The organism is Empedobacter sp. GD03861 (genome assembly GCF_029840885.1).
In the GTDB taxonomy this organism is placed as follows: domain Bacteria; phylum Bacteroidota; class Bacteroidia; order Flavobacteriales; family Weeksellaceae; genus Empedobacter; species Empedobacter falsenii_B.
This window is the reverse complement of record NZ_JAOCDJ010000013.1, coordinates 1-57,671: the sequence shown is the minus strand read 5'-3', so window position 1 is coordinate 57,671 and position 57,671 is coordinate 1. Positions and strand designations below refer to the sequence as shown.

Annotated in this window: 57 protein-coding genes and 2 pseudogenes (1 of these 59 running past the window's edge); 23 read left to right on the top strand and 36 right to left on the bottom strand. The window is 31.8% G+C overall.

Features of this window, described 5'->3' with window-relative positions; genetic code table 11:
• From N5D03_RS08625 to N5D03_RS08560, 14 genes and pseudogenes are all read right to left on the bottom strand, one after another.
• Window positions 1-372 (bottom strand): annotated as a pseudogene (locus tag N5D03_RS08625) (DUF2062 domain-containing protein) (it extends 812 nt beyond the left edge of the window).
• A gap of 3 nt (window positions 373-375) precedes the next feature.
• Window positions 376-858 (bottom strand): hypothetical protein, encoded by a 483-nt coding sequence (locus tag N5D03_RS08620; RefSeq protein ID WP_280037038.1) that lies wholly within the window; start codon window positions 856-858, stop codon window positions 376-378.
• The gene (locus N5D03_RS08615; protein ID WP_125350372.1) at window positions 858-1,229 is read right to left on the bottom strand and encodes a 3-hydroxyacyl-ACP dehydratase; all 372 of its coding nucleotides are present in this window, start codon (window positions 1,227-1,229) and stop codon (window positions 858-860) included. The genes N5D03_RS08620 and N5D03_RS08615 overlap by 1 nt, the downstream gene beginning before the upstream one ends.
• 56 nt (window positions 1,230-1,285) lie before the next feature.
• Complete coding sequence (locus N5D03_RS08610) at window positions 1,286-1,735, bottom strand: hypothetical protein (RefSeq protein ID WP_280051374.1); 450 nt, start codon at window positions 1,733-1,735, stop codon at window positions 1,286-1,288.
• Between the two features lie 151 nt (window positions 1,736-1,886).
• Window positions 1,887-2,519, bottom strand: a complete 633-nt coding sequence (locus N5D03_RS08605) for an outer membrane lipoprotein carrier protein LolA (RefSeq protein WP_280051380.1) — start codon at window positions 2,517-2,519, stop codon at window positions 1,887-1,889.
• Complete coding sequence (locus tag N5D03_RS08600) at window positions 2,503-3,276, bottom strand: polysaccharide deacetylase family protein (RefSeq protein WP_280051373.1); 774 nt, start codon at window positions 3,274-3,276, stop codon at window positions 2,503-2,505. Before N5D03_RS08600 ends, N5D03_RS08605 begins: the two co-directional genes overlap by 17 nt.
• Window positions 3,273-4,262, bottom strand: coding sequence for a beta-ketoacyl synthase chain length factor (locus N5D03_RS08595; protein WP_280051372.1), 990 nt, complete (start codon window positions 4,260-4,262; stop codon window positions 3,273-3,275). The genes N5D03_RS08600 and N5D03_RS08595 overlap by 4 nt, the downstream gene beginning before the upstream one ends.
• Window positions 4,259-5,455: a beta-ketoacyl-[acyl-carrier-protein] synthase family protein gene (locus tag N5D03_RS08590; RefSeq protein WP_280051371.1), complete on the bottom strand. Its 1,197-nt coding sequence runs from the start codon at window positions 5,453-5,455 to the stop codon at window positions 4,259-4,261. Before N5D03_RS08590 ends, N5D03_RS08595 begins: the two co-directional genes overlap by 4 nt.
• The gene (locus tag N5D03_RS08585; RefSeq protein WP_019975316.1) at window positions 5,455-5,712 is read right to left on the bottom strand and encodes a phosphopantetheine-binding protein; all 258 of its coding nucleotides are present in this window, start codon (window positions 5,710-5,712) and stop codon (window positions 5,455-5,457) included. The genes N5D03_RS08590 and N5D03_RS08585 overlap by 1 nt, the downstream gene beginning before the upstream one ends.
• 30 nt (window positions 5,713-5,742) lie before the next feature.
• Window positions 5,743-6,282: a 3-oxoacyl-ACP synthase gene (locus N5D03_RS08580; RefSeq protein WP_125350377.1), complete on the bottom strand. Its 540-nt coding sequence runs from the start codon at window positions 6,280-6,282 to the stop codon at window positions 5,743-5,745.
• Entirely contained in the window at window positions 6,275-7,423 is a 1,149-nt protein-coding gene (locus N5D03_RS08575; RefSeq protein WP_125350378.1) for a beta-ketoacyl synthase N-terminal-like domain-containing protein, read from the bottom strand. The genes N5D03_RS08580 and N5D03_RS08575 overlap by 8 nt, the downstream gene beginning before the upstream one ends.
• Entirely contained in the window at window positions 7,396-7,833 is a 438-nt protein-coding gene (locus tag N5D03_RS08570; RefSeq protein ID WP_280049822.1) for an acyl-CoA thioesterase, read from the bottom strand. The genes N5D03_RS08575 and N5D03_RS08570 overlap by 28 nt, the downstream gene beginning before the upstream one ends.
• Window positions 7,808-9,085 (bottom strand): ABC transporter permease, encoded by a 1,278-nt coding sequence (locus N5D03_RS08565; RefSeq protein WP_125350380.1) that lies wholly within the window; start codon window positions 9,083-9,085, stop codon window positions 7,808-7,810. Before N5D03_RS08565 ends, N5D03_RS08570 begins: the two co-directional genes overlap by 26 nt.
• Before the next feature lies 1 nt (window position 9,086).
• A pseudogene (locus N5D03_RS08560) lies at window positions 9,087-9,740 on the bottom strand (ABC transporter ATP-binding protein).
• Window positions 9,741-9,810: 70 nt separating this feature from the next.
• Between N5D03_RS08560 and N5D03_RS08555 the strand changes: the two are divergent.
• The gene (locus tag N5D03_RS08555; RefSeq protein WP_347880917.1) at window positions 9,811-10,305 is read left to right on the top strand and encodes a cupin-like domain-containing protein; all 495 of its coding nucleotides are present in this window, start codon (window positions 9,811-9,813) and stop codon (window positions 10,303-10,305) included.
• A gap of 10 nt (window positions 10,306-10,315) precedes the next feature.
• Here N5D03_RS08555 and N5D03_RS08550 read toward each other — a convergent pair whose 3' ends face one another.
• The 4 genes from N5D03_RS08550 to mtaB form a co-directional block, all read right to left on the bottom strand.
• A complete protein-coding gene (locus N5D03_RS08550) occupies window positions 10,316-11,446 on the bottom strand; it encodes a carboxypeptidase-like regulatory domain-containing protein (RefSeq protein ID WP_280049813.1) in 1,131 nt (376 codons plus the stop codon).
• 54 nt (window positions 11,447-11,500) lie between these two features.
• Window positions 11,501-12,103, bottom strand: coding sequence for a porin family protein (locus tag N5D03_RS08545; RefSeq protein WP_114999523.1), 603 nt, complete (start codon window positions 12,101-12,103; stop codon window positions 11,501-11,503).
• Between the two features lie 105 nt (window positions 12,104-12,208).
• A complete protein-coding gene (locus N5D03_RS08540; RefSeq protein WP_114999525.1) occupies window positions 12,209-12,739 on the bottom strand; it encodes a DUF4136 domain-containing protein in 531 nt (176 codons plus the stop codon).
• Window positions 12,740-12,849: 110 nt separating this feature from the next.
• Entirely contained in the window at window positions 12,850-14,187 is a 1,338-nt protein-coding gene (gene mtaB, locus N5D03_RS08535; protein WP_038332401.1) for a tRNA (N(6)-L-threonylcarbamoyladenosine(37)-C(2))-methylthiotransferase MtaB, read from the bottom strand.
• A 59-nt stretch (window positions 14,188-14,246) separates the two neighbouring features.
• On the opposite strand from mtaB, the gene N5D03_RS08530 reads away from it, so the two are divergent.
• Window positions 14,247-15,830, top strand: a complete 1,584-nt coding sequence (locus tag N5D03_RS08530) for an ABC transporter substrate-binding protein (protein ID WP_280051370.1) — start codon at window positions 14,247-14,249, stop codon at window positions 15,828-15,830.
• A 232-nt stretch (window positions 15,831-16,062) separates the two neighbouring features.
• Window positions 16,063-17,646, top strand: coding sequence for an FMN-binding glutamate synthase family protein (locus N5D03_RS08525; protein ID WP_221855006.1), 1,584 nt, complete (start codon window positions 16,063-16,065; stop codon window positions 17,644-17,646).
• A gap of 48 nt (window positions 17,647-17,694) precedes the next feature.
• Here the strand turns inward: N5D03_RS08525 and N5D03_RS08520 are convergent, their stop codons facing one another.
• The gene (locus tag N5D03_RS08520) at window positions 17,695-19,164 is read right to left on the bottom strand and encodes a helix-turn-helix domain-containing protein (protein WP_185144172.1); all 1,470 of its coding nucleotides are present in this window, start codon (window positions 19,162-19,164) and stop codon (window positions 17,695-17,697) included.
• A gap of 229 nt (window positions 19,165-19,393) precedes the next feature.
• On the opposite strand from N5D03_RS08520, the gene N5D03_RS08515 reads away from it, so the two are divergent.
• Window positions 19,394-21,706 carry an outer membrane beta-barrel family protein gene (locus N5D03_RS08515; RefSeq protein WP_280051369.1) on the top strand — a complete coding sequence of 771 codons (2,313 nt, stop codon included), beginning with the start codon at window positions 19,394-19,396 and terminating at the stop codon, window positions 21,704-21,706.
• A gap of 75 nt (window positions 21,707-21,781) precedes the next feature.
• On the opposite strand, the gene odhB is transcribed toward N5D03_RS08515, so the two are convergent.
• The gene (gene odhB, locus N5D03_RS08510; RefSeq protein WP_185096030.1) at window positions 21,782-23,014 is read right to left on the bottom strand and encodes a 2-oxoglutarate dehydrogenase complex dihydrolipoyllysine-residue succinyltransferase; all 1,233 of its coding nucleotides are present in this window, start codon (window positions 23,012-23,014) and stop codon (window positions 21,782-21,784) included.
• An 18-nt stretch (window positions 23,015-23,032) separates the two neighbouring features.
• Window positions 23,033-25,822, bottom strand: coding sequence for a 2-oxoglutarate dehydrogenase E1 component (locus N5D03_RS08505; RefSeq protein WP_280051368.1), 2,790 nt, complete (start codon window positions 25,820-25,822; stop codon window positions 23,033-23,035).
• Between the two features lie 157 nt (window positions 25,823-25,979).
• Here N5D03_RS08505 and N5D03_RS08500 point away from each other — a divergent pair, with 157 nt between their 5' ends.
• The 3 genes from N5D03_RS08500 to N5D03_RS08490 all read left to right on the top strand — a co-directional run bounded on the left by N5D03_RS08500 (window position 25,980) and on the right by N5D03_RS08490 (window position 27,742).
• The gene (locus N5D03_RS08500) at window positions 25,980-27,131 is read left to right on the top strand and encodes a HAMP domain-containing sensor histidine kinase (RefSeq protein WP_280049586.1); all 1,152 of its coding nucleotides are present in this window, start codon (window positions 25,980-25,982) and stop codon (window positions 27,129-27,131) included.
• A gap of 91 nt (window positions 27,132-27,222) precedes the next feature.
• Window positions 27,223-27,459, top strand: coding sequence for a DUF2281 domain-containing protein (locus N5D03_RS08495; protein ID WP_125349725.1), 237 nt, complete (start codon window positions 27,223-27,225; stop codon window positions 27,457-27,459).
• Complete coding sequence (locus tag N5D03_RS08490; protein ID WP_280049584.1) at window positions 27,449-27,742, top strand: type II toxin-antitoxin system RelE/ParE family toxin; 294 nt, start codon at window positions 27,449-27,451, stop codon at window positions 27,740-27,742. Before N5D03_RS08495 ends, N5D03_RS08490 begins: the two co-directional genes overlap by 11 nt.
• A gap of 83 nt (window positions 27,743-27,825) precedes the next feature.
• Here N5D03_RS08490 and N5D03_RS08485 read toward each other — a convergent pair whose 3' ends face one another.
• The 3 genes from N5D03_RS08485 to rsmA are packed head-to-tail and all read right to left on the bottom strand — an operon-like array spanning window position 27,826 to window position 30,413.
• Window positions 27,826-28,275, bottom strand: a complete 450-nt coding sequence (locus tag N5D03_RS08485) for an effector binding domain-containing protein (RefSeq protein ID WP_114999507.1) — start codon at window positions 28,273-28,275, stop codon at window positions 27,826-27,828.
• A gap of 11 nt (window positions 28,276-28,286) precedes the next feature.
• Window positions 28,287-29,642, bottom strand: a complete 1,356-nt coding sequence (gene mgtE, locus N5D03_RS08480) for a magnesium transporter (protein ID WP_280046030.1) — start codon at window positions 29,640-29,642, stop codon at window positions 28,287-28,289.
• Window positions 29,643-29,645: 3 nt separating this feature from the next.
• Window positions 29,646-30,413 carry a 16S rRNA (adenine(1518)-N(6)/adenine(1519)-N(6))-dimethyltransferase RsmA gene (rsmA, locus tag N5D03_RS08475; protein WP_038332430.1) on the bottom strand — a complete coding sequence of 256 codons (768 nt, stop codon included), beginning with the start codon at window positions 30,411-30,413 and terminating at the stop codon, window positions 29,646-29,648.
• A 106-nt stretch (window positions 30,414-30,519) separates the two neighbouring features.
• Here rsmA and N5D03_RS08470 point away from each other — a divergent pair, with 106 nt between their 5' ends.
• Genes N5D03_RS08470 through truB form a run of 4 tightly spaced genes read left to right on the top strand, consistent with a single transcriptional unit; the run spans window position 30,520 to window position 33,311 of the window.
• Window positions 30,520-31,413, top strand: coding sequence for a permease-like cell division protein FtsX (locus tag N5D03_RS08470; RefSeq protein WP_221855311.1), 894 nt, complete (start codon window positions 30,520-30,522; stop codon window positions 31,411-31,413).
• Window positions 31,413-31,715: a DUF3098 domain-containing protein gene (locus N5D03_RS08465; RefSeq protein WP_052217597.1), complete on the top strand. Its 303-nt coding sequence runs from the start codon at window positions 31,413-31,415 to the stop codon at window positions 31,713-31,715. The genes N5D03_RS08470 and N5D03_RS08465 overlap by 1 nt, the downstream gene beginning before the upstream one ends.
• On the top strand, window positions 31,715-32,599 hold the full coding sequence (locus N5D03_RS08460) for an undecaprenyl-diphosphate phosphatase (RefSeq protein WP_125349727.1): 885 nt from the start codon (window positions 31,715-31,717) through the stop codon (window positions 32,597-32,599). The genes N5D03_RS08465 and N5D03_RS08460 overlap by 1 nt, the downstream gene beginning before the upstream one ends.
• 1 nt (window position 32,600) lies before the next feature.
• Window positions 32,601-33,311, top strand: coding sequence for a tRNA pseudouridine(55) synthase TruB (truB, locus tag N5D03_RS08455; RefSeq protein WP_125349728.1), 711 nt, complete (start codon window positions 32,601-32,603; stop codon window positions 33,309-33,311).
• A gap of 39 nt (window positions 33,312-33,350) precedes the next feature.
• On the opposite strand, the gene N5D03_RS08450 is transcribed toward truB, so the two are convergent.
• The gene (locus N5D03_RS08450; RefSeq protein ID WP_280051367.1) at window positions 33,351-34,013 is read right to left on the bottom strand and encodes an alpha/beta hydrolase; all 663 of its coding nucleotides are present in this window, start codon (window positions 34,011-34,013) and stop codon (window positions 33,351-33,353) included.
• Between the two features lie 8 nt (window positions 34,014-34,021).
• Window positions 34,022-34,843, bottom strand: a complete 822-nt coding sequence (locus tag N5D03_RS08445) for an AraC family transcriptional regulator (RefSeq protein ID WP_180906175.1) — start codon at window positions 34,841-34,843, stop codon at window positions 34,022-34,024.
• 195 nt (window positions 34,844-35,038) lie between these two features.
• On the opposite strand from N5D03_RS08445, the gene N5D03_RS08440 reads away from it, so the two are divergent.
• From N5D03_RS08440 to N5D03_RS08410, 7 genes are all read left to right on the top strand, one after another.
• Window positions 35,039-36,550: a succinate CoA transferase gene (locus N5D03_RS08440; RefSeq protein WP_280049583.1), complete on the top strand. Its 1,512-nt coding sequence runs from the start codon at window positions 35,039-35,041 to the stop codon at window positions 36,548-36,550.
• Window positions 36,551-36,653: 103 nt separating this feature from the next.
• A complete protein-coding gene (locus tag N5D03_RS08435; RefSeq protein ID WP_038337307.1) occupies window positions 36,654-36,932 on the top strand; it encodes a hypothetical protein in 279 nt (92 codons plus the stop codon).
• A gap of 6 nt (window positions 36,933-36,938) precedes the next feature.
• Window positions 36,939-37,328 (top strand): hypothetical protein, encoded by a 390-nt coding sequence (locus N5D03_RS08430; protein ID WP_125349731.1) that lies wholly within the window; start codon window positions 36,939-36,941, stop codon window positions 37,326-37,328.
• Window positions 37,329-37,337: 9 nt separating this feature from the next.
• Window positions 37,338-38,474, top strand: a complete 1,137-nt coding sequence (locus tag N5D03_RS08425; RefSeq protein ID WP_280051366.1) for a glutathionylspermidine synthase family protein — start codon at window positions 37,338-37,340, stop codon at window positions 38,472-38,474.
• 241 nt (window positions 38,475-38,715) lie between these two features.
• The gene (locus tag N5D03_RS08420; RefSeq protein WP_114999488.1) at window positions 38,716-39,375 is read left to right on the top strand and encodes a DUF4240 domain-containing protein; all 660 of its coding nucleotides are present in this window, start codon (window positions 38,716-38,718) and stop codon (window positions 39,373-39,375) included.
• Entirely contained in the window at window positions 39,375-39,782 is a 408-nt protein-coding gene (locus tag N5D03_RS08415; RefSeq protein ID WP_125349734.1) for a hypothetical protein, read from the top strand. Before N5D03_RS08420 ends, N5D03_RS08415 begins: the two co-directional genes overlap by 1 nt.
• Before the next feature lie 176 nt (window positions 39,783-39,958).
• Entirely contained in the window at window positions 39,959-40,381 is a 423-nt protein-coding gene (locus N5D03_RS08410; protein WP_280049580.1) for a hypothetical protein, read from the top strand.
• Between the two features lie 50 nt (window positions 40,382-40,431).
• Here the strand turns inward: N5D03_RS08410 and sucD are convergent, their stop codons facing one another.
• The 3 genes from sucD to N5D03_RS08395 form a co-directional block, all read right to left on the bottom strand.
• Window positions 40,432-41,301 carry a succinate--CoA ligase subunit alpha gene (gene sucD / locus N5D03_RS08405; protein ID WP_038337297.1) on the bottom strand — a complete coding sequence of 290 codons (870 nt, stop codon included), beginning with the start codon at window positions 41,299-41,301 and terminating at the stop codon, window positions 40,432-40,434.
• Between the two features lie 167 nt (window positions 41,302-41,468).
• On the bottom strand, window positions 41,469-42,395 hold the full coding sequence (locus N5D03_RS08400) for a UDP-3-O-(3-hydroxymyristoyl)glucosamine N-acyltransferase (protein WP_114999484.1): 927 nt from the start codon (window positions 42,393-42,395) through the stop codon (window positions 41,469-41,471).
• Window positions 42,396-42,483: 88 nt separating this feature from the next.
• Window positions 42,484-43,266 carry an META domain-containing protein gene (locus tag N5D03_RS08395; protein ID WP_280049579.1) on the bottom strand — a complete coding sequence of 261 codons (783 nt, stop codon included), beginning with the start codon at window positions 43,264-43,266 and terminating at the stop codon, window positions 42,484-42,486.
• A 164-nt stretch (window positions 43,267-43,430) separates the two neighbouring features.
• On the opposite strand from N5D03_RS08395, the gene dnaG reads away from it, so the two are divergent.
• From dnaG to N5D03_RS08380, 3 genes are all read left to right on the top strand, one after another.
• On the top strand, window positions 43,431-45,377 hold the full coding sequence (dnaG, locus tag N5D03_RS08390) for a DNA primase (protein WP_280035732.1): 1,947 nt from the start codon (window positions 43,431-43,433) through the stop codon (window positions 45,375-45,377).
• 247 nt (window positions 45,378-45,624) lie between these two features.
• Window positions 45,625-46,116 carry a septal ring lytic transglycosylase RlpA family protein gene (locus N5D03_RS08385; protein WP_280049577.1) on the top strand — a complete coding sequence of 164 codons (492 nt, stop codon included), beginning with the start codon at window positions 45,625-45,627 and terminating at the stop codon, window positions 46,114-46,116.
• 487 nt (window positions 46,117-46,603) lie between these two features.
• Window positions 46,604-46,915 (top strand): hypothetical protein, encoded by a 312-nt coding sequence (locus tag N5D03_RS08380; RefSeq protein ID WP_114999479.1) that lies wholly within the window; start codon window positions 46,604-46,606, stop codon window positions 46,913-46,915.
• Between the two features lie 79 nt (window positions 46,916-46,994).
• Here N5D03_RS08380 and N5D03_RS08375 read toward each other — a convergent pair whose 3' ends face one another.
• The 6 genes from N5D03_RS08375 to N5D03_RS08350 are packed head-to-tail and all read right to left on the bottom strand — an operon-like array spanning window position 46,995 to window position 55,621.
• The gene (locus tag N5D03_RS08375; protein WP_280051365.1) at window positions 46,995-48,332 is read right to left on the bottom strand and encodes a hypothetical protein; all 1,338 of its coding nucleotides are present in this window, start codon (window positions 48,330-48,332) and stop codon (window positions 46,995-46,997) included.
• Window positions 48,333-48,350: 18 nt separating this feature from the next.
• Window positions 48,351-49,031, bottom strand: coding sequence for a cytochrome c (locus N5D03_RS08370; RefSeq protein WP_038336922.1), 681 nt, complete (start codon window positions 49,029-49,031; stop codon window positions 48,351-48,353).
• A complete protein-coding gene (locus N5D03_RS08365; RefSeq protein WP_052217986.1) occupies window positions 49,031-49,594 on the bottom strand; it encodes a DUF3341 domain-containing protein in 564 nt (187 codons plus the stop codon). The genes N5D03_RS08370 and N5D03_RS08365 overlap by 1 nt, the downstream gene beginning before the upstream one ends.
• Window positions 49,581-50,984 carry an NrfD/PsrC family molybdoenzyme membrane anchor subunit gene (gene nrfD, locus N5D03_RS08360; protein ID WP_038336919.1) on the bottom strand — a complete coding sequence of 468 codons (1,404 nt, stop codon included), beginning with the start codon at window positions 50,982-50,984 and terminating at the stop codon, window positions 49,581-49,583. The genes N5D03_RS08365 and nrfD overlap by 14 nt, the downstream gene beginning before the upstream one ends.
• A 34-nt stretch (window positions 50,985-51,018) precedes the next feature.
• Entirely contained in the window at window positions 51,019-54,180 is a 3,162-nt protein-coding gene (locus tag N5D03_RS08355) for a TAT-variant-translocated molybdopterin oxidoreductase (RefSeq protein WP_280051364.1), read from the bottom strand.
• Window positions 54,181-54,202: 22 nt separating this feature from the next.
• Window positions 54,203-55,621, bottom strand: a complete 1,419-nt coding sequence (locus N5D03_RS08350; protein WP_038336916.1) for a c-type cytochrome — start codon at window positions 55,619-55,621, stop codon at window positions 54,203-54,205.
• A gap of 416 nt (window positions 55,622-56,037) precedes the next feature.
• On the opposite strand from N5D03_RS08350, the gene N5D03_RS08345 reads away from it, so the two are divergent.
• On the top strand, window positions 56,038-56,526 hold the full coding sequence (locus N5D03_RS08345; protein ID WP_114999471.1) for an SPOR domain-containing protein: 489 nt from the start codon (window positions 56,038-56,040) through the stop codon (window positions 56,524-56,526).
• A gap of 330 nt (window positions 56,527-56,856) precedes the next feature.
• Here N5D03_RS08345 and N5D03_RS08340 read toward each other — a convergent pair whose 3' ends face one another.
• Window positions 56,857-57,177, bottom strand: a complete 321-nt coding sequence (locus tag N5D03_RS08340) for a hypothetical protein (RefSeq protein ID WP_038336909.1) — start codon at window positions 57,175-57,177, stop codon at window positions 56,857-56,859.
• 157 nt (window positions 57,178-57,334) lie between these two features.
• On the opposite strand from N5D03_RS08340, the gene N5D03_RS08335 reads away from it, so the two are divergent.
• Window positions 57,335-57,658, top strand: coding sequence for a HopJ type III effector protein (locus tag N5D03_RS08335; protein ID WP_038336908.1), 324 nt, complete (start codon window positions 57,335-57,337; stop codon window positions 57,656-57,658).
• Window positions 57,659-57,671: the final 13 nt, after the last annotated feature.

Sequence of the window (57,671 nt, the reverse complement as noted above, 5' to 3'; positions counted from 1 at the left end):
AATTAAAACAGGTTTATTTTTTTGATCTAATTCTGTAATAAAATTTGGAATATCATGTGGAAAATGTTGACCATCCGAATCGATTGTCAATGCATATTGGTAGCCTTTTTCTCGCGCAGTTTTAAAACCAATACGTAGTGCATTTCCTTTTCCTTTGTTCTCTGAAAGTTCAACAACAATAAACTGATTCTGATAATCTTTTAAAATTTCAGAAGTAGAATCCGTCGATCCATCATTTATAACTATAATTTGATTCGTGTAATCTAAAACTCCGTCAATCACACGCTTCAATGTTTTATGATTGTTGTAAGTCGGAATAAGTACACAAACTTTTTGTTCGTCTATTTTATGTCGAATAATCGAAAAATCCATTGATTAATTTAGTTTTTTCAGCTGTTGCGCTGTAAAAGTATTGTATTTTTTGGCGTGCGATTTCACCAAAGTTTTAACTTCTTTTGGTGCAGAACTATAATTTTCGACAATAAATGTTTTATCTTCTTGTATATTTTGATTGTATTTGATAAACTTTGGAATATTCTCTTGAATAATCAATCGAATTAAACGATTTTCAACATCTTTCGAGTCCTTTTTTATCGAATTATTGATCAAAGTTGCTCCATCTGTAAAATATTGTTTCTTCGTTTCCTTATCTTTTATATACCTTGCTTTCAGAATTTTAGACGCACCTTTATATGCAATAATTGTTTGATTATCACCTGAATAATTATCTAATTTATTATACAAAATAGATACATTATTCGATGATTTTGAAGCGTTTTCAAAATCTGTTCTCAATTCGGATAAGGTTAATCCAAAGAAAAATGAAACCGATAAAAAAATAGATAATAGAGTTTTCATTAATCTAAAACTTTATAAATTGCACTAAATTTTAACGCATTTGTCGTTTCAAAAAATGAAGAATTTTTCACTTTCACTTCATTATTTTCACAAACAACATTCAAACTCAAATCCAAAATAGGATTAATAAACGGATTTATTGTCGCCATAAATTTCACATTCGAAACTTTAGACAAAAACAAATCTTTCGAAACAAAACCTTCTGTTATCTCCTTTATTATCTGCATCATGCAAACACCAGGTGTAATTGGGTTATTTGGAAAATGACCTTCGAAAACTTGATGATTTGGATTTAATTCAATTTGAACTTTAAAATTATTTTCATCAATTTTCTCAGTATTTTTAATGATATATAGATTAGGAATAAGCATTTGTAATAGTTTTGAGTTACAAATATAATCTAAAAAAAGATGAATTGTACCTTAGTTTACTCTTCCTCTAATTGTATATTTACTTTTGTAAGTGTGATACTTAAATTGAAGTGATTATGTTTGATTAAAATCTGATCAGGAAAATCTGTTTGATCTCCAGAAAATTGATTAATCGTTTTTATTTTATTATTCTTTAAATGAACCAATTCTTGAAAATAATTTGATTCATTCTTAGCAAAAATTAAACTCACTTCTTTTGATTTTAAAATCGTTTGATCTGTCGTTTTTATATGCTCATCAACTTGAAAATCATTCTTAAAAATAGCTTGTAAATCTTCTGCAAGAGTTTTTACAACCACTTTTTTTTTCAAATCTGGCATTACATAATTCAATGTATAATCGTGGTCTGTAACTGACAAATCGAATAACGTATTCCCAAAATCAGACGTCATTACCACACGATGCGAGTTGTAACCCAATTTTTTCACAACAAAATTACCTTTCATTTCCTTTTTCATGAACGTAATCTTGAAACAATAACTATACTCTTTATCAGTTGAACTAAAATATGGGTTCAAAAACTCCCTTTCATCCTTTTGTTGTTCTTGTATATCAGCAATTTTGTAAGTCGTTCCACAAGAGGTTAAAATGAAAAAACTAAGGATTAAAAACAGACGCATTTATTGTTTTATTTAAAGATTTGTTGGTAAATAAAATTTTCGTGTAATCATCCGAAGGTTCAATTAATTTGACTTCTGTAACCGTTGATTGACCTGAATAAAACGTCAACTGAATTTCTTTGATGTACTTTTTTACATCCTTTATTTTTGGTTGTAATTTTGCAATTCGAGATTTATCAGTTTTCGCAAAAGTTATGATAAAATCGTTTGTATCAAACAAATTTCCACTTACACTTCCGACAATTAATTGATTTAATTTTTCAAATTTTTTATTTCCTTGTAAATCTACACTCGATTTTTTCCCTTCATCATTAATGTAAATTTTTCCATTGTTAAAAATCACATTATAATCAATTGGTTGTGTATAATTCCAACGCATCGCTTTAGGATTTTGCAAGTACAATTTTCCTTTCGAAACAATTGGTTTATCCAAGAAACTCATCACTTTATATTGTGTAAAATCAGCCGTCAACGTTTGTATTTTCTTAGAATCAGCTATAATATCTTTTTTGAAATTCTCAATTTCAGCATTACTCATTTTACTTTCTTGCGCAAAAATTGTCAAGTGAAAAAAAGCTAATAAAATGAAGATTTTAGTTTTCATATACATCAATTTTCAAGAGTTCATTTAATGGAACTACTTTATAATTTTCCTTTTGTAAAAATACGAATAATTGCTCTAAAACATTCGCAGTTTTGTCTGAAGTATCGTGCATCAAAATAATAGAACCAGGCTTTATTCGACCAGTAATTCGGTTCAATAATTTTTTTTCATCATTGATAACTGTATCCAAAGAACGAATATCCCAACCAATTACATTATGTTGTGTTTTATTTAAAGCCTTTGCTATATGTGGATTTGTGACACCAAAAGGTGGTCTAAAAATTTTCGTCGTAACGTTTATTTTTTCTCCAATAAGTTGATTGGTAGAAACGATTTCATCAATGATTTTTTCTGTTGAATAAAAACCATTTTTAGAAGAGTGATGAAATGTATGATTCCCTATCAAATGTCCTGATTGATGAGTTATTTCAAGAATTTCAGGATAATTTTCGATTTGTCTACCAATGCAAAAAAAAGTTGCTTTCGCACTATTTTTTTCTAAAATGGTTAAAATTCTTAGTGTAAATTCCGTCGGTCCATCATCAAAAGTAAGAGAAATTATTTTCTCTGAATGATTATTTCCTCGATGATAAGCTTTCAAAAAATAGTTAAATCGAATTTCAAAAGCTCCAAAAATTGTCAATAACAACCAAATAATAAAAGGTATAAACAAATAAAAAAAAGACAAACCTTTTGTAAAACAACCAATTGATAAACAAATTAGTATAACTACAAAAAGGATTGTGACTACTCTGAATTTCATATCGATTGAAGCAATACTAAACTCAAATCTTTACCTTTATGACCATTCACTAAAAGTACGTTTTTATAACTTTCAGCTTTTACGTCATTCTTTTTGAATTGGTTTGGTAAAGTTTGATTTTTCAATAATTCACAACCTAACACAAATCCGAAAGCAGAGGAAGTTCCAAATTCTCCAATAAAATCTTTGTATCCAAATAACTCAAGTTGATTTAAATCATTAATATTCAATAAATTTTCACCAGAAATAATCGAATCAATATCGGTTAAATCAATATGATTCAATTGAATGAATTTTAAAATTTCGGAATATAAATCTTCAAATTGATTTAAAATAGAAACATCTAAAACTTTTGTATAAGAATTTTCATTTCTTTTATTAGATAAAACACAAAAATGAGCACCTTCACTATATTTAATTCCTTGATTTTCTTCTGATTCAATCTCACCAATTAATTGTAACAACTGATATGTTCTTTCTCCAATTTCATCAATTCCACCAACCAAAACGTTATTTACTTCTTGATTTTCAACTTGTAAAAAACCATCTAGAAGTGCATTTTCAAACGAATTAAAACCATTTGTATACGTGAAATTATACGCATTACAACCAAGATGCAAAGCAATTTGAGAACCAACTGTATTGTGCGTAGATTGAATAAAAGCTGTTGGCGTCAAAAACTCTTCTTTGTTTTGAATAATATTTGTCAAAAACTTCTCAGAATCAACCAAACAACCCAAAGCAGTTCCAGTAATTATTGCTTCTGGTTGTTTAATTCCTGCCTCATTCAATGCTTTTAGAGAAGAATAAATTCCCATTTTTACACCAGAAGCCATTCTACGACTCATCGCAGGAGAAATAATATCTTTTAACGAAGGCGATTTTGCCTTAGTAATAGAAGCTTCTAAAGGAAGAAAATCATCAGTTATTTTATCTATAAATTGCACATTTACAAAGCCTAATCCGTTTACAAATACTTCTTTCATGATTTAGAAAAAATTAAAGTTGAACAATTTCCTCCAAAACCAAACGAATTTGATAACACATATTCAATATCTTTCTTTTCCAATTTTGTGGTCGGAAAGATATTCAACTCTTCAATCGGAGATTGAAAATTAAGATTTGGATAAACAAGATTATGTTGAATACTCAACAAACTGAATACCGCTTCTACACTCGCTGCAGCAGCCAACGTATGACCTGTAAATGGTTTTGTAGAACTAAAATTAGGGACATTTTCTCGGAAAATTCTCTTCAAAGCTCGACCTTCTGTTATATCATTATTGTTTGTTGCAGTTCCATGAACATTAATATAATCGATTTCTGAAGGCTGAATAATAGAAGTTTCGAATGCTTTTTTCATCGCCAAATACGCTCCTTCTCCATTTTCAGACGAAGCTGTTTGATGAAATGCATCATTAGCATTTCCAGCACCAACTAAATAACCAAGAACTTTTTTATTTGACTTTTGAACTGATTCTTCTGATTCTAAAACTAAATAAGCTGCTGCTTCACCAAGATTTAGACCTTTTCGATTTTCATCAAATGGTTGATTAAACTCATCACTCAAAATCATCAAACTTTTGAATCCATTAATGGTAAATTTTGACAAAGCATCCGTTCCGCCAACAATCACTCTATCTAATTTTCCTGAATTAATCAAGCGCGCTCCATACATAATCGCATTCGCAGCCGAAGAACAAGCCGTACTAATTGTAGAAACAAAGCCTTTCAAACCAATTTCATTTGCAATTTGATTGGAAGAAGCGCCCGCATCGTGACTCGAAATATACTTTTGTTTCTCGGGCAGGTTTTCATAATCCAAAAAATAATTTTCCGTCATATCCATTCCTCCCACACTTGTCGAAGAAATCAGTCCTGTTCTGACTTCATTTACGTTTTCGATTCCTGCATTTTTCAGAGCTTCTTTCACAGCTATTAGTCCTAACATCGCTGTTCGAGAGAAATTATTCTCTGAAGATAAGTTTAAAAAAGTTGCTAATTCATCATTCGATAATTTAATTTCACCTACAAAAATTTCATTTTTATGAATAGAATCAAAATTTTCAAGGCATGATAAACCATGCTTTTGATGAATTAATGAATCGAAATTCTCTTCGACATTCTTACCAATTGCCGAAATAATTCCCATTCCTGTTATTCCAACTTTTTTATGCATTATTTTGTTCTATTTTTTTCAATATAGTCTGCCATTACTTCTACCGATTGAAAGATCGTTTTTCCTTCTTTTGGATCGGTAATTTTGATTCCATATTCTTTATCCAATAAAACAATCAACTCCAAAGCATCGATTGAATCTAATCCCAAACCGTCACCAAATAAAGGATCATCATTTTTGATATCCTCTACTGATACATCTTCAAGGTTTAAAATTTCGATAATTTTTACTTTTAAGTCGTTAATTAAATTTTCCATAGTATTTTTTATTGTAAACTAATATTGTTTTTAATCTATTAAGTACATTTTCGCTTCGTAATCACCTTGTAAATAATCTACCCAAGCCAAAACAACTTTCTTTGCTTTGTTTTTTAGAATTAAATAATTCGCATACTTTTTTAATTGTTCTTCATTAAAATTTTTCGAAATAAAAAAAGCATTTTCTGTCTTCAATCCATGACGAATACTCACTTCACCCAAACAAATATTTGCTAATGTGTAGACAAAAACAGCAGGACTCGGAAAAATTTCATCAGTAGATTGAATACTTTGTTGATGTTTCAAATCTGATTCTAAACTCGAATTTCGATTTGCAAAAACCAATGCAATATCTTGATTTTCATTTAAAGTATTCTCATCTTTCAACAAAATTTCGGCAGCTAAAAAAGCTAATTTACTTTGATAATCCATTTTATAAAATTTTGGATAATCAATTTCGAAAGATTTAAAGAAATTTTTCGAAAATATACCAAAATCTCCTGAAGAATCTTCAAAATGAAGTTCATCATTCAACCAAACTTGTTCGTTTCTAATCTCAACTTTAGTCATTCTGAACTTTTTTTAGAATAATTACAGCATTACTTCCTCCAAAACCGGACGAAGTTTTCAAGATAATATTGACTTCTTTTTGAAGATTTTCATTCAAAATATTTAATGGAACTGAAGTTCCTATTTCACTAAAATTATGACTTTTCAAAACTAAATTTTCTTCAGCTTGCTTCATCGCAATAATTAATTCCAACAATCCAGAAGCGCCCAATGTATGTCCGTAAAAAGCTTTTAAACTATTTGTCGGAGTTTTATCCATTTGTAAACGATGAAATGCAATTGCTTCCATTTCATCGTTATACAATGTCGCCGTTCCATGTGCCGAAATATAATCAATTTCATTTGATGAAATATTCGCCTCTTTTATCGCAGATTCTATACTCAAGACCAAACCTTCGCCCGTGCGAGATGGTCCAGAAATATGATTTGCATCGTTAATTGAAGATTCACCCAAGATCTGAAAACTATTTTTTTCTTGACTTTTTGAAAGATAAACACAAGCCGCAGCTTCGCCTAAATTAACACCTTTTCTATCTTTGTCAAATGGTTTACATAATTCAAAATCCATTGCTTGAAAAGAATTGAAACCTGTCAAAACAAAATCTGTCAACTCATCCAAAGCCAAAACATATGCATCATCAAACTCATCAATTTCAATGAAACGTTTTGCAACATTAACTGCTAAAACTCCAGAAACACAAGCATTTGAAATGATAATTGGTTCAGTTTTAAATCCAAAATAATCTGCAATTTTCTTTGCAAAATTTGGAATTGAAGCTTTTTCTAAAGAATCAGAAAGTTGATCAATATTTCCTTTTGTAGTTGAAAGTACAAAAGCAGTTCGTTGTGAAATTTTTGATTTTTCAATAATAGATTGAAGAGCTGAAATACCAATTATTTCTAATCGTGTATAATGTTGATTATCTTTTAGTTCATTTTTTAAATTTAAGAAAATTTCATTCTCAATTTTCCCAGCGTAAAAATTCTTTAAATGACCAAATGAATCAATTTTAGAAACAGCCGAATTTCCTTTCAACAATTCATTCCAATTGGTTTGAATAGAATTTCCGAAAGGTGTTAAAATATTTGCACGATTAATGTAAACTTTTTCCATTACAACAATCCTACTTTTTTCTTCCATTCTTCAAAAAATGGTGGCAATGTTAACATTAAATCTCCTTCGTTGTCTAAAAAAACTTGAGTCGTTTCTCCAATACAAACCAATTTTTCATCTTGATTAAAAATCTTGAATTTGTATATCATTTTAGCAGCCAAAGTATCTTCAAAAGTTGTTTCTATTCTACATTTATCGCCATATTTCAATGGAAATTTATGTTCACAAACCGACTTAATGATTGGTATTACAAATCCGCTTTTTTGAATATCCAAATAACTAATCCCAAAATGACGTCCAAAAGATTCCCTTCCATCTTCAAAATACGTAATATAATTCCCATGCCACACGATTCCCAACGGATGGGTTTCATTGAATCGTACTGCGAAATTGGAATTATGTACTAACGTTTTAATCTTCTCTTCTGAACTTATCATAATATATAGCGGCAAACAAGGTAATAATATAGAACAAAGTTAACAAAATAATATTCGGAACAATCTGAAGAAAAGATTGATTTCGCAGAATTAAACTATAATAGCCATCGAGTGCCCAATTCATCGGTGATATTTTCGCGAAATGTTGCATAAAATCTGACATCGCAAAAACTGGAATCCAAACACCGCCAATTGCAGCTAAAATAACGACTAAAGTCGCTCCAAAAGGTGCAGATTGTTCTTGGGTTTTCGCAATTGTACCTATTAAAAGTCCTAATCCAATTGCTGCCAAAGAAGCAAATACAGTTAATCCGTAAATAGAAAATAATATGCCATCCGTTTTGAAACCTGGTAAATCAATCAATGGAAAGACTAATTTAGCGACACATAAAATCATTGTAAATTGCAATAAACTTATGATTAAATACGTGATGGTTTTTCCGATAATTTGAACAGAATAAGGCATTGGACTTGTTAATAGTCGAATATGTGTGCCTAAACTTTTTTCTTTTACAATGTTGATAGAAAGCGGAACAACAATAAAAAATATCGCAAATAATGTCCATGCAGGCACATTATGTTGTGTAACATTTGGTTTCAAAACTGATTTAGAATCTTCGGGAACAATCTCTTGAAAATGAATAAACTTCTCATTTTGAAATCCTAAATCATTTGATCCCATCTCTTGTTGAAATGCTTTGTAAATACTTTTATTCTCAGTATCTGTAATTAATTTATCCAAAACATTCGACACATTTTCTTTGAAAGCCAGTGAAGTTGCAGGATCAAAGTATAATTTAATCGTTTTTGGATTTACTTGTTGATTATATTTAACTTGCGTGCTATCAAAAGCAAATTCGTTCAGAATTTTCTCAACATTCTGATTGATTTTATAATTCAAATCCTTTGATAATTTCGCTGGAATTACAATTCCAACTTGGTATTTTCCTTTAAAAACTTCAGTTTTCAGTTCATCTTCCGTTAATTTTTTCCCATTTAATTCAGTTACAATTTTTAAATTTCCTGAATGTGAAATATGTTTTTTTACAATCGCAGAAATACTATCTTGATCATGATCAATAAATAGAACAGGAATACTCGCTTCAGCAAAAGAATCATAGGTACTTTTCTGAATTTTAGTCACCGTAATAACCAAAATCAAAGGCATAATAAAAAGAATCACCAATCCGCCAATATCACGAATAAGTAATAAAATTTCTTTCTTTATACATGCTAAAAGTTGGCTCAACATATCACGATAATTTAGTTAAATTAACAAAAGCCTCCTCCAAATTATATGCATTCACTTGCTTGATTAATTCTTTCGGTTCAGCTGTAACAATTGATTTTCCTTGATTCATAATTGTAACTTGCGTACAAAAACCTTCGGCTTCTGCCATATGATGAGATGTATAAACAATCGACATTCCTTGTTGATGAAGCTCTTGTAAATAGTCTAATAATGCAATTTTTGATTGTATATCAACGCCAACAGTTGGCTCATCTAAAAAAAGAATTTCTGGCTGATGAAGAATTCCTGCCAATAAATTAATGCGACGTTTCATTCCTCCCGAAAAAGAATCAATTTTTTTATCCAAAAACTTAGACATTCCTACTTTTTCAGTCAAAAGCTGAATCTTTTCGTCTAATTCTTTTGAAGGAACTTTATAAATTTTTCCAAAAAATTCTAAATTTTCACGCGCTGTCAACGTTGGATACAACGCATATTCTTGCGGAACAATTCCAATGATTTTCTGAATCTTTTTTAAATCTATTTTTTAATTTAAATTTTGAATCACAACATTACCAGAAGTTGGTTTAATCAATCCAGAAAGTATCGACATCAAGGTTGTTTTCCCTGCTCCATTTGGACCAAGTAAACCGTGAATTTCGTTCTGTTTTATCATCAAAGATAAAATTCCCGAATTACTCAAAAATTTCACTTATCCTGATCTAGGTTTAAAATATTTTGAACGTTTGCCTACACTATTTTTTGGAGGAAGTGAAGCTAAAGTTTTGATGCATTATGATGTCGATATGACGGATTTCATTCATTTTCAGTTCCAAGGTGATAAACGAATTTTGTTGTTTGATCCAAAACAATCCAAAGCTTTATATAAAGTTCCACTTTCGGTACATACAATTTACGAAATTGATTATGATCATCCCGATTACGAAAAATTCCCAGCTTTGAAACACGCAAAAGGTTTTGATTTTGTCATGAATCATGGCGATGCTTTATTTATCCCACGTGGTTATTGGCATTATAATCGTTATTTAGAAGCAGGATTTTCGATGTCTTTACGCGCTTTCCCTAATGAATTTTTCCAAGTGATGAATACCATTTATCATGTATTTATTATGCGTTACACCGATAAATTAATGCGTAAATTATTTCAATCGAAATGGATTAATTTTAAAGAAAAATGGGCAATAAAGAAAAGTCATCGTTATTATGGAATTGAGAAATAGGTTTTAAATATTACTCAATTTTATAATCCATAGGAACCATGTTTGCTATTTTTTCCCAGCTCCAATATCCTTCAACAACCAAATTAGCAGGATGGTAATATGTACCATTTTCTTCAATTTTTAATAAATCGCTTTTTATAGCGAAAATAGAAAGTTGGTTCGAAATATATTTTGCACCATTCTGTTTTGCATAGTCCAAATCCTCTTTTTCATTTTTGTATTCAACTGAATATAATCCTTTAAAATTAAGATACTGATTATTATTATCAACGATTTTCAAACTATCAGATGGAACTTTTTGATTAACTAAGTAAGTAATTATTTTTGGAGGAACTTTACCTTCAATTCTACCTCCTAACAAAGTTTCTTCTTTAAATTTTATGTATTCAGGATTATCCTTGCGAATCAATCGTTTTATATCATATCCTTCTTCCTCAATTTTATTCTCATAAACTGCTTTCATAAAATGAGTAATACTTCCTAAATAAGATTTACGACGATTTTCTTGCCATTTTTTTTCTTTAGAAGCTGATGATTTTAACTCAGTAAAAAGTGCTGTTCCAAGAGTTAAGACATAATTTGACTTAAAATCAACATTAAAATCAACCAAGTCATACTCGATTTTATAACCTAAGTAATTGTTTGTAATGATTAAAGGATTTCTAGAAGTAGCAGATAATTGTCGTGTATTTTTATCATATTTAAACCTTAAGTCTTTCGAATTTTCTATTTTGCATTTTTTTGCAGCTTCATTACTTCCCAAAAACAATTTCAAAAAAGTCTGATAATAATACAACCAATCTTCTTTAGATATTGCTTGAACAACTGTTTCTTGCAACGCTACCACTTCAGGTTCTAAAACTACTTTATAAAATGTAATTTGATTTGTATTAACATTCAAAATATAATTTTCAAACAAACTTGCACGAACAATTAAGTTATATTGTCCATTAGGAAGACTTAGTTCAAATTCACCTTTTTCGTTCGTTTTTGATTTAATCGTAGAATTATCGACATAGATTTCAGCATTAATAATTGGAAGCGATTTTTCATCAATCACTTTTCCTTTAATTGTATTTTGTGCAAATAGATTACTACTAATTAAGAAAAAACCTAAAATAATAATTTGTTTAAAATTCATTGACTAAATTTTAAAACAAGATAATAAAAAAACCGCTATAAAGCGGTTTTGAATTTATTTGAAGAAATATGTAATTCCTAAAGTTAAAAATGATGAACGATTTGTTCCATTATCCCAACGTTTATAGTCGTAAGTATCTATTAAACCATATTGATAGCGTAAATTAATTTCGTATTTTCTATCAATAGAATAACCTCCACCGATATTAAAAGCTAAATCAAACGATTTTGGAACATTATTTTCTCTTTCAGGTTCATTTTCATCAAATTTTTCTGATACTTTGAAACCTAATTGAGGACCACCTTCAACGAAGAAATCTTTTCCTTGATCATCAAAATAGTATTTATACATAATTGGAATATTGATATAATTTAAGAAAGCTTTGTATTTCTCTCCACCTTCTTTATATAACGAATATTCACCTTGAGTAGTATATAAAACTTCGGCTTGTAAATAATGATTTTCGTTTCGAGTAGTTAATTGATATTTTGCAACTCCTCCAACTAAAAATCCAACTCTCTCTTTAGAAACTCCATGAACAATAGTTGTGTTACTAAGTCCAACACCTCCTTTAACTCCAAATTCGATTTGAGCAAAAGAAAAAGTAGATAAACTTAAAAGAAATAAACTTAATAGATTGGTTTTTAAATTTTTCATAAGTTATTGTATAATTTTAACAAAATAAAAGCTTTTTTTAATACAAACTTCATTTCATAAAAAAAGCTCTCCAAATGAAGAACTTTCTATATTATTTTCGAAAATTTATTTTTTTGGTTGAGGAGGAAATTTAGCAAGAATTTCTTCAATTGCTTTCGGGATTCTTTCCGCTTTAGCACTGATATTACTCAAATTAAGATCAGAACCAACACCTTGCCAAACCAATATATTACGTTTATCATCAATAATGTCTATTACAATTGTTCCTGCTTGATAAGAAGAAACGCTATTTCCGCCGTAATATCCGCCATAGTAACCATAAGGACCGTAGCCCCAATTGTTATTATTTACAGAAACTTGTTCTTTAGAACTTGTCAATAAATTAATGACTAAGTCTGCATCAGAACTTACTTTTGTAAATCCTTTTGTAGCCATTTGTGCATCAATTGCTTTAATTAGTCGATTCTTATCCAAATCGTTAACCTTTAACTTATCTAATCCTTTTTGGTGAAAAGTATAAGTTTTATATGAAGCAAAATTTGTTGATCTGTCGTAATCTGTACTTACTTGAACTGTTCCACAGCTTGTTACAAATAATGACAACAAAATTATAAAAGTAAAGTGTATAATTTTCATGACCTTGATTTTTTATTTAAAACTACAATTATTATTCCTAAATGTAAAGGTAAATCAAAAAAAAAGAAGCTCAAAATACATGAACTTCTTTTTAACTAATATTTACAATTTTATTTTGCTAATTCTAACTCTTGAATTTTCACTTCAACAATTCCATTGTGATTGATTCTAACCAAATCTACAATTTGCGTTTCGTTGACTAATTCAGGATTAAAATCTGTCTGAACTTTTACATAATTTTCTGTAAAACCAAACATTTTCCCGTCTTTATTATCATGTTCCCAAAGCACTTTTTGAGTAGAATTTAATTGAGACTGATAAAAAGCTTGACGTTTTTTCTCTGATAAAATTCGTAACATTTTATTACGACGTTTACGTTCTCCTTGATCTACAACTCCTTCAAATTCGATCGCTTCTGTATTATCACGCTCCGAATAAGTAAATACATGTAAATAGCTAATTGGTAATTCGTTTAAGAAATTATATGTTTCCATAAACAATTCTTCTGTTTCTCCTGGAAAACCAACAATTACATCTACACCAATACACGCATTTGGCATCACTTCGCGAATTTTTGTTACACGATCTAAATAAAGATTAGATAAATAACGACGTTTCATTTTCTTCAAAATCTCATCGCTACCAGATTGTAATGGAATATGGAAATGCGGAACAAATCGATTACTTTTTGAAACAAAATCAATTGTTTCATTTTTTAATAAATTTGGTTCAATCGAAGAAATTCTGATTCGTTCTATCGCATCAACTTGATCTAATTCTTGTACCAATTCCAAGAAAGTATGTTCGTGTTTTTTATTCCCGAATTCACCTTTACCGTAATCACCAATATTTACACCCGTTAATACAATTTCTTTGATTCCTTTTTGTGCAATTTCATTCGCATTTTTGATAACATTTTCTACTGTATCTGAACGCGAAATTCCACGAGCCAAAGGAATTGTACAATACGTACATTTGTAGTCGCAACCATCTTGCACTTTCAAAAAAGCACGCGTACGATCACCGATTGAGTATGAACCAACGTAAAAATCGGCTTCTTCAATCTCACAAGAATGTACAATTGTTTCTTCTTTTTTATTGATATCGTCTAAATATTCAGCAATATTAAATTTCTCTGCAGCTCCTAAAACCAAATCAACACCTTCCATTTCCGCAATTTCTTGCGGTTTCAACTGCGCATAACAACCTACAACGACAACAAAACCTTCTGGATTTGCTTTCATTGCATTCTTCACAATCGTTCTGCACTCTTTGTCTGCATTTGCGGTTACCGAACATGTATTGATTACGTACACATTCGCAGAATCTGTAAACTCAACCTTCTGATATCCATTATCTTTCAAGTTTCTTGCGATCGTCGAAGTTTCAGAAAAATTAAGTTTACATCCCAATGTATGAAATGCAACTGTTTTAGTTTGATTATTCATAGCTGCAAATTTAAGAAATTATCCATAGTTTTGAAACATAAATAAATCAGCTATTCAAAATGACTAAATACTTTATCTACATTATGTTATTCGTTTCAATATTTTCGTGTTCTAAGAAAATTGAAATCGATGAAAACAAAGTATTTAAACTAAATCGTTACGATAATATTTCTTCTTTAGATCCGATTAATGCACGAACGCAAGCCAATAACTGGGCGTGTAATTTGATGTACAACAGTTTAGTGAAGATTGATAATCAATTAGAAATTCAGCCAGATATTGCAAAATTTTGGACAATTTCTGAAGATGGAAAAACGTATTCTTTTACTTTGAGAAATGATGTTTTTTTTCATAAACATGAAGCTTTCGGAAAAGATTCGACTCGAATTGTAACGGCTTCAGATTTCGAGTATAGTTTTAATCGTTTAAAAGATCCGAAAGCTGGAGGTTCTGGAGGTTGGATTATGAATAATATTGATTCATATAAAGCGATAAATGATACACTTTTTGAAATTAAATTAAAAGAGGCTTATCCTGCATTTTTGGGATTAATTTCGATGAAATATGCTTCGGTTGTTCCGAAAGAATTGTTCAAAAATGGAAACGAAGAATTCTTGAGACATCCAATTGGTACGGGTCCTTTTCAATTTAAGATTTGGGAAGATAACGTAAAAATGGTTTTCAGAAAAAATCCAAAGTATTTCGAATTTGATGAAAAAGGTCAACGTTTACCATATTTAGAAGCGGTTAATTTATCATTTTTACCTGAGAAAAATTCAGAATTTTTAGAATTAATTAAAGGTAATTTGGATATGATGGCAGATTTGGATCCTTCTTATAAAGATGAAATTTTAAATCCAATCGGAGATTTGAATCCAAAATATTCAAATATTTTAACGATTCAAAAAGTTCCTTATTTAAGTACCGTTTATTTATGTTTTTATCTTGATGCGCCCAATGCAGTTGATTTGAAATTGCGTCAAGCATTAAATTATGGAGTTGATAAAAACAAAATCATCAAATATATGATGAAAGGTCAAGCTTTTGAAGCAGATGGAGGTTTCATTCCGAAAGGTTTACCAGGTTATTCGCCAGAAAGTGGTTACAAATATTCTCCCGAAAAAGCACGTGAACTAATCAATAGCTATAAAAAAACGAACGAAAAAATTGTACCAATCGAGCTGACAACTGTGCAAGAATATGTAGATGTTTGTGAATATATTGCGGCAGAAATGGCAAAATTAGGCTTACCAATAAAAGTGAATGTTGTACCTGGACCAACGATGCGCGATGGAAAAGCAACGGGAAAATTTACGTTGTTTCGTGCAAATTGGGGCGCAGATTATCCAGATGCCGAAAACTTTTTGTCCTTATATTATTCGAAAAACTTTGCGCCAGAAGGACCAAATTATTCACATTACAAAAATGGTGAATTTGATAAAATGTACGAACAAGCATTTTTGACCAATAATCTAGACGAACGTGCCAAAATTTATCAAAAAATGGATGCATTGATGATGCAAAACGCTCCAATTTTGCCATTATTTTATGATCAAACAACGTTATTTTTGAATAAAAAAGTTAAGAATTTTTCGATGGGACCTATCAAATTATTAGATTTAACGAGAGTTTATAAAGAATAATTCCTTTGACATTTCTCAAAAAGTTTGAACATCTTTTAAAAAAATCTAAATAATATTTCATTTTATTTCACTACATTAGATAATTGTTAACTTATTTGAAATAATGGGTTTTCTCTAACGTTTGAAATCAACAATTTAAAAGAAATTATTTCAGAAATATAGGCGTTAAACCGAGTTTTTTTAGATATATTTGACACCAAATTTTTAATCAAAATCATTTAAATTTTTACTTATGAAAGTAAGACAACTTTTCGTAGTAGGATCTATCGTTACTCTTGTTGCAATTGGAGTAATCTCTTATTTTTGGCCAGGTATCTTATGGTCTTTAATAATTATTCTTCCTTTGATTGCTTTAGGATTTGCAGATATCTCGCAAACAAAACACGCTATCAGAAGAAACTTTCCAATTATTGGACATGGACGTTATTTGTTAGAAAGTATTCGTCCAGAAATTATGCAATACTTTGTTGAAACGGATACTGAAGGGAAACCTATTGACCGTTTGATGCGTAGTATGGTGTATCGTCGTGCAAAAAATGTAATTGACACAGTTCCTTTTGGGACGCAATTAGATGTTTATGAACCAGGATATGAGTGGTTAAATCACTCGATGTATGCAGGAAAAATCAAACATGCTGATGATCCACGTGTAAAAGTTGGTGGAAGTGAATGTAAACAACCTTATTTAGCAAGTTTATTAAACATTTCTGCAATGTCTTTCGGTTCGTTAAGTGAAAATGCTGTATTAGCGATGAACAAAGGTGCTAAATTAGGAAATTTTGCGCACAATACAGGTGAAGGGGGAATTTCTCCATATCACTTACAGCCAGGTGGAGATTTGATTTGGCAAATTGGTACAGGATATTTTGGTTGTCGTGCTACTGATGGTGGTTTCGATCCAGATAAGTACGTAGAACGCGCTACTTTACCAAATGTAAAAATGATTGAGTTAAAAATTTCTCAAGGTGCAAAACCAGGTCACGGAGGAATTTTACCAGCAAATAAAAATACTCCAGAAATCGCTAAGATTCGTGCTGTAGAACCATATACAACTGTTGATTCTCCTCCATCTCATTCAGCTTTCTCTGATGCAGAAGGAATGTTACATTTCATCAAACAATTAAGAGAATTATCAGGTGGAAAACCAGTTGGTTTCAAATTGTGTATAGGGATTAAACGTGAGTTTATCGAAATTTGTGAAGCAATGATTAAAACGGGTATCAAACCAGATTATATCGCAATTGACGGTGGTGAAGGTGGAACTGGAGCTGCTCCTGTAGAGTTCTCTAACTCTCTAGGTATGCCTTTGTTAGATGGTTTAGCTTTCGCAGTTGATACTTTACGTGGTTATGGTCTTAAAAAAGATATTCGTGTTGTAGCTTCTGGAAAAATTATTTCTTCTTTCCACATTGCTCGTGCAATGGCGATTGGTGCAGATTTAGTTTATTCGGCTCGTGCTATGATGATGGCTGTAGGATGTATCCAAGCTTTACAATGTAATACAAATACATGTCCAGTTGGTGTTGCGACCCAAGATCGTGAATTGATGAAAGGGTTAGATGTAGAAGATAAAGCAACTCGTATGTATAATTTCCACAAGAAAACAATGCATATATTATCTGAATTAATTTCTGCAACAGGTGTTAAATCTCACAGAGATTTCAATCGTTCTCACGTAAATTTACGTATCGACAATACGCGTATTATGTCTTATGATCAATTGTACCCAATTGTAGAAGAAGGTGCATATGTAGGAATGTCTGTAGAAGATGTTTTACAAGAAATTAGAGTTCGTACATTAAGTAAAGTGAATTAATCAATTTCATATAATAATAAAAAAAGCAATCCAATTGGATTGCTTTTTTTATTCAAGAATATTCCGTAAATATTGAGACGGACGAAAACCTGTATGTTCCAAAAAAGCATCTGAAAAAGTCTTTCTCGAATTAAAACCTGTTTCTTCTGCCAACGCATCAATTGTGTATTTTTTGAGATTTGGCTCATTTTCAATTCGTTTCAAAAGATGATTAATTCTCAATTCATTGATATATTGGTTAAAATTTTTCGATCTCGAACGATTAATATAATTTGACACAATTGTTCGATTGGCGTTCAATTCTAGAACCAAATCATTCAACGAAAATTTTGGATTTAGAAATAACTTTTGTTCTTCAAATAATTGCAAACTTTGTTCGAAATCTTCATCAATTTCAACTTCGAATTTTGTTTTTTCTAATTGATTTTCTTCCTTAATATCTAACTCAAGTATTGTTATTTCATCAAGACATTTTTGTAAATAATTCTTCTTTTTTTGATGTTTTTGATTCATTTTATAAAAAACAATTCCACCAAAAATTAGAATTACTACTAAACCAAAAAATGAAGATCTTTTGAAGTTTTGATTCTTTTCTTTCAATAAATTTCGTTCAGTTTTCAGGAATGTATTTTCATATTTCTCGAGATTTGGTTTCAAAACAGTATGATCAGCCACATAAAATAAACTATCAAAAGACAATAAATTATTTACAGATAATAATTTATCTCGACTATTTCCATATTTCTCGTTGTATTCAACTACTCGTTCATAAGAAAGTCGCAGTTCTTCATCAAGAATTTTATATTGTTTTGAGAATTCCACAACATTTTCAAAATATTGGATTGCTTCTCTATTTCGCTTTTGTTGATATAAAATTTCACCTAAAAATTGCTCCGAAATCACATACCATTTGATATCATTTTGCTTCCAGAAAGCTTGTTGTGCTTTTTTCAATGTATTAAATGCCGAATTATAATCTTTTTTGTAGAAATCAATAATTCCTTTATTCTTCAAAGCATATTGATAATTTACCGTATCAACCGTTTCAGATAATTCAATTTTGTTGTAATAATCACTTTTGTTCAGATGATTTGTTTTGCTATATAAATAAGACAATTTCCCAAGAATGGAAAGGTAAATACTAAACGATTTTGACTGATGTTTATATTTCTCGAAATATGGTAAAGAAGCTTCATACAATTCTATAGATTCCTTTATTTCATGTAAGTTTTCTTTTGTTTTCGCAATTCCTACAAGCGAAGAATAAAATGTAAAATCATCTTTTATTTCAGTTGATAGTTGTTTCGAAATGGTGAAATTTTTCAAAGCATTATTGTAATTACGTTGCTCCAAAAAATAATTTCCTTTTTCGATATAAGCTTCACTCAACACAACTTTATCATTCAACCGATAAGCTGTTGAAATCGTAGAATCAATAATTCGAAGATTTTCTTCAACCAAATCATTATTTTTTTGACGTAAAAATTCAGCTTTATCTTTTTGTGTTTTTCCAAACATATTTACTGAACTGAATATGAATAGAATAACTATAATAAATTTAAGAAGCCTATTTCCCGAAATTATAAAACGTAACATATTATATTTCTTTAATTTAAATAACATTGTAAACAATTATCATTTGACACCAAGTTGATAAAAAACATTTAAAAATATAAATTAAAATTGTTCAAACAAAAATTTTACTTCCTCTAAATGTAAGTAAAACAATAATCAACACAATTTTATTATGAAGTTTCTACAATTAATTCTCATTTTGATTAGCTCTTTTGCTTTTGCACAAGAAAAATATTCGATTACAGGATATATTTCATCAGAAAAAGAGTCAAAAACAATTCACGCAAAAGTTATTTTATACGATGAATTTCAAAATGTTATTCAAACAATTGAAACTGAAAATTCTAAATTTAACTTTGAAAATTTAGAACCTAAAATCTATTTAATTTCTGTTATTTATGACAATAATATTCAAGATGAAGAACCTTTTTATTTGAACGAAAATAAAACATTTCACTTAAACATTGATGAAACTGTACAAATTGATGAAGTTATAATCAATGGAAAAAAAGAAACTTTCAAAATAGAAAATGGCAATTATAATATTGATGTCGCCAATTCAAATTTTAATAAACTTGCTACAACTAAAGAATTATTTTCAAAATTACCAAGCGTCATGTTAGGCGCAGATCAAGAAACATTGACAATTATTGGAAAAGGAAACCCTTTGTTGTATTTGGACGATCAACAAGTTGATTTTTCTACCATTTCGAGTTTAGCAATTGAGGACATAAAATCGATTGAAATTATCAAAAACCCTTCTGCTAAATATGAAGCAAATGGAAAATCTATCGTAAAAATTAATCTAAAGAAAAGTAAAAAAGAAGGTTTAAAATTGACTTTGCAAGAAACATTATCTTTCAAAAGAAAGTTTAATAATTATTTCAATTCGACTTTTCAAATTCGTAAAAATAAAAGCGAATTTAAACTGAACGCATCTTATAATCAACTAAATCCGTGGGAAGGAAATGGATTCGATTATCGCATAAAAGACAAAAATATTCAGTCCAATTATTTCATAAAATCGCAAACTAAACGTCCACATTTTATTGTAAACACAAGCTTTTTTCAGGAATTAAATGAATCTGGAGATTATCTTTCATTTGCTATTAATTCGAATTTCAGAAAAGATAAAGGTTTGATTGATACCAAAACAGAATATTCAGAAAACAATGAAAATCAATCTATTTTAACCTTAAATGATAATGAAAATCATCGAAATTTTGTGAATACCTTGATGAATTACAATAAAAATATTCAATCAATTGACGTAAGTATTTTAACAGGTTTGCAATACACGATTTATAATACAGGAACGACATACGATTTTTACAATAAGATAAATGAAAATGATATCGAATACAATCAATCGCGCTATCAAAAATATCGTCTTAAGGTTTTTGCAGGGAAATTTGATGTAGAGAAAAAGTTTGAATCTGATCAAAAAATTGAATTTGGAGGACGTTTTACGCAAGCAAAATCAGAAACAACTAATCAAACGTTCTTTCCTCAAAAACCATCAGAAAAATTTCTTTACAACTTCAAAGAACTTAATCTTGCAGCCTATTTGCAATACACAAAAAACTATGAAAAATGGAATTATAAAGTTGGATTAAGAACAGAAACTACTAATTCTAAAGGTTTTGATGAAATAAAACAACTTTCGGATATTGATAAAAAATACATCGATTGGTTTCCGAATGCAGAAATTAATTACACTTTTGAGAATAAAGATGCGTTGACAATTTATTACAAACGTACGATTGATAGACCGAATTACAGCACCCTTTCTTCTGGGAATTTGTACGGAAGTCCTTATATCGAATACAGCGGAAATTTTAATATTTTACCTACTTACACTGACACATTTTCTCTGAATTATTCATTAAAAAAATGGAACATGAATGTGACGTATTATCAAAGTAAAAACCCAATGAATTATACATTGATTTATGATGATTTGAGAAATATTTCAACATTTACAACGGTTAATTTCGAAAAAGAAAATAATTTTTCTGTTGGTTTAGATGTTCCGTTCGAATATAAATTTTGGTCAACACAAATTAGTTTAGCTATGATTTATAGTAAAATAATTGATAAAAAAGCTGTTCTTAAAAAATCCGTTCCATATATCTATTTATACTCTAATCATAATTTCAAATTGGGAAAAGATTTCAATTTCATGGTTGATGGATATTGGCTAAGCAAACGAACAGAAGGAATTTATGATCGAAATTCTCAAGTTATCGTTAACCTTGGATTGACCAAATCATACAAAAACCTTGATTTTTCTATTCGTTTCAATGATTTATTCAAACAAATGAAATTTAGCGAAACATTGAATTATGATAAAATAAGTTCTAAAAACCTATTTTTAGTCGATTATCAAGAACTATCTGTTGGTGTTAAATATAATTTTGGCCGATTAAATAAAACCATCTCGAAAGAGAATAAAGTAAATGAAGAGGAAGGGAGAATTAGGTAATCTCAACTTATAAACCAAAAAAGCCATTCTTTCGAATGGCTTTCAATTTATGGATTGTTAGAATGTTTTTATGTATTACAATTCTAAAGCTCTTTTAGCGTCACCTCCCATTAATACGTTTAATGGATCTTCTACCGCTTCTTTAACAGCAACTAAGAATCCTACAGATTCGCGTCCGTCGATGATACGGTGGTCATAAGATAAAGCAACATACATCATTGGAGCGATAACAATTTGTCCGTTTTTAACAACTGGACGCTCAACGATATTGTGCATTCCTAAGATACCTGATTGAGGTGGGTTGATGATTGGTGTAGACATCATAGATCCAAATACACCACCATTAGTGATTGTAAATGTACCTCCTGTCATTTCATCAACAGAAATTTTTCCGTCACGTACTTTGATTGCTAAATCTTTGATAGATTGCTCAACACCACGGAAAGTTAAGTTTTCTGCATTACGTACAACTGGCACCATTAAACCTTTTGGTCCTGATACTGCAACAGAAACGTCAGCAAAGTCAAATTTTACTTGGTAGTCACCGTCAATCATAGAGTTTACGTCTGGGTATAACTCTAATGCGCGTGTAACTGCTTTTGTAAAGAAAGACATGAATCCTAAACCAACACCGTGTTTAGCTTTGAATTCGTCTTTATATTGGTTACGTAAAGCAAAAATTGCAGACATATCAACTTCGTTGAATGTAGTTAACATTGCAGTTTCATTTTTAACAGAAACTAAACGTTGTGCAATTTTACGACGTAATGATGATAATTTTTTCTCTGATTGAGCACGAGTTCCTTGAGTAGAAGTTCCCATTGCTGGTGTAAAACGAGCTGCATCATCTTGAGTGATACGTCCGTCACGTCCTGAACCTTTTACTTGAGAAGCATCGATACCTTTTTCGTCTAAAACTTTTTTAGCCGCTGGAGATGGAGTTCCCGTAGCGTAAGTTGCAGCTGGAGCAGCAGGTGCTGGCGTAGCAACTGGAGCTGGAGCAGCTTTTACTTCTTCTTTAACCTCAGCTTTTGGTGCTTCTGCAGCTGGAGCGCTTCCTCCTTCTGGTTTAGCAGCTGATGTATCAATAAGACAAACAACTTGTCCTACTTCTACAACATCACCTTCTTCCGCTTTCAAAGTGATAATTCCACTTTCTTCTGCTGGTAATTCTAATGTTGCTTTATCTGAGTCAACCTCAGCAATTGCTTGGTCTTTTTCTACGTAATCACCGTCTTTTACTAACCACGTAGCGATCTCTACTTCTGTGATTGATTCCCCTGGTGATGGGACTTTCATTTCTAACATATCTATTAGCTTTATTTTTTAATTGAATACTTTATTAATTACCTCTTCGTAAATTGCAGCCCAACGTTTACTTGAACCTGGTGCTGTTGCAGCACTTTCTGCTGGAGAAACTACGTCGAATGGATATTTTCTTAACTTACGTAAGATATACATCCAAGCTCCCATATTTTCTGGTTCTTCTTGTGCCCAAACCAATTTAGCATTACCAAATTTAGAGATGATAGCATCTACTTTTTCTTCATTTAAAGGATATAATTGCTCTAAACGAATAATTGCAGTTTCTTTATCACCTAATTCTTGGCGTTTTTTGTCTAAATCGTAGTAGATTTTTCCTGAACAGAAAACTACTTTTTTCACTTTTTTCGCATCTACTGTTACATCTTCGATGATTTCTTGGAAACCTCCATTTGCGAAATCTGCTAATGATGATACTGCTGATGGATGACGTAATAATGATTTTGGTGACATTACAACCAATGGTTTGCGGTAATCTGTTACAACCTGTCTTCTTAATGCGTGGAAGAAGTTAGCTGGAGTTGTGATATTTGCAACAAACATATTGTTACCAGCACACATTTGTAAGAAACGCTCTAAACGTGCTGAAGAGTGCTCTGCTCCTTGCCCTTCATATCCATGAGGCAATAACATTACTAAACCATTTTGTAATTTCCATTTATCTTCTGCTGCAGAAATATATTGGTCGATTACGATTTGCGCTCCATTCACGAAATCTCCAAATTGAGCTTCCCAAATAGTTAACGCTTTAGGATTTGCCATTGCATATCCATAATCAAAACCTAAAACTGCATACTCAGATAATAATGAATTATAGATTCTTAATTGACCTTGTTCATTATTGATATGGTTTAATAAGATAATTTCTTCTTCTGTGTCTTCAGTTTTTACAACCGCATGACGGTGAGAGAAAGTTCCACGTTCTACATCTTCCCCAGAAACACGCACGTTACGTCCGTCTGTTAAGATAGAACCGAAAGCTAAAGCTTCTCCTAATCCCCAGTCAATTTTATCTTCCTCAATCATTTTTCCACGTCCTTCAATTAAACGAGAAACTTTTTTGATTAATTTTTTACCTTCTGGAACTGTAGAAACAGCTTTTGCAATTTCTTTTAATTTTACTTCGTCGTAAGAAGTATTTGCTTGTTCAAAAACTTTTGCATCATCAGCTATTTCAAATCCTTCCCACTCTTCTGGCATGAAAGGGAAAATGTGATTACGCTCAATTTCTTTAGAAGCTTCGAAATTCGTTTCTAATAAAGCTTTAAATTCCGCTTCTTTTTGTTTAACGATTTCTTCACCAATTACACCTTCTTTTAATAATTTATCCTTGTAAATTTCACGAGGATTTGGGTGTTTAGCGATTAAGTTATATAATTTAGGTTGAGTGAATTTTGGTTCATCACCTTCGTTATGTCCATATTTACGGTATCCTAATAAATCGATGAATACATCAGAACCGAATTCTGCACGATAATCTGCTGCAAAACGGAAAGCGTGAACTACCGCTTCTACATCATCAGAATTTACATGCATTACAGGAGACAATGTTACTTTTGCAACATCTGTACAATATGTAGATGTACGCGCATCTAAATAGTTTGTTGTAAACCCAATTTGGTTATTTACCACAACGTGTACTGTTCCACCTGTTTTGTATCCGTCTAATCCTGCCATTTGAACAACCTCGTAAACGATTCCTTGTCCAGCTACAGCAGCATCACCATGAATTAAGATTGGAATAATTTTAGAATAATCATCTTTGTAATCTTCCTCAACTTTTGCACGTGTAATCCCTTCTACAACTGCATCTACAGTCTCTAAGTGAGATGGATTTGGTGCTAAATTGATTCGGATATCTTTTCCATTCAATGCTTTGATTTGATTTGATGATCCCATGTGATATTTAACATCACCAGCCATTAAATCTGTATCAAAAGCTTTTCCTTCGAATTCTGAAAAGATTTGAGAATATGATTTTCCAAAAATGTTAGCCAAAACATTCAAACGTCCACGGTGAGCCATCCCTACGATAACCTCTTGTACGCCGTGATCTGCAGAACGATTAATCAATGTATCCAAAGCAGGAATCAAAGATTCATTTCCTTCTACCGAGAAACGTTTTTGTCCAACATATTTCGTGTGCATAAAGTTTTCAAAAGCAGTTGCTTCATTCAACTTTTCTAAAACACGTTCTTTCTCCTCCTTAGATAATTTTGGTTGATTCAAGTTTTGGTTTAACCAATTCTGAATCCAATTAATTCTTTGAGGTTCTCTTACATACATATACTCGATTCCGATAGATTCGCAGTACATGTTTTCTAAGTGTCCAATGATTTCACGTAAAGTGATTGGTCCACCGATACCTAAAATTTCACCAGCGTTGAATGTCAAATCTAAATCAGCATCAGATAAACCAAAGTTTTTGATGTCTAAAGTAGGTTCAAAAGTTCTACGCGCTCTAACTGGGTTAGTCTTAGTAAACAAATGTCCACGAGAACGGTAAGCATCAATCAAATTGATTACTTTAAATTCTTTCTGTACGTTGTCTGGAACTTGAGATACTACTGCAGGATTAACTACTGCTTGCGTTGTTTGACTAGCTTTGTTAGGAGCTGTTTGTGTTGCTGGTGCAAATAATGGCTCTCCATCATATGTTGCATTCGCAAAGTCATACCCTTGGAAAAAAGCTTTCCAACTTGGTTCAATACTATCCGGATATTGGACGTATTGATCATATAAGTCGCCTATAAACTCTAAATGAGCGGCATTTAAAAACGAAAAACGATCCATAAATTTTACTCTCTATGAGATTTAGCTACAAAAATAAACTATTTAAGGCTTTAAAAAAAATTACTTTCATCATATTTATCTTATCTCGCCATAAAAATATATTATAATCAAATAATCATTACATTTGATATAAATTTAAGAAAGATTTTACATTTAGATGAGAAATTTTCTAACAAAAAAAATAAACAAACGTTGGATTGGCTTCTTTATAATATTTGTGATTTTCGCTATTACAATATGGTCGAGTAACAAAATTGTACAAGAGCTAAAACGTGAAGAACACAAACGTGTAGAGAATTATGCGCGATCGCTAGAGTTGATAAGCTCATCAGAATTTTTAGACCCGAAAACGCAAGATTTTCTATTCAAATTAATTGAAGACAACAAATCAATCCCTGTTGCACTTGTAGACGAAAAAGGCATTATTGTAGACACCAAAAATATTGATGAATCCATCGTAAAAGATTCGGTTCAATTAAAAAAATATGTCAACAAAATGAAATCGTCGGAACAAACAATTGATGTTGAATTAATCGGAACTAAAAATTATGTTTATTTCAAAAATTCAAAACTTCTCAATCAATTACAATATTATCCACTCATCATTATTTTATTGATTTTACTGTTTTTTGGATTTTCGTACTGGTATTTCAAAACAGTTCGTGACACCGAAAAAAGTTATTTATGGGCTGGAATGGCAAAAGAAACGGCACATCAAATTGGTACACCACTTTCTTCGTTGATGGGTTGGGTCGAATTATTGAAATTGGAAGAAATCGATCAAACTTCAGTCATAGAAATTGAAAAAGATGTGGATCGGTTGAAACATATTGCCGAACGTTTCTCGAAAATTGGTTCAACTTCTGAACTCAAACAAACTGATATTATTTCAACTTCCAAACAAACAGTCGATTATATTTCGCAACGCATTTCGAAAGGAATTGAAGTAAATTTTGCTACCGATGTCGATGAATTTAACATCAATCTTAATTCTTCTTTATATAGTTGGGTTATCGAAAATTTGATGAAAAATGCGGCTGATGCCATGCAAAATAAAGGCGTTTTGGATATCGATATAAAAACGAAAGGTAAATTTGTCGAAATTTCTATTACCGATACAGGATCTGGAATTCCGACCAAATTGCAGAAAAAGATTTTTCAACCCGGCTTTACAACCAAAAAACGCGGTTGGGGATTGGGATTATCATTGGCCAAACGAATTATCGAAGATTATCACAAAGGAAAAATATTTGTTGCCAAATCATCCAAAGAAATCGGAACTGAGTTTAAGATTTTATTGAAAAAATAATCAGAAATATTACACAAAATCTTGATTATATAATGAGGTATACTTTTTGTAACTTTGTTATAACGACAACTGTTTTGTAAAATGAATAATTATGAATGCAACGACTATTGAACATGTGAATTCTAAATTGAAACAACTTCCTGAATCACTTTTGGAAGAAGTTGAGCGTTATATTGATTTTTTAACTTATAAACATAATCAAGAAACTGAATTTGAGTTAACGGAAGAACAAAAGGAAATTTTGGATAATCGACTTAACGAGCCAAAAGAAAATTTTTTGAATGCAAAAGATGTATTGAAAGAATTGCACGGAAAATATGATTTATAAGATTAGAATTTCTTCCGAAGCTGCCCAAGATATTGAACAAGCTATTTCTTATTATTCAAACTTTTCTACATCTGCTGCAAAATCATATTTAGCTGAATTGACAAAAGTTTTGGAAGCTTTGGAAATAAATCCTTTTTATCAAGTGAACTATAGAAATTTGCGTGCAAAACCTTTTAAATCTTTTCCTTATTTGGTTTTATTTGAAACTAATGAAGAAGAAAAAACTGTATTTATTTATGCAGTTTTTAATACACATAGAAATCCTACAAAATATCCAAAATAAAAAATGAGCTGAAAGTAAAACTTCAACTCATTTTTTAAATATCATTTTCTAATATCTAAATTCTAGTATCTCAGTACTAATTACTATTCTTTCACACCAATATAAATCTCAATTTCTGCATCAGCAGGATTTTGAGCTTTTTCGGTGTACAATTCGTAATCATATTTATACGTGCGATTTAGATTTGCATCATCATTCCAAATTTCTGCCCAAGTTTTTCCAACTGCTTCATGTAATTCTCCTTTGGCAATATATTTTTTGAATGTTTGTGGCTCAAATTCTCGCCCAACCATCCCTTCTGGAATTTCATCTAAAGAAGAAACTCCTAAACCAATAATCGTCGTATATTTTCCTGTAAAATCACTTTCGTAATCTGTGTAAACAGAATAAATATTAGAACTAATTGCATTTGGAATTTTAGTCATTATATTCTCACCAAAAAATTGATTCCACAATTTTCCTAAATCTTCAATCGCTTGACTATCATTATTAGACGTTTGAGTTGCTATTCCTATAATTTTTAACTTATTCATTTTTAAAGTTTTTAAAATCCTAAAATCATTTTCGCAATCGAAAAGTAAATCAACAAACCAAAAATATCATTACTTGTTGTGATAAATGGACCTGTTGCAATCGCAGGATCAACACCATATTTATGCAACATAATTGGAATAAATGTCCCAATCAAACTTGCTAAAATCATCACAATAACTAAAGCTAATACAATGGTTGAGGAAATTTCGTAACTCGTACTCATTAAGAAATGTGTCGCCAATAAAAGCACAAAAGCTAATAATGTACTATTTAATAAAGCCAATAACATTTCTTTTCCTAATCTTTTCCAAATAGAACCCGAAATATTACTATTCGCCAAACCTTGCACAATAATAGCAGAAGATTGCACACCAACATTTCCTGCCATGGCAGCAACCAGCGGCGTAAAAAAGAATAATTGCGGATACAAATTCATCGCATCACTAAAACTTTGCGACACATTAACAGCTACAAAACTACCTACCAAAGCCAATAAAAGCCAGGGCAAACGAGCGCGAGTTAATTTTAAGATATTATCATCAGAATCGACATTTTGAGTAATCCCGGCTGCTAATTGATAATTTTCTTCAGCTTCTTCACGAATCACATCAATCACATCATCCACCGTAATTACACCTACCAAACGCGTTAACTCGTCCACTACAGGCACTTCGTACAAATCATATTTTTCGATTACTTTCGCAACCTCCATATCTTTTGTATAGGTCTTTACATATTGGATCTTTTCATTGTAAACATCTGCCACTTTAGTGTTCGCAGAAGTTGTCAACAAACGCTTTAAACTCAATGTTCCAAGTAATTTTTCATCTTCATCAACTACATAAATCGAGAAAACTTCTTCTAAATCCTCAGCTTGTTTTCGCATTTGTTTTACCGCTGTGATTACCGACCAATCTTTGTTAACTTTTATCAACTCTTTTCCCATCAAACCTCCAGCCGTATCTTCGTCATAGCGCAAAAGATCTACAATTTCACGGGCATGTTCTTGGTCTTCTAATTGTGCAATTACCTCATCTTTCTTTTCATCAGAAAGTTCATTGATAACGTCAACTGCATCATCGGTATCCATCTCATTGATGACATCTTCGGCAATTTCTTTTGCAGTAAGCGTTTTCAGGAATTTGCGTCGATCATCTTCTTCTAATTCAAGAAGGATATCAGCAGAAATTTCATTATCGAGTAAATCAATTACAAAAGACTGTTCTTTGGTCGAAAGCTCATCAAACAATTCAGCAATATCAGCAGGGTGCAAATCTTGCAACATCTCCTTAACTGCTTTTGCATTTTGCTGATTAATACTTTCGTTTAAATGTTCAATAAAATCTTTTGTAATTTTTACCTCCATAATCTATTTCATTCTTTTCGTTAACTCAATAAAATCTTCGACAGATAATTGTTCTGCGCGCATATTCAAAAACTCGTGATCATTTAAATCCTCAGGAATCCCCAAAGCTTTCAACGAATTACGAAGCGTTTTTCTTCTTTGTCCAAAACCAGCTTTTACCACTTGAAAAAATCGTTTCTGTTCAACTCCTTCAATTTCTGTTCGGTAGCGTTTCATAATAATAACGCCCGATTTCACCTTTGGTGGTGGTGTAAAAACGTGTTCTGGAACAGTGAACAAATATTCACAATGATAATACGCTTGAGCTAAAACAGAAAGTATACCATAATCTTTTGTACCTTTTTTTGATGCAATACGTTCGGCAACTTCTTTCTGAAACATTCCACAAACTTCGGGAACAGTGTAACGCTCTTCTAAAGCTTTAAAAATAATTTGCGAAGATATATTATACGGAAAATTTCCTAAAATAGCAATTTGTTCATCAAACTTTGATGAAAAGTCCATTTTCAAGAAATCTTCGGAATGAATTTTAAATCCTGGGTAAAATGGTTGATAATATTCTTTTAAATATTCGACTGATTCTGTATCAATCTCCACAACCTCTATATTTTTCTTTGCTTGTAAAATATATTTTGTCAACACGCCCATTCCTGGACCAATTTCTAAGACACGATCATAACCTTCCCAAGTTAACCCTTCGGCGATGTCTCGTGCAATATTTTCATCATTCAAAAAATGCTGACCTAAATGTTTTTTAGCTTTTACTTTCAAAAATTCTAAATTTTAAGTTTTCTTTAACCAACTTACCGTAGAATATATACGGAATATCTTTCTTGCGAAATAAGTTTTTTTTATCTTAGCCCCAAAATTAACCCAAATGTCAAAAACGAACGATAAATTTGAGAAAAAAAGACTGCGATCTTCTAACATCACTGTTGTGATTAGTATTTCGCTTGTTTTATTTCTATTAGGTATTTTCGGCTTAATTGTCATTAATGCACAAAGTTACGCAGAACATCTAAAAAGAGAGTTAAAAATCGAGGCATATTTTAAAGATGTCGAAGATCCAAAATTAAAAGATAAGGAGCTTGATTTACAAAAATCTTATATCGATTCGTTGAAAGTGAAGTATCCTTTTGTTGAAGCTACACAGTATATCAGCAAAGAGGATGCAGCTAAAATTGCGAAAAAAGATTTGGGTACGGATGGTAGCGATTTCTTCGAAGAAAGTATTTTCCCTGCATCAGTTCAAATTACATTGAATCCTGCATTAATACAATCTGTTGAACAAATTGATTCTATTAATAAGGTATTGGCTAAAAATCCGATTGTAGACGAAGTAAAAAGTGACAAAGAAGCGATGGTAACGATTTACCACAGCATCAATAAAATTACATTCTGGATTATGATTTTTGCTGTTATCTTCTTGGTAATCGTTGTTGTATTAATCAACAACTCTATTCGTCTGAAAATATACGCAAAACGTTTCAGCATCAAAACAATGCAATTAGTTGGAGCGCGTAGACGTTTCATTGTAAAACCTTTCTTGATAGAAGCCGCAGTTTTAGGTTTCTTAGCAGCATTTATTGCAGCTGTAGGATTAGGTTTCTTATGGTACATTTTAGCAACAAAAGTTGGTTTAGTACTTTGGAACCCAAGCTTCACTCCACTTATTATTATTTTAATTGGAATTGGAGTTGTCATTGCCGTATTTAGTACATTGTTTGCTGCATGGCGTTATTTAAGATTAAAAACTGATCAACTTTATTAATGAAATCAAATTCTATCGATACAACAAAAAAATCAGCATCTACAAATGATGCTGGTTTTACTTTTTTATTCGGAAAAAGAAATTACATTTTCATGGCAATTGGTGTTGCACTAATTGGTCTTGGATTTTTATTAATGACAGGACACGATGCCAACACAAGACCAGATGGAACGTGGGATGCAAATTATTGGAACGACGAAATCTATTCTTTTCGTAGAATTAGATTAGCGCCATTTTTAGTTGTCGTTGGTTTCATCGTCGAGATTTATGCCATTTTAATCAATCCGAATAAAGAAAAATAATGAATACTTTACAAGCAATTATAATTGCTATAATAGAAGGTCTTACAGAATATTTACCGATTTCTTCTACAGCACACATGGGATTCACAGCAGCTTTGATGGGAATGCCAGAAAGTGAATTCTTAAAAATGTTTCAAGTTTCGATACAATTTGGAGCAATTTTATCAATTGTCGTTTTATATTGGAAAAAATTCTTTGACTTCAAAAATTTCAATTTCAATTTTTATATCAAATTAGCTTGTGCGGTTGTTCCTGCACTTATTTTAGGAAAACTATTCGATGATAAAATCGAGGCTGTTTTAGGAAATCAAGTTGCTATTTCTGGAATGTTAGTTTTCGGAGGAATCATTTTATTATTTGTAGATAAATGGTTCAAAAATCCTAAAATTAATGATGAAAAAGACATCACATTAAAACAAGCAATTATCATTGGTTTTTGGCAATGTTTGGCGATGATGCCTGGAACTTCTCGTTCTGCCGCTTCTATTATTGGTGGTATGACACAAGGTTTATCGCGTAAAGCAGCTGCAGAATTTTCATTCTTTTTAGCGGTTCCGACAATGTTAGCGGTTACAGTTTATTCTATTTTTGTTAAAACTTGGGGAGAAGATACTGCAACACCAATGAAAGGTTATGAAATGATTTTACAAGATCAAAACCATATTATATTATTCTTAATTGGAAATGTTGTAGCATTTATTGTAGCATTAATCGCAGTGAAAACATTTATCGCAGTTTTAACAAAATATGGTTTCAAATTTTGGGGGTGGTACAGAATAATCATCGGAATTATTTTATTGATTTATTTCTCATATAATTCTCCAACACAAGCAGAAAAAGACAATGCCGCTTCAGTAGAAACTACAATGATTCAGCACAAATAAGATGAATGTAGAAAAAATACAAGAAGGTCACGTTTTTTTGATTGATAAACCACTTGATTGGACATCTTTTGATGTTGTAAATAAGATTCGTTGGAACATTAGAAAAGCATATAACTTAAAGAAAATAAAAGTTGGACATGCTGGGACTTTAGATCCAAAAGCTACTGGACTTTTATTGGTTTGTACAGGGAAATGGACAAAACGCATTGATGAATTTCAGGCGCAAGAAAAGACTTATACTGGTACAATTAAATTAGGTGTTACAACGCCTACCTATGATTTAGAATCGGAAGAAAATGAAACTTTTCCGACAAATCATATCACAGAAGAAATTATTCGCGAAGCAACAAAACAATTTGTTGGAGAAATTGAACAATTTCCGCCAATGCATTCAGCGGTAAAAGTAGATGGAAAACGTTTATATGAATTAGCTCGCGAAGGTCAAGAAATAGAACGTAAAGCACGTAAAATAACGATTCACGATTTTAAAATTACAAAAATAGATTTACCTTTTGTCGATTTTGAAGTGAATTGTAGCAAAGGAACCTACATTCGTTCTTTGGCTTTTGATTTTGGAAAAGCAGTCAATTCTGGTGGATATTTAACAGCACTTCGTCGTACAAAAATTGGCGAATTTGATGTCATCAATGCTGAAAATTTCGCTTTAGAAAAAAGCTATTTTGAAGAAGAAAATACAACAGAAGAAGTATAAAATCAGAAAAGCTTGAACAAATGTTCAAGCTTTTTTTAGTTATAAAGTGATTAATACTTTATTTATTTCATCGCTCACTAATTTTGGCTTTTGCATCACCATAATATGTGTTCCGCCTTCTATTTGTATTGCATCTTTGATATATTCAATCGGAAAAACAATATCTTTTGTACCATGAATATGTGTAATATTTTCTTCATGATAAGCTGTAGAATGTTCCCAGTTTACAATCTTATGAATCGACCAACTTAAATATTCTTTGTTTCGAAACTCAAAAATATCGTCAATATTATCTTTTTCTCGATCAGTATAATATAATTTTCGCATCATCATGTACGAAAATGTCCGATCCGAAGTTAAGAAACTCATCGGAATTATTTTATGCGCATTAATAGAAGCCGAAAATCGAAATAACTTCGGAAGCTCTGCCCTACTCTTCACTGTCGAAATCAGAAATGTATGTTTTGGATTGATAAAACGATTCATTTCTTGCACAATTATTCCACCAAAAGATAATCCCATCAAAAGAAAATCTTCTGTGGGATTTATTTTATCTAACAATCTTTCGGTATAATGAGCCAAAGTTTCATCTTTCTCTGGATCTAACCAAGGAATATAAACTTGCTCAAAATCTTGTTCCAAGCGTAGATTTCGAAAAGCATTTGCATTTGCACCTAATCCACTTACTTGATAAATTTTCATACCTTAATTTATAATATATCTTTTTTCTTTGAGTAATCTGTTGGACGAACCCCGATTACTTTTTGGAATGTATTACTAAACGTTGGTAAACTATTGTAACCAACCATTGTCGAAATTTCACTGATTGAATACGTATTATCAATTAATAATTGTAAAGCGCGTAACATTCTCAAAATCGTAAAATATTGAACAAATGTCATATTCAAATCTTTTTGAAATAATCGTGATAATGATCGTTCAGAGAAACCGAATTCGGCTGTAATTTTCTTCATTGTAATCGAAGAATCCATATTATCATCTAAGAATTGAACGATTTTTTTCAGACGTTCATCGTGAGGAAGTGGTAAAGCCAATCGTAAACTACTTTTGCTTACTTTAGGTAATATTTCTTTGAAAGCTTGTGCGATTACATATTCGCTTCTATTTTCTGGAACAATATCTCCTTTCCATTGGTTAGAAAATAATAAAAGTTCTAACAATAATCCATCAGCAGGATAGATTCCTACTTTTTTATAAAACGAATTATCACTTTCATTAATAGGGAAATATAAATTTCTCATAATCACCTCTGGTGTATTTGGGTGTATACTATGTTCCACATGAGGCGGTATCCACATATAGTGTCTTGCAGGTAAATAAAAGGTATCTTTTCCTATTTTTACATAAACTATTCCTCCCTCACAATAAAGAAATTGCGCTTTGTTATGTTTATGTTCTACCACGTATGCTTCCGAAATTTCCTTATGGTAACAGAAAATTGAGGTTGGTAATTTGTCAATTTCGGTTAGGTAATATCGTGTTTCGAACTTATTATCCAAATGTATATTCATAGTTTCTTTAATCTGCGAACTAATATAATAATTTATTTGATATAATGTATAATGTACACAAATAAAAGTGTCTGAAATGAATAATTATTTGACTATTTTTGATATTAACTTTTTATTAATTAGTCCAATATTTGTAATTCCCTCCGTTCAGAAGGGAACAATTATTGAATAGTATTAGAAAGAAAAAGTTGCATTATGTTGGAAAGAATAAAATTAACTGACTTACAGTCAAAAGTAATGACAGCAGAGGAGTCTGCCAAATTTTTTGAAGATGGAATGACTGTTGGTTCTAGTGGTTTTACAAGAGGAGGCGATACAAAAGTTGTATTAAAAGCTGTTGCGGAGCGTGCCAAATCTGAAAATTTAAAAATCACTTTAGTAACAGGAGCTTCATTAGGACATGGTACAGACGCGGCTTTAGTAGAAAGTGGAGCATTAAAAAAACGTTTACCATTCCAAGTAGACACTGTAATGCGTAAAAATATAAATGCAGGTAATGTTTTATTTATCGATCAGCATTTAGGTGAAACAGCCGAACATATTTTAGATGGACAATTTAAAATTAATTTAGGTGTTTTAGAAGTTGCTGAAATTTTAGAAGATGGTTCTTTGGTACCTACAACTTCTATTGGTAATAATGCAGAAATTGCTGCAAATGCAGACAAATTAATCATCGAGATTAACACATCTATCCCTACAAATATCAAAGGTATTCACGATATTTATAGTGTAGAAGAATACGGAAAACGTACACCAATTAACATCACTTCTTGTGATACAAAAATTGGAACAGAAACAATAAAAGTAGATCCTTCTAAAATTGTTGGAATTGTTTTTCACGACATTCAAGATGCTCCTGGAGACATTCAACCAGCTGATGAAGCGACTGCTGCAATTGCTCAAAACATTGTAAAATTCTTCGAAAATGAAGTTGAAGAAGGTCGTCTTACAAAATCATTAATGCCATTACAATGTGGAATTGGTAAAGTTGCAAACGCCGTTTTAGGTGGTTTAGAGCATTCAGATTTCGAAGATTTAGTAATGTATTCAGAAGTTTTACAAGATTCTACATTTGATTTAATCGATTCTGGAAAAATGAAATTTGCTTCAGCATCTTCTATGACAGTTTCACAAGAATGTTACGATCGTGTAATTGGAAACATCGACAATTATAAAGATAAAATTGTTTTACGTCCACAATCTATTTCTAACTCTGCCGAAGTTATTCGTCGTTTAGGAATTATTGGAATCAATACATCTTTAGAGTGTGATATTTATGGTAACGTAAACTCAACTCACGTTTCTGGTACTCACATGATGAACGGTATTGGGGGATCTGGAGATTTTGCTCGTAATGCATTTATCTCAATCTTTGTTACTGCTTCTATCGCAAAAGGTGGAAATATTTCGTCTATCGTTCCGATGGTTTCTCATCACGATCACACAGAACATGATGTAGATATTATTGTTACAGAGCAAGGTTTAGCCGATTTAAGAGGTTTAGCACCACGCGAAAGAGCTATCGAAATTATCAACAACTGTGTTCATCCAGATTATAAAGGTGAATTATTATCTTATTTCGAAAGAGCTTGTGCAGAAAGAGGTGGTCAAACGCCACATATCTTAGAAGAAGCGTTCTCTTGGCACACAAGATTGAAACAAACAGGTTCTATGAAAAAAGAAGAATTATTAGTTTTGAATCATTAGAATAATAAATAATAAAACTATACTTTTTTTAAAGCATAATTCAGAATTTCTGGATTGTGCTTTTTTTGTGAAATAATGTAACTTTGTTAGAAGTCTAAGAAACATGAAAAAAATACTTTTAATAACACTACCATTGACAACTTTTTTTGCGTGTCAATCTAATCAAAACGAAAATCAAAATTTAGAACAAATTGATAAAAAATCGGCTCGCGAAGTTGTTTTAACAACAGAAACAAAAGGCGATTCTGTTTTACATATTACTAAACAAAAAATTTGGTCAAACGATTTGATGATTGCAGAAAAAGTAGACACGTTGATTACGCACAAACAATATACACCTACCGATTCTACTAAAATTCCTATTTACGTAACCATTCAATAATCTATCATGAATAAAAGAGAAAAAAGAGCAAGTAAAGTAGTGACTTTAGTGTTAATTTCTTCGGTTCTTAGTTCGTGTATGAATCGTGAAGAAGCGCCCGTTACGAACAATGCGCAAAAGGTATATATGCGTGCAGATTCTACTGCGCCTTACACAGATGTCACGTCAAATTATTCGTCGCATTCAGGTGGTTCGCATCATGGCGGAATGGGAAGTTCGTTGCTTTGGTTTATGGCTTTTCGTAGCTTAACAGGTGGCGGAATGGGCTATGCAAGTCAAGGTTTGCATCAACAATCTAATGTCGGAACAAACGCAGCAAAAGCTCAAGCGTACAAAAGTCAAACTGTTCGTGGTGGATTCGGAAAATCTGCTTCTTCTCGTTCAGTTTCATCTTAAACTAATTTTATGCAATTAAAAAGAATAAAAGCTGACGAAAACTGGCAAGAAAGGTTAGAAAATATTGGCTTTGGTTATCATACAGACGAAAATAAACAAACCTATTGGGTAGAAGATTATTATTATTCGATTTCAGAAAAAGAAGCGGATAAATTTTTTGAAGCGACAAACGAATTATGGGAAATGTGCTTGAATGCTGTCGAACATGTGATTCAAAATAATCGTTTGGACGAATTTAAAATTCCAAAATTTATCCAACCTTATTTGATTGATACATGGGAAAATGATGCGCCAAGTATTTATGGACGTTTTGATTTTGCTTATGATAATGATCAATTAAAAATGTTAGAATTCAATGCTGATACACCAACTTCTTTGTTCGAATGTGGTGTTGTACAATGGCTTTGGATGGAAAATTATTTTGGAGAAACGAAAGATCAATTCAATTCTGTTCATGATAAATTAATTGAAACATGGAAAATGTTAAAACCTTATTTGAAAGGTGAAACATTGCATTTTTCTTGCGTGAGAGAATCGTTAGAAGATTTGACGAATATCGAATATATCAGAGATTGTGCGATACAAGCCGGAATTAATACCAAATTAATTTACGTTGACGAAATCGGTTGGAATAATGTCAATTTTGTTGATTTAGAAGAAAAACCAATTACAGATATTTTCAAGCTTTATCCGTGGGAATGGATGATGAACGAGTTGTTTGCATACAACATCAAAAATGATGAAATCAACGCAAATTGGATAGAACCTGCTTGGAAAATGATTCTTTCGAACAAAGCTATTTTACCAATTTTATGGGAATTGTATCCAGATCATCCATTATTATTAGAAGCTTATACAGATTCACCAAAAGAGATGAAGAATTATGTCAAAAAACCATTGTTATCACGTGAAGGCGCAAATATAGAAGTTGTAAAAAACGGAACTATTTCGGAGCAAACTTCAGGAGAATATGGTGAAGAAGGTTTTATTTATCAAGCTTTGGCTAATTTACATCATGAAGAAACAGGTTATACCATTATCGGAAGTTGGATTATTGGGCAAGAATCGTGTGGAATTACGTTCCGCGAAAGTGACCAATTTATTACAACCGATAAAAGTCGTTTTGTTCCGCATATTATTGAGTAAAATATTTAAAACCAAAAAGTCTAATTCCACTCCGAATTAGACTTTTTTAGTTTAAACAAAATCAAATAATTAGCTCAAAAATTGCAAATAGTTTAAAAATTCGTAGGTTTCATCGTATTTATTTCATAAATTATAAAAAGATTCTGTTAAAATGTTTTATCAATTAAAGGTTTAAGAAATAAAACGTTAGATAAATTTTTACGAATCAAAACCAACTAAATACAAACTAAAAAGTAGAAATATGGATTTTTTAGATGATTTGTTTAACTCTTCAACCCTTCCCACAGAGCGCGTTTCGCGTATGCTCGAAGAAGATTTGTTTTGGCAAATTATAGAAAATTCTTTGCTCAATGCCAATAATTTGCAAGATCAAGAAAAGGCTTTGGAGCAAGAATTAGAAGATCTAACTGCCGAGGATATTATTGGTTTTCAACTTCGATTAGAGTTCTATTCGTATTCGTTACATTCGCCTGAAATATGGTGTGCAGCTTGTATTATGAATGATGATACAGATCCAACACATTTCTATTATTTCAAAAATTGGATTATTTCGCAAGGACAAGAATTGTTTGAAAAGGCAATTTTGAATCCTGATAATTTAGCTGATTATTTTAACGAAGGCTTCAACGAAGATGATTTATATGAATTTGAAGATTTTCATTTAATCGCTGATGATGTTTTCTATGAAAAATTCGAACACAAGATTATTGACTTTGTAAACAAAGAATGTTTTAAATTTTATACAGAAAAATCTCCAAAACCTGAGTTTGATTGGGATGATGAAAATTTAACCAATTTGCAAATCATTTGTCCAAGATTATTCAAAGTTTTTATCGAAGATTATTCTCCAGATGATGACGAAATGGAGGATGATTTTGATGATGAAGACGAGTTTTTATAATGATAATATTTAATACCCATTTTATTCCTTCAAGGGAAGATAGTGCTCTAAGGAAAATTGTCACATTAATTTCAGTAGTTGCCTATTTCTTTTTTATATTAATTGGATATAGCGCATTCAATTATTTTTTAATTTCTGGACATATTATAGTTCAACTTTATTTTATAATTAGTAATAGTAAAGAGTCTTATGAGTTTAATAACAACAAACTTATTTATACTAATTTAGTATATAAGAAAGCGATAGATTTCACAAGCTATAGTATTACAAACGGTGAATATAAAGATTCTTATAAAAAGAAATCTAATGGACAATTAATTCAATTGTATGCTGATAATAAAATAGTTTGTCGTATTAAAGAAGTTCATAATAAATATGTGTTTGATGAGAGATTCTATCTTATTTAAAAACTAATTATCCTGAAATAAAAAAGAATGAAGATTTTGAAATAAGTTTTGTAGAAAAAGAATATATTATAATTACATCATTGATTTTCTCCTCTTTAATAATATTTATTTTATCTTTTAGCATAGAAAATTATCAGCCTGATAAAATACAAGAATACAAAACCATTAAAGGTCATATGGCTTATCAGCCAGAAATAGATTTTAGTGGAAAAAGGAAAAATCGAAAAGAATATTTAATCTTTAAATTAAAAGAATATCCTCAAATAAATTTCAATTTACAATATGAAAATTTCAATAAAATTAATGGATATGAATTTGTTAAAACAAATCATCAAAATAATTTGATTGAATTCGAAATTTTTAAAGAGGATAATGATTACAAAATCAAAAAACTGGCACAACCTTATTTTTATTCTCATTTAAATAATAAGAAAATAATATCAATACAAGCTTTAAAATATCAAAATAAAGAGTTAATACAAATCGATTTTTCAAATAAATTTCAAGGGCGATTTGATTTATTACTAATGTGTTTAGGAGTATTATTGATTGTATTGATTACATATAATATTTATTGCATAACAAGAATTTTAAAATAAAAAAAGGAACTCAAATTTGAGTTCCTTTACTATTTTGATTAAGAATATTCTTATCCTAAAACTTTTGCAACTGTAGCTCCAATATCAGCAGGAGATGCAACAACGTGGATTCCACATTCTTCCATAATTGCCATTTTAGCTTGTGCTGTATCATCAGCTCCACCAACGATAGCTCCAGCGTGTCCCATTGTACGACCTTTTGGTGCAGTTTGTCCTGCAATAAATCCTACAACTGGTTTAGTTCCATTAGCTTTAATCCAACGAGCAGCCTCAGCTTCTAATTGTCCACCAATTTCACCAATCATTACGATACACTCAGTTTCTGGGTCATTCATAAATAATTCAACAGCTTCTTTCGTTGTAGTTCCAATAATTGGGTCTCCTCCAATTCCGATTGCTGTAGAAATTCCGTAACCAGCTTTTACAACTTGGTCAGCAGCTTCGTAAGTTAAAGTTCCTGATTTAGAAACGATACCAACTTTACCTTTTTTGAAAATGAAACCTGGCATAATACCAACTTTAGCTTCCTCAGAAGTAATAACACCAGGACAGTTAGGTCCGATTAATGTTACATCTCTTTGGTCAACATAAGCTTGTACTTTTACCATATCTTCTACTGGAATACCTTCTGTAATACAGATAATTACTTTGATACCTGCTTCTGCAGCTTCCATTACAGCGTCAGCAGCGAATGCTGGTGGAACGAAAATAATAGAAACGTCTGCTCCTGCTTGATCAACAGCATCTTTTACTGTGTTAAAAATTGGTAACCCTAAGTGAGTTTGTCCTCCTTTCCCTGGAGTTACACCACCTACTACTTGTGTTCCATATTCAATCATTTGCTCAGCATGAAAAGTTCCTTCTTTCCCTGTGAAACCTTGAACGATTATTTTTGAATCTTTGTTTACTAATACAGACATTGTGATTTTTAATTTACACAAATATAAAAGGAGTTTTGCATTTTAAAAAATATTCAATGTAAAAAATACACTAAATCTTTATTGGAACAGGACAAAAAAGGATAAGATATTTATCATAAAAAAAGCCGACCAAACGGTCGGCTATAAAATATTTTCTATAGATAATTTTATTTTCTCTTGTAATCGCGAACCATTATCTCTGTGACAGCCATTTTTTTATACAATCCTCGAGCCTCTTCAGCTGGATAACCAAAATATGTTTTTCCTCCTTCCAGAGATTTACTAACTCCTGCTTGTGCTAATAATACCGCTTTTGTACCGATTGTTACACCACTTGTAATCCCAACTTGTCCCCAAATAGAAACTTCGTCTTCTACATTTACACAACCAGCAATTCCAACTTGCGAAGCAATCAAACATTTTTTACCAATAATTGTATCGTGACCAATCTGAATTAAATTATCCATTATTGTTCCTTCACCAATAATTGTAGAAGCAGAAACTCCTCTATCTATCGTACAATTCGCACCAATTTCTACATTATTTTCGATGATAACATTTCCGACAGATTTTAAACGATCAAAACCTGTTTCACGGTTTTTGTAGTAAAATGCATCAGCTCCTAAAACTGTTCCCGAACGAATAATTACATTATCTCCGATAATTGCATAATCATTGATTGAAACATTAGAATGAATCACACAATTTTTTCCAATTTTGACATGATTTCCTATAAATGCGCCTGGCTGAATAATTGTTCCTTCACCTATTTCTGCAGAATCAGAAATTTGTTTTGTAGCAGCTTCAAACGCCATAAAATGTTGTCCAATTTTGACAAAATCACGGAAAGGATCATCAGAAATCAACAAAGCTTTTCCTTCTGGACAATCAACTTCTTTGTTAATCAAAACAATTGTTGCATTCGATTGTAGCGCTTTATCATAATATTTTGGATGATCAACAAAAACAATATCTCCCGCTTCTACACGGTGAATTTCATTGATTCCTTCTACTGGAAAATTTTCGTCTCCAATAAATTTCGCATCGATAATTGATGCTATATCTTTTAATTGATGTGTTTGTGGAAATTTCATCTTTCTCTCCTTTTAAAAAGTCTACAAATATAAAAATAAAAAAGCTGTCAAAAAATGACAGCTTTAATGATTTATGAATTGAATTTCATTATTTTTTCTTGAAAACCATTGTTTTAACATCATTTGCAAACAAAACTAATTTTCCGTCTACAATTTCGTATTTATTTACATTATTAAAACGCTCTCCAAAAGCATCAGAATCTACACCTTGACAAGCCATACGCGTTGTTGCGATGTTTTTTACTGTCAATGAATTGCCTACTGCTACATAAGCTCCTGTCAAATTATTACATCCATCATTACCTGAAACCTTGTTATTTTGGAATGTTAATGTAGGTTTTTGATTTGGGAAACGATCGTCTACTGATTTTGCACTTCTATCTTTACCAATAAATTCTTCTAATTCCCAAGAACCTGCTAAAGTACCAGGACGAACAAAAGTCATGATGACAATATCTCCTTGAATTAATAATAATTTATTATCTGAAATAGAGTATTTTAATTTTCCGTTTAATTTTGAACTGAAATTAGAATCTTCTACATTTTGACAAGCTTTCATCGTAGACATCATATTACCAAATGTAATTTCATTTCCAGAAATTGTAACTCCTCCATTCAAAGTGTTACAACCATCCGAAGCATTTAACATACTATTCGAAATAAAATTAAGGTAAGGAGTTCCCATTGGATAAGCTTCTGCAATAGAACCTGCCTTCATAAAATTGATTTGGCTCAACTCCCATTTTCCTAAAATAGAGTTGTTATTTGTGTTTTCAGTATTACCTATCACGTTATTAACAGTAGAACAAGATGTTAAGAATCCTGTTGCTAAAATTGCTGAAAAAGATATTTTTAAAATTATTGATTTCATAAAATTTAATTTCAAGTTTCAGTCTAATAAACGAATATCATACCAAATCTCAAAAATGTTAAAATACATTTCTACAAAGGTTTTGAAAAGATGAAGCCAAGTAAAGAATTTGTTTTAATTTTGAGAATTAATTTGTTTACACAATTCTCAAAAAATAATTCAATTTGATTTCTCAAAGAACGATAGATATAATTTTCGAAACAGCTCGTGTAGAAGAAGTTGTTGGTGATTTTGTTACCTTAAAACGTGCAGGTTCTAGCTTAAAAGGACTCTCGCCTTTTGGTAATGAAAAGACACCTTCTTTTGTTGTTTCGCCTGCCAAACAAATCTGGAAAGATTTTTCTTCTGGAAGAGGTGGAAATGTTGTGACTTTTTTGATGGAAGTTGAACAATTTACTTATCCAGAAGCGTTGCGATGGCTGGCAAAACGTTATAACATCGAGATTGAAGAAGATGGTGAATATACTTTTGAGCAACAACAAGAAGAAAAAGACCGAGAAAGTTTATATATCTTGACTGATTTTGCGAAGAAATTCTTCACTAATCAATTGCATAATTCGGAAGAAGGAAATTTAATTGGTCTGAGTTATTTCCGTGAACGTGGTTTCACCAAAGAAACTATCGATAAATTTGAACTTGGTTATTCGCCAAAACAATGGGATGCTTTTGCTGAATATGCTTTAAAAAATGGTTATTCGAAAGAATTAATTGAAGAAGCTGGTTTAGCAACTTTCAAAGAAGATAATAAGAAATATGATAAGTTTCGCGAACGTGTTATGTTTCCTATTTATAGTTTTTCTGGTAGAACATTAGGTTTTGGTGGACGAATTTTGCGAAATGATGCCAAAGCTGCTAAATATTTAAACTCTCCCGAAAATAAAATTTATCATAAAAGTAAAACGCTTTACGGATTATTTCAGGCAAAGCAACACATTACAAAAGCCGATCAATGTTTTTTGGTTGAAGGTTATACAGATGTTTTGTCTCTGCATCAAGCTGGAATACAAAATGTGGTGGCGAGTTCTGGAACAGCACTTACAAATGAGCAAATTCGTTTGATAAAACGTTTGACAGAGAACATCATTGTGATGTACGATGGCGATAATGCTGGTATCAAAGCTTCTTTCCGCGGAATTGATATGATTTTGGAACAAGAAATGAATGTCAAAATTCTATTGTTACCAGAGGGCGAAGATCCGGATTCGTTTGCGAAAAAACATTCGACAACAGAAATCGAAGCGTATATAAAAGAAAATGCCTCCGATTTCATTCGTTTTAAGGCAAATGTTTTGTTGGAAGATGCGAAGAATGATCCTATCAAAAAAGCGGAATTAATTAGAGAAATTGTCAAATCGATTTCACTTATTCCGAATATTATCAAGCAGGAGGTTTACATTGCAGAAACTTCTAAAATTATGGAAATTCGAGAAGAAGTTTTGTTCAAAGAATTGGCTCAATTGCAAAATTCTGGCGATAAATCGACTTCTTCGTCTTCTCATATTACCGATAATGCGCGAACTAAAAAACCTGCTATTTCGGTTGTTCCGTCTACAAAAGAAGTCATCAATGTTCAGCAAACTGTAGAAAATGAAATCATTAAGTTGATTATGCAATTTGGTGATTTAGAAGTTGATTTGAAGAACGAGAACAACGAGCTATATAAAACAACAGTTAACCAAGAAATCATTTCTCAATTTGATGAAAACGAGTTAAGTTTGAGTAATCCACTTTATCAATCTATTTTAGAAGAAGTGAAAGTTGGTTTGGGAAATGATGAATTGCGAACAGGAACTTATTTTTCTCGATTAACCAATCCAGAAATTGTACAGCTTGCTTCGGAAATGATGTTAGAAAAACATAGTTTAAGCGAAAACTGGACAGTAAAGCAAGGCATCAACATTAAGAAAAAAGAAGAATTTGTGCACAAAGATTTATTTGATGTTTTACTTCGCTTCAAAATTATTTACATAGATAATGTGATTAAAGAATTGATGCATCAAACAAAAAATCCTGAATTATCAATCGAAGAAACGAGTCAAATTCTTCAACAAATTATGCATTTTACTGGATTAAAAAATATCTTAAATCAACATCTTAATCGCGTCATTTAATTTAACATTTACTGATTAAAATCACAACTCACTGACTAATAAATATTTACATAAAAATTACAAATAGTTCTTAAAAATTTTAATAAGTGACTATATTTTTAACTTATTGTTAACAATTCTTTATAAAGCTACTAAACATAGACATTTAGGTCTCTTTTATTTTCTGAAAATCATTAGAAAAAACTATGCATGTACAAACAAAATCTATTATGCTTATTTTAGATAAAGATTCAGAAAGAACTAAAGAATGACAAAGAATATTTTAACATTATTAGTAATGCTGATGATTATCCCAATGGCTCAAGCTAAAGGAAAATCAAACTTTTCAATAGAAAATCCGTTACCAGTTACTATAACTAAAAATTTGAAACTTAATATAATCAATAAATTTTCAGATTTTAATAAAACAGATAACACTGCGATTTCGGAAATTGTTGAAAAAGCTGGAAAAAAAGTAAGTGGAATTGTATCATGGTATGCTGATAAATTTCACGGTAAAAAAACTTCTAGTGGCGAGTTATATAACAAAAATAACTTAACTGCAGCCCACAAAACTTTACCATTCGGTACAAAAGTCAAAGTAACCAATACAAATAACGGAAAATCTGTTGTTGTAAAAATAAACGATAGAGGACCACATACAAAATCTCGTTTATTGGATTTGAGTAAAGCAGCGTTTACTTCTATAGGTTCTATTAATTCGGGAACATTAAACGTAGAAATGGAAGTTGTAGAGTAAAACAATTTTTAGATATTAAAAAAGAAAAGGATTGAACAATGTTCAATCCTTTTCTTTTTTAATCATTATGATGTTTATGATGCCCTTTCTTTTTATAATAATTCCCATTATTTTTCTTTTGTTGACCTGGTGCATATCGTTTTGCAGATTTATAACCGTGTACTTTTTTGTGTTGACCTGGTGGTAAGCTACGATGGTCATCATATCTTACTTCGTACTTCGGATATTTCTTATACTTCTTTTTGTGTTTATGCTGATGCTCTAATCCATATATAGTTGAGAACCATCACACGATACCAAAAATAAAGCAGCGAGGGCAAAAAACGCAATCAAGTTGATTTTTTTTAATACTGTTAGTTTCATAATCATATTCATTATATTCATTTTGAGATAAGACAATAACCTTACCAAAAAAGACTTTACAATATTTTAATGAATATACTGATTGGAATAGTATTTGAGAATCAATAATTAAACTATTAAAATTATGAAAGAAAAAATCCAATACCGCTACAAAACAACGAACGAAGCTTTAGACGAACTAAAAGAAAATGGTTTTACTATTGACTATAATATCGAAAAAAATCAATTAAAACAAGCCCCTGAAATCTTTGATATCGTATGCATTTATCGTTACGAAGGAATGTCTGATCCTGATGACGAATCTTCTGTTTATGGTATAATCAATAATCAAAACGGAGATAAAGGTGTTTACGTGGTTGGAAATTTATCAACAGATGACGATGTCGATCATTTCTTGGTTGATTTGGAAATAAAACGTAGAACAATTCAAGAATAAGAATATTACAATTATTAATCAAATAAAAAAGCTCGATGCAAATGCATCGAGCTTTTTAGATTTTATAACATCTTTCTAATTAGAAAGGATATTCATAAATTTTTGATTCGTGGAAGTAAGGGTGACCTTTTGCTTCTAAGTTTAATTTAGAAACTGCATTCATAACTACGAATGTAAATAATCCACCGATTCCAACTAATGCTCCAATTTCCATTAAACCAAAGTTGTGGAATGGTCCAACAGCTGCTGGCATAATTTGGTTGTAGAAATCCCAGTAGTGTCCAAAAATGATAACAAATCCCATCGCGAAAACGATTTGGTAACGACGTTTCATGCTTGATGAAATTAAAATCAAGAATGGGGCTACTAAGTTAATGATCAACATCCAGAAATATAATGGGTATTGCGCCATACGTTGTTGGAAGTATTGAGCTTCCTCAGGAATGTTTGCGTACCATTGTAACATGAATTGACAGAACCATAAGTAAGACCATAATAATGAGAAACCGAACATGTATTTTGTTAAATCATGTAAGTGGTTATCATTAAATAATGGTAAAGCGTTCTTTCTTTTTAAGTAGATAGAAATAATTGCCATAATAGAAACCGCAGAAACTAAGTATGAAACCATTCCGTACCACATAAATAATGAAGAGAACCAGTGTGGATCTAAAGACATCACGAAATCCCAAGCAAATGCTGCAGAACAAATTGCGAAAATCACTAAGTAAATTACTGATTTTTTGTACAATTGAGCGTACACTTTTAAGTCTCCGTTTGTCTCATCTAATTTGCGTGTTGCGTTTTTAATTACTGGTAACATTAAAGATAATACTACTAAGTAAATAACACAACGTACTAACCAGAAGTTAGGGCTTAACCAAAGTTGAGCTTTGTTTGCCATGTAGATATCATACTTCTCGCTATCAGGATTTATTAAATCAGCATCCATCCAGTGGAATAAGTGATTCATATGAAAATAAGATCCTAAAACGATGATAGCTACAAGTACAGAACCAACTGGTAAAAATGACGCGATAGCCTCCATAACACGAGATACTACCATAGACCAACCAGCGTTAGCTACGAATTGAATACATAAGAAAAACAAAGCAGATGCCGCAATACCAAACGATAAATAAGCTGGTACATAGAAAGCAGCCCAAGGTCTGTTTTTCAATAAATTTGTCAAATGCTCCATGTGTCCAGCATGATCTGTGTTCATAGATGCATAAGAATCTGAAATGTAGTCACCAAAAAATTGAGTTGGGTGAGCTTCAATCAAACCGTTAATATATTCAGTTGAATTAGCAACATCTTGTTGATGTAAGAAAAATCCTATCCCGTAAAGTACAACACCTATAACAGCTAAGATAAGTGATGCATTTTTTAATCTTGGGGAAAATGTATATTGCATAATAATTAACTTATTTTATTATTTATTAGTTGCTGTTTCAGTTTCTGTTGCAGGTTTTGCTTCAGCAGTAGCGTCTCCAGCAGGAGCAGCGGGAGCTGTAGTAGCACCTTTCAAACTCATTACATATTCAGCAACTCTCCAACGGTCTGCAGGAGTCAATTGAGATGCGTAAGAACCCATCGCATTTTTTCCGTACATAATTACATGATAAACAGAACCTACTGTAACATCTCTTTCGCTATAATTAGGAACACCTGAATAAGCTTTAGATTTTACAATTGAACCTTGTCCATCACCAGCTTCACCGTGACAAACTGCACAATTTTGTCCAAACAATAACTTACCTCTTTCTAAGTCTGCAGCTTTGTTAGCCGCATTCAAAGGAGAAACAGTTACTGCTTTTGCTTGTGCATAACCAGCGTTATTGTTTTTGAAAGTCCATGGTAAAATATCACCATCTGTTCTTGCAACAGCACCTTCTACAGATTCTAATGCAGACATATTATGATTTTTACTTAATACAGGAACTTCAGAGTTTTCTTCGTCATGAGGGTAACCAAAAGTTGCCTTTTCATAAGGATCATATGCCGTAGGATAATACATATCTGGCATATATACGATACTTGCGTGACGTTTTTTATCAGAACAAGAAGTGATAATAATACTTCCTAATCCTATAAGTAATGCTATCTTTTTCATTATGCTTCTTGTACTAAATTGTTAACACTTGGTTCTACGACTACATCACCTTTTACAGTTACTTCTTCAGCACCAGTTTCTACAAATACATTTTTGATTTTCTCAACATCAGCTGTTCTGATTTCGATTAAGAATTTATCATCTGTTGTACGTGGATCTGGGTTTTTAGCTTTAGCACCTGGGTACATTTTGTTACGCACTAAGTATGTTAATGACATAAAGTGCGCTGCACAGAATACTGTCAACTCGAACATAATAGGAACGAAAGCTGGCATATTCTCACCCCAAGAAAAAGATGGTTTCCCTCCAATATCTTGAGCCCAGTCATGGTTCATAATAAACCATGTCATCAAAGATGCTAACGTTGTACCAAATGCACCGTAGAAGAAAGCAAGGTCAGAAATACGAGTTTTCTTTAATCCTAAGGCTTTATCTAAACCGTGTACAGGGAAAGGTGTATATACTTCATCTATCGTAATACCTTGTTTACGAATAGATTTTACTGCTTTTAATAAATCATCATCGTCTCCGTAAAGACCATAAACGATTTTAGTGTTCGTGATGCTCATCTTCAGTATGATGTTTTTTATAGCTTTCGCCTGATGATTTCAAAATAGTTTTTAATTCAGATTGTGAAATAACTGGGAATGTACGTGCGTACAATAAGTATAACACAGAAAAGAATCCCATAGTACCTAAGAAGATACCTACGTCTACCCATGAAGGCATAAACATTGTCCAGCTCGATGGTAAATAGTCACGAGATAAGTTGATAACGATAATATCAAAACGCTCGAACCACATACCGATGTTAACTACGATAGAGATAACGAATGTCCAGAAGAAGTTTCTTCTGATTGGACGAATCCATAATAATCCTGGTACTAAAACGTTACAGATAATTAACGCCCAGAATGCCCACCAATAAGGTCCTGTTGCTGCTCCTGGAGAGAAGTATGTAAAGTCTTCGTAACGAGATCCTGAATACCAAGCGATCCATAACTCTGTTAAGTATGCTACTGCAACCATACCACCTGTTACAACGATTACAATGTTCATGTACTCGATGTGTTTACGTGTGATATAATCTTCGTAGTGTAAAACTTTACGCATTACACTTAATAATGTTTGTACCATCGCGAAACCAGAGAAAATAGCTCCAGCAACGAAATATGGAGGATATACTGTTGAGTGCCATCCTTTGATTACCGACGTTGCGAAGTCAAAAGATACAATCGTGTGTACCGAGAATACTAACGGTGTACATAAACCAGCTAATACCAAAGATAACTCTTCGAAACGTTGCCAGTGTTTTGCTCCACCACCCCATCCGAATGATAAGATTCCGTAGATTTTCTTAGCGAATGGTTTTGTTGCACGGTCACGTACCATAGCGAAGTCAGGAATTAATCCCATCAACCAGAAAACTGTTGATACAGAGAAATACGTAGAAATCGCGAATACGTCCCATAATAATGGTGAGTTAAAGTTAGGCCATAAAGATCCAAATTGGTTAGGAATTGGGAATACCCAGTACATTAACCATGGACGACCCATGTGAATTACAGGGAATAACGCTGCCTGTACAACGGCGAAGATTGTCATGGCTTCCGCAGAACGGTTAACCGACATTCTCCATTTTTGACGGAATAATAATAAAACGGCTGAGATTAACGTACCAGCGTGACCGATACCTACCCACCATACGAAGTTGGTGATATCCCAACCCCAGTTAATCGTTCTATTCAATCCCCATACACCAATACCAGTTCCTACTGTATAAGCAATTGCTCCAACACCAAAGATGAATGCAACCATTGCTATACTGAAACATGTCCACCACAATTTACTTGCTGGCGTCTCAATTGGACGAGCAATGTCTACTGTGATATCGTGGTAGGTTTTATGTCCTAAAATAAGGGGTTCTCTTACCTGTGATTCGTAATGTGACATATTTGTTTACCTTATTAATTCTTTACTAATTTAATTAAGCTTGTTCTTTTCTGTTTCTAACTTTTACTTGATAGATAACGTTTGGTTTTGTACCAATTTCTTCTAATAAAACATAAGAACGTTTATCTTTCGATGCTGCTCTTACTTCAGATTTATCATCATTGATATCACCAAATTTCATCGCACCTGTTCCACAAGCAGCAGCACAAGCAGCAGCAGCCATAAACTCTTCGTCTTTAACTACTCTGTTCTCTTTCTTAGCTTTTAAGATTGCAGCTTGAGTTTGTTGGATACAGAATGAACATTTCTCAATTACTCCTCGTGTACGTACAACAACATCTGGGTTAAGTACCATACGACCTAAATCATTGTTCATGTGGAAGTCGTATTTATCATTGTTCGCCCAGTTAAACCAGTTGAAACGACGTACTTTATAAGGACAGTTATTTGCACAATAACGAGTACCAACACAACGGTTATAAGCCATCATGTTTTGACCTTGACGACCATGAGATGTTGCACCTACTGGACACACAGTCTCACAAGGAGCGTGGTTACAGTGTTGACACATTAATGGTTGGAAAATCACATCTGGATTTTCAGCCTCTGGCTTAATTAAACGTGTATATTGTTGTGGCTCGTTATCTGGATCTAATTCTAACGCTACTTTCTGAGTTAAACGTCCATTAGGATCGTTATAAGTTACATCAGAGTAGTAACGGTCGATTCTTAACCAATACATATCTCTCGACATACGCATTTGCTCTTTACCAACAGTTGGCACGTTGTTTTCTGCTTGACAAGCAATTACACACGCTCCACATCCTGTACAAGAGTTCATATCAATTGTTAAATTGAAGTGAGGCCCTGTAGAACGATCAAAACTAGCCCATAAATCTACTTCACCTACTGGAGAATCTCCTCTCCATGTTGGCATCTTCGCAACTGGATTCCATTCTTGACGATCTGTGTTGATGAAATCTGCTAAAGAAACTTCTCTTGCGATTTCGTAACGTCCCATCAATGTTGGTTGTTGTTGCATGTTAGCAAATTCGTGTTTATCTGAACGAGAAGATTTTTCGATCTTAACGTTAGATGCACCTACATTACCAGTGTATAATGCGAAAGCGTTAACCCCTACATTATTTGCAACTTTACCAGCTTTTGTACGACCGTAACCGAAAGCTAAACCTACAGTTCCGATTGCTTGACCTGGTTGGATGAATACTGGAACATTTTCTAAAACTACTCCATTAACAGTTAAGTTTACATACTCACCGTCAAATTGCATTCTTCCGTTTGTAACGTTGTAGTTATCTTGAATTTTGATTCCTAATTTTTCCGCATCATTTGGATTAACTGTTAAATAGTTATCCCAAGAGTTACGTGTAATTGGATCTGGTAATTCTTGTAACCAAGGATTGTTTGCTTGTGTACCATCTCCTAAACCAGCTTTAGAATAGAATTGAATCTCCCATTCTGTCGCTTTACCAGCAGCTAATTTTGTAGCAGCAGCTGCAGCAACACCAGTGTTAGCAGTAAATGTAAAAGTTTCAGTCGCTTCATTATAACCATTGTATAATGCTTTGTTGAAATCTACACCTAATTTTGGTAAAATAGCTGATTCCCAGTTTTGTTTTACATATAAGTAATATGGAGAAACTTTTTGTCTAGTTGCAGAAACCGCCATCACCATAATTGGATCATTTGGATCTTCTACTTCTGTTACTTTAGTTACTCCTGTCATCCATGCGATTAATGAATCTTGGAATTGACGAGAATCAAATACACGTGGAATTGTTGGTTGTTGTAATGAATAAACACCTGTTAATGGGTTGAAATCATTCCAAGACTCTAAACCGTGAGTAACTGGAGCAATAACGTCCATTACTGATGCAGTTTCGTCTAATTTTTCAACTAAACCAACTTTAAGTCCAATGTTTTTGAAAGCTGCTTCAATTTCTTTTGCATTTTTAGCATTGTAAATTGGATTTGTTTGGAAGTTTAATAAAACTCCAACTTGTCCAGCTTTAGCTTCTGCAACAAATTGATTAAATACAGCGTCGTTAGACTCTTTTAATAAAACAGCTTTATCAGAAACTGCAGCTGATCCTAACAATTGGTTAATTGCGTATGCAATTGCGTATGCTTCTTTCGAACCATCAGCCATAACAACCGCTTTAGAACCTTTTGCTGTTAATTCAGCAGCAATAGCTAATGCTTCTTTAGATGAAGCTGAACCACCTGCTAATTTATTATAAACTTCAGCCAATACTTTTTCAGTATCAGTTGGTTTTAATGGATAACGTGTATCAGCATTTGCTCCTGTTAAAGATAAAACAGATTCTACTTGGATGTGACGCATCATTTTTGCTCCTGGTTTACGAGCAATACCATAATCACCTTCCATTCCACCACCATTATAATCACCTAAGAAATCTGCGTTGAAAGAAACAACTAATTCAGCATTCTTAAGATCGTAGAATGGCAATTCTCTTTTTCCATAAACTTCTTGCGCTGCGTCTAATGCATTCGTAGAAGAAATTGCATCATAAACAACGTGTTGAGTTGTTGGATATTTTGTTGCAAACTCAGCAATCAACTTTTTAGTTGTTGGTGAAGGTAAAGATGAAGTTAAAATAACTACTTTTTTCCCTCCTACTGATGCTAATGCTTTTGTTACACGGGCATCAAGCTCTTTCCAAGATGTTGCTTTGAAGTTTTCACCTGCGTTTGTTAAAGGTGATTTTATTTTATCAGAATCGTATAATGATAATACAGATGCCTGAACACGTGCATTTGTAGAACCATAATATTTTGCGCCTTTGTTTGCATCAATTCTAATAGGACGACCTTCTCTTGTACGTACTAATACGTTCGCGTAATCGTATCCATCAAAAATTGTAGATGCATAATAAGTAGGTACACCAGGCATAATGTTTTCTGGTTTCACTACATAAGGAACAGATTTTACGATTGGAGCTTCACAGGCTGCTAAAGTAACAGCAGCTGTACTGAACCCTAAAATCTTCAAAAAGTCACGTCGTGAAGTTTGACTATTCTCCATGGCGTTATCATTCCCTAAGAAATTATCTACAGGAATTTCTTCTGCAAATTCGTTGGTAGTTAACTTTTCATTTAATGTATTGTCAGTTAACTCCTCAAAACTTTTCCAGTAATTTTTCTTCGAAGCCATTTATACTCCTCTCTTTTTTATATTAATAATGACATTTACCACACTCTAAACCTCCGATAGCATCAACTGTAATCTTAGTTGCGTCACCGTACTGTTTTTTCAGTTTTTCGTGTAGTTCTGCGTAATATTCTTTGTTATACTCGTTGTCCATATCTACCTCAGTAGTTCTGTGACACTCGATACACCATCCCATTGTGAAATCATTCGCCATTTTCACTTCGTTCATTTCATCAACACGTCCGTGACATGCAAAACAAACTTGGTCTCCTGATCCAATGTTCAATTCTTTAGCATTTGGAATAGTTCCATCTTTAATCGCTTTCTTAATCGCTTTCTCTCCAGCTACAACGTGTTGTGCGTGGCTAAAGAATACGAAATCTGGCATATTGTGGATACGTACCCATTCGATTGGTTTTTGTGGACCATCGTATTTGTTCGTTTCTGGATTCCATCCAATCGCTTTATACATTTTTTGGATTTCTCCTGTATAGAAATTCTTAACTGCTTCCTCATCAGCGAATTTACCAGAAGTGATTAATTCTTCTTCGAAGTAATCTCCTTTGTATTCTTTGATTGTTTTGTGACAGTTCATACATACGTTTGGTGAAGGAATTCCAGACACTTTACCGTATTTAGCAGAACTGTGACAGTACTGACAGTCGATACCTTGTACACCTGCGTGAACTTTGTGAGAGAAATAAATTGGTTGTTCTGGCTCGTAACCTTTATCAACACCAATTCCCATTAATCCCCAATACACGTTGTACAATGCAAAGAATGCTAATACTGCGATTAACACACCACCAACTTTTTGGTATTTCTGAAAGAATTCAGCAAAAGAAAAAGCTACTCTTTCAGTTTCTGCATTTAATTCCTCTGTAGCTGTCGCTTTAACTAATGCATTAACGCGAACCAAGATCCACAATAATAATACCGCTAAAACAACAAAACCTACTGCAATTACTCCTGAATTAGCTCCACCTCCTTGTGCAGCCTCAGCAGCTTTTTTCGCAGCGGCTTCTTTCTTTTTCGCAGCTTTAGCTTCTTCAAAAGCCTTAACTCCTGCATCAGGATCAGCTGTATATGCTAAAATATTATCAATATCACCTTCTGATAAGTTAGGGAAAGCTAACATTTCAGTGTTATTGTAATCAGCATAAATTTTGTTTGCATACGCATCTCCTGATTCACGCAAAGCTTTGTTGTCCTTAATCCAAGCGTGTAACCACTCTTTTCCAAGTCCAGCTTCTTCTTGTACGCGTTTCTCAACATTACGTAATTCCGGCCCAATTAATTTACCATCAATCTGGTGACATGCAGTACAGTTGGCTTCGAATAATTCGTAACCTTTTCCTGCATCTTGGGCATTTGCTAGGGAGAACGTCGATAGTATTATCGCGCAGCTCCATAAACGTATTCTTTTTAGAAATCTTGCCTTCATTTACTTAAATAATCTCAGTTCGTTGTTTCTTTTAACTCGTTTTTATTTGAACACTTAACTAACAGCAAAAATAGCTTCAATACTTAATAAAATCATAAAGTTTACATACTGAACTTTGTCATTGAGCTTAATTTAAAACGTTTCTAAATTAATTGTTAAAAAATATCGCTGTATAAATATTATCTATTTGATTTGATAGAAAAGATTTAGAACAAGAAAAATTGCTATTTAACATAATTTAAAAAAATAATCATTATTATTTTTATTATAATCAGCCAATCAATTTTATAGTTTTATCATCATTAATTAGTATTCACAAAAAAAATTGGAACAATATTCGTTGTAAGAAAATAAAAGTCTATAAAATTTAATAACTTAATTGTAAAAAGTATATTTGCACAAATTAATTTCATCTTATGAAAAAATTTATCTTTTTATTCCTTATTACTTTTTCTTCTTGCGTTTTTGCTCAAGATAAAATTGATACCGTTCAAATTATCAACAATGGTACATTGAATATGGAAATTGATAGTAGAATAAATAATGTATTAAAAGCAAAAGAAGACGCTGTTTGTAGTTATACCACTACTGTAAAGAAACCGACAGAGAAAAAACCAGTTATACAATCTAATGATCCTTGCGCAGGCACACCACAAGTGAATGGTTTCAAAATTCAGATTTATTATTCGAAAGATAGAAAAGATGCGGAAAAAGTAAGAAATGAATTTTCAAATTCTTATCCAGATTTATCGGCTCAGACTGCTTATTTCTCGCCAGATTATCGTGTTTTGGTTGGAGATTATTTTACAAGAGCATCTGCTTCGAGAGATATTCGTCGTTTGAAATCAAAATATAATAGTGCATTTTCTATTCCGTTCAAGGTTTTATGTAGAAAAGCAAAATAATATTATTTTATAAAAAGGAAAATGTATCCTTATCACAACAAAATAAAACAACGAATAAAGAATGGTGAATTAATTTCGTTTGAATTTGTAGAAAAATATAAAAATATTTCTCCATGTTTAGTTTTATTTTTCAAAACAGAACCTTTTATACGACCTATTCGCGAGCATCGTTTTTCTGAATATAGACAATTACTAAAAATAGAAAACGATTAACTTCTTTTACAGATTTAAAATTTATTCGAAAACATAAAAAAAGCGTTATCAATAATCTTGGTAACGCTTTTTTATTTTTTAATGGTAATATTTAGTAGTCGATTCATAAGTTAAAATTTAGTTTTTGAGAATAACTCCTCTTCCTTCTATTTCTAACTGAATTAAAATCGATGCTAAATTAGTTTGTACAAATCCTAAATTACCTGCAACTAAAACACCTTTTTCTCCAGTCGAAATTTTCTCGATTCCATAAACACTCGATTCATCTTCGGGGCTCGAATTCCCTTCATAACGATAGATGTAAATAATTCTAAAATCGTGCGGATGATCAATCAAATCACTTTCTAATAAATTAAAATCTTCTTGATATCCTTTTTCAGCAAGTTTACGTAACGCAACACTTGACGTTTCATAATTAAATTGCCTTCTTTCAAACATAAAATTTACTTTTACTTGGTTAATACTTATAAATCTAATCAATTAATAAACAGAAAGTTGTTAAACATTCGTTAAGTATTTAAGTGCATAAAAAAATTAACATACTTAATGACTTATTGTATTCAAAATAAGTTCTTATTTTTGACAAAAAGATACAATGATTTTAGAAAAATTAAACCAAAACGAAGCTAATTTTGCTGATGTTATTGCGCATATTGAAGAAAATTATCTTTATACAGCTTCTGCTTTTGTAAATGGAAATCAGGAAAATGCTGTGGATCAAAATCAAGGAAGTGCGAAGGTTTTTGCTTTTGCAAAATTGAATAATTTCTCTGAAGATGATACCTTAAAATTATTTGCAGAACATTATCAAGCTGTATTAGATTCGCCAGAAGGAACTGATCACAATAATATTCGTCAATTTATGCAAAACGGATGGAAAGGTGTGACATTTGAAAACGAAGTGTTGACAAAAAAATAAACTCAAAAAAAAA

What these genes read in the sequence shown, in the direction of transcription:
- N5D03_RS08575 (WP_125350378.1), bottom strand. Translation starts at nt 7,423, where the DNA reads ATGGAAGAAAAAAGTAGGATTGTTGTAATGGAAAAAGTTTACATTAAT.
- N5D03_RS08385 (WP_280049577.1), top strand. Translation starts at nt 45,625, where the DNA reads ATGACAAAGAATATTTTAACATTATTAGTAATGCTGATGATTATCCCA.
- N5D03_RS08500 (WP_280049586.1), top strand. Translation starts at nt 25,980, where the DNA reads ATGAGAAATTTTCTAACAAAAAAAATAAACAAACGTTGGATTGGCTTC.
- N5D03_RS08505 (WP_280051368.1), bottom strand. Translation starts at nt 25,822, where the DNA reads ATGGATCGTTTTTCGTTTTTAAATGCCGCTCATTTAGAGTTTATAGGC.
- N5D03_RS08610 (WP_280051374.1), bottom strand. Translation starts at nt 1,735, where the DNA reads ATGAAAGGTAATTTTGTTGTGAAAAAATTGGGTTACAACTCGCATCGT.
- N5D03_RS08450 (WP_280051367.1), bottom strand. Translation starts at nt 34,013, where the DNA reads ATGAAAATTTATCAAGTAAGTGGATTAGGTGCAAATGCAAATGCTTTT.
- N5D03_RS08460 (WP_125349727.1), top strand. Translation starts at nt 31,715, where the DNA reads ATGAATACTTTACAAGCAATTATAATTGCTATAATAGAAGGTCTTACA.
- N5D03_RS08540 (WP_114999525.1), bottom strand. Translation starts at nt 12,739, where the DNA reads ATGAAAATTATACACTTTACTTTTATAATTTTGTTGTCATTATTTGTA.
- N5D03_RS08525 (WP_221855006.1), top strand. Translation starts at nt 16,063, where the DNA reads ATGAAAGTAAGACAACTTTTCGTAGTAGGATCTATCGTTACTCTTGTT.
- N5D03_RS08430 (WP_125349731.1), top strand. Translation starts at nt 36,939, where the DNA reads ATGAATAAAAGAGAAAAAAGAGCAAGTAAAGTAGTGACTTTAGTGTTA.
- N5D03_RS08410 (WP_280049580.1), top strand. Translation starts at nt 39,959, where the DNA reads ATGGCTTATCAGCCAGAAATAGATTTTAGTGGAAAAAGGAAAAATCGA.
- truB (WP_125349728.1), top strand. Translation starts at nt 32,601, where the DNA reads ATGAATGTAGAAAAAATACAAGAAGGTCACGTTTTTTTGATTGATAAA.
- N5D03_RS08585 (WP_019975316.1), bottom strand. Translation starts at nt 5,712, where the DNA reads ATGGAAAATTTAATTAACGACTTAAAAGTAAAAATTATCGAAATTTTA.
- N5D03_RS08545 (WP_114999523.1), bottom strand. Translation starts at nt 12,103, where the DNA reads ATGAAAAATTTAAAAACCAATCTATTAAGTTTATTTCTTTTAAGTTTA.
- N5D03_RS08590 (WP_280051371.1), bottom strand. Translation starts at nt 5,455, where the DNA reads ATGCATAAAAAAGTTGGAATAACAGGAATGGGAATTATTTCGGCAATT.
- N5D03_RS08445 (WP_180906175.1), bottom strand. Translation starts at nt 34,843, where the DNA reads ATGAATATACATTTGGATAATAAGTTCGAAACACGATATTACCTAACC.
- N5D03_RS08375 (WP_280051365.1), bottom strand. Translation starts at nt 48,332, where the DNA reads ATGCAATATACATTTTCCCCAAGATTAAAAAATGCATCACTTATCTTA.
- N5D03_RS08565 (WP_125350380.1), bottom strand. Translation starts at nt 9,085, where the DNA reads ATGTTGAGCCAACTTTTAGCATGTATAAAGAAAGAAATTTTATTACTT.
- N5D03_RS08350 (WP_038336916.1), bottom strand. Translation starts at nt 55,621, where the DNA reads ATGAAGGCAAGATTTCTAAAAAGAATACGTTTATGGAGCTGCGCGATA.
- mtaB (WP_038332401.1), bottom strand. Translation starts at nt 14,187, where the DNA reads ATGAATAATCAAACTAAAACAGTTGCATTTCATACATTGGGATGTAAA.
- N5D03_RS08615 (WP_125350372.1), bottom strand. Translation starts at nt 1,229, where the DNA reads ATGCTTATTCCTAATCTATATATCATTAAAAATACTGAGAAAATTGAT.
- N5D03_RS08420 (WP_114999488.1), top strand. Translation starts at nt 38,716, where the DNA reads ATGGATTTTTTAGATGATTTGTTTAACTCTTCAACCCTTCCCACAGAG.
- nrfD (WP_038336919.1), bottom strand. Translation starts at nt 50,984, where the DNA reads ATGTCACATTACGAATCACAGGTAAGAGAACCCCTTATTTTAGGACAT.
- N5D03_RS08415 (WP_125349734.1), top strand. Translation starts at nt 39,375, where the DNA reads ATGATAATATTTAATACCCATTTTATTCCTTCAAGGGAAGATAGTGCT.
- N5D03_RS08425 (WP_280051366.1), top strand. Translation starts at nt 37,338, where the DNA reads ATGCAATTAAAAAGAATAAAAGCTGACGAAAACTGGCAAGAAAGGTTA.
- N5D03_RS08605 (WP_280051380.1), bottom strand. Translation starts at nt 2,519, where the DNA reads ATGTATATGAAAACTAAAATCTTCATTTTATTAGCTTTTTTTCACTTG.
- N5D03_RS08515 (WP_280051369.1), top strand. Translation starts at nt 19,394, where the DNA reads ATGAAGTTTCTACAATTAATTCTCATTTTGATTAGCTCTTTTGCTTTT.
- N5D03_RS08465 (WP_052217597.1), top strand. Translation starts at nt 31,413, where the DNA reads ATGAAATCAAATTCTATCGATACAACAAAAAAATCAGCATCTACAAAT.
- N5D03_RS08550 (WP_280049813.1), bottom strand. Translation starts at nt 11,446, where the DNA reads ATGAATTTTAAACAAATTATTATTTTAGGTTTTTTCTTAATTAGTAGT.
- N5D03_RS08495 (WP_125349725.1), top strand. Translation starts at nt 27,223, where the DNA reads ATGAATGCAACGACTATTGAACATGTGAATTCTAAATTGAAACAACTT.
- N5D03_RS08595 (WP_280051372.1), bottom strand. Translation starts at nt 4,262, where the DNA reads ATGAAAGAAGTATTTGTAAACGGATTAGGCTTTGTAAATGTGCAATTT.
- N5D03_RS08620 (WP_280037038.1), bottom strand. Translation starts at nt 858, where the DNA reads ATGAAAACTCTATTATCTATTTTTTTATCGGTTTCATTTTTCTTTGGA.
- N5D03_RS08600 (WP_280051373.1), bottom strand. Translation starts at nt 3,276, where the DNA reads ATGAAATTCAGAGTAGTCACAATCCTTTTTGTAGTTATACTAATTTGT.
- N5D03_RS08440 (WP_280049583.1), top strand. Translation starts at nt 35,039, where the DNA reads ATGTTGGAAAGAATAAAATTAACTGACTTACAGTCAAAAGTAATGACA.
- N5D03_RS08400 (WP_114999484.1), bottom strand. Translation starts at nt 42,395, where the DNA reads ATGAAATTTCCACAAACACATCAATTAAAAGATATAGCATCAATTATC.
- N5D03_RS08570 (WP_280049822.1), bottom strand. Translation starts at nt 7,833, where the DNA reads ATGATAAGTTCAGAAGAGAAGATTAAAACGTTAGTACATAATTCCAAT.
- N5D03_RS08530 (WP_280051370.1), top strand. Translation starts at nt 14,247, where the DNA reads ATGACTAAATACTTTATCTACATTATGTTATTCGTTTCAATATTTTCG.
- mgtE (WP_280046030.1), bottom strand. Translation starts at nt 29,642, where the DNA reads ATGGAGGTAAAAATTACAAAAGATTTTATTGAACATTTAAACGAAAGT.
- N5D03_RS08340 (WP_038336909.1), bottom strand. Translation starts at nt 57,177, where the DNA reads ATGTTTGAAAGAAGGCAATTTAATTATGAAACGTCAAGTGTTGCGTTA.
- N5D03_RS08355 (WP_280051364.1), bottom strand. Translation starts at nt 54,180, where the DNA reads ATGGCTTCGAAGAAAAATTACTGGAAAAGTTTTGAGGAGTTAACTGAC.
- N5D03_RS08345 (WP_114999471.1), top strand. Translation starts at nt 56,038, where the DNA reads ATGAAAAAATTTATCTTTTTATTCCTTATTACTTTTTCTTCTTGCGTT.
- N5D03_RS08470 (WP_221855311.1), top strand. Translation starts at nt 30,520, where the DNA reads ATGTCAAAAACGAACGATAAATTTGAGAAAAAAAGACTGCGATCTTCT.
- odhB (WP_185096030.1), bottom strand. Translation starts at nt 23,014, where the DNA reads ATGTTAGAAATGAAAGTCCCATCACCAGGGGAATCAATCACAGAAGTA.
- N5D03_RS08520 (WP_185144172.1), bottom strand. Translation starts at nt 19,164, where the DNA reads ATGTTTGGAAAAACACAAAAAGATAAAGCTGAATTTTTACGTCAAAAA.
- N5D03_RS08435 (WP_038337307.1), top strand. Translation starts at nt 36,654, where the DNA reads ATGAAAAAAATACTTTTAATAACACTACCATTGACAACTTTTTTTGCG.
- N5D03_RS08370 (WP_038336922.1), bottom strand. Translation starts at nt 49,031, where the DNA reads ATGAAAAAGATAGCATTACTTATAGGATTAGGAAGTATTATTATCACT.
- N5D03_RS08490 (WP_280049584.1), top strand. Translation starts at nt 27,449, where the DNA reads ATGATTTATAAGATTAGAATTTCTTCCGAAGCTGCCCAAGATATTGAA.
- N5D03_RS08395 (WP_280049579.1), bottom strand. Translation starts at nt 43,266, where the DNA reads ATGAAATCAATAATTTTAAAAATATCTTTTTCAGCAATTTTAGCAACA.
- N5D03_RS08380 (WP_114999479.1), top strand. Translation starts at nt 46,604, where the DNA reads ATGAAAGAAAAAATCCAATACCGCTACAAAACAACGAACGAAGCTTTA.
- N5D03_RS08335 (WP_038336908.1), top strand. Translation starts at nt 57,335, where the DNA reads ATGATTTTAGAAAAATTAAACCAAAACGAAGCTAATTTTGCTGATGTT.
- N5D03_RS08580 (WP_125350377.1), bottom strand. Translation starts at nt 6,282, where the DNA reads ATGACTAAAGTTGAGATTAGAAACGAACAAGTTTGGTTGAATGATGAA.
- sucD (WP_038337297.1), bottom strand. Translation starts at nt 41,301, where the DNA reads ATGTCTGTATTAGTAAACAAAGATTCAAAAATAATCGTTCAAGGTTTC.
- N5D03_RS08485 (WP_114999507.1), bottom strand. Translation starts at nt 28,275, where the DNA reads ATGAATAAGTTAAAAATTATAGGAATAGCAACTCAAACGTCTAATAAT.